General features: G+C 65.2%; 48 protein-coding genes (1 of these 48 only partly in view). 23 read left to right on the plus strand and 25 right to left on the minus strand.

What is annotated here, in order from left to right:
• The 11 genes from iolC to Q0C42_RS10760 form a co-directional block, all read right to left on the minus strand.
• Nucleotides 1-1,789, minus strand: the 5' portion of a protein-coding gene (gene iolC / locus Q0C42_RS10710) for a 5-dehydro-2-deoxygluconokinase (protein WP_295075102.1). 122 nt of this gene lie to the left of the window's left edge; the window shows 1,789 of its 1,911 coding nt (coding positions 1-1,789); it begins with the start codon at nt 1,787-1,789; the stop codon falls past the left edge of the window.
• A 72-nt stretch (nt 1,790-1,861) separates the two neighbouring features.
• Nucleotides 1,862-2,698: a MurR/RpiR family transcriptional regulator gene (locus Q0C42_RS10715; protein ID WP_295075105.1), complete on the minus strand. Its 837-nt coding sequence runs from the start codon at nt 2,696-2,698 to the stop codon at nt 1,862-1,864.
• A 142-nt stretch (nt 2,699-2,840) separates the two neighbouring features.
• Nucleotides 2,841-3,938, minus strand: coding sequence for a LysM peptidoglycan-binding domain-containing protein (locus Q0C42_RS10720; RefSeq protein WP_295075107.1), 1,098 nt, complete (start codon nt 3,936-3,938; stop codon nt 2,841-2,843).
• A gap of 267 nt (nt 3,939-4,205) precedes the next feature.
• A complete protein-coding gene (locus Q0C42_RS10725; RefSeq protein WP_295075110.1) occupies nt 4,206-5,363 on the minus strand; it encodes a transporter substrate-binding domain-containing protein in 1,158 nt (385 codons plus the stop codon).
• Between the two features lie 93 nt (nt 5,364-5,456).
• Nucleotides 5,457-5,639: a hypothetical protein gene (locus Q0C42_RS10730; RefSeq protein WP_295075113.1), complete on the minus strand. Its 183-nt coding sequence runs from the start codon at nt 5,637-5,639 to the stop codon at nt 5,457-5,459.
• A complete protein-coding gene (locus Q0C42_RS10735; RefSeq protein ID WP_295075115.1) occupies nt 5,639-7,843 on the minus strand; it encodes a serine/threonine-protein kinase in 2,205 nt (734 codons plus the stop codon). The genes Q0C42_RS10730 and Q0C42_RS10735 overlap by 1 nt, the downstream gene beginning before the upstream one ends.
• A gap of 317 nt (nt 7,844-8,160) precedes the next feature.
• A complete protein-coding gene (locus Q0C42_RS10740) occupies nt 8,161-9,438 on the minus strand; it encodes an amidohydrolase family protein (RefSeq protein WP_295075118.1) in 1,278 nt (425 codons plus the stop codon).
• Nucleotide 9,439: 1 nt separating this feature from the next.
• Entirely contained in the window at nt 9,440-10,387 is a 948-nt protein-coding gene (locus Q0C42_RS10745) for an ABC transporter permease (protein WP_295075120.1), read from the minus strand.
• Nucleotides 10,384-11,427, minus strand: a complete 1,044-nt coding sequence (locus tag Q0C42_RS10750; protein WP_295075123.1) for an ABC transporter permease — start codon at nt 11,425-11,427, stop codon at nt 10,384-10,386. Before Q0C42_RS10750 ends, Q0C42_RS10745 begins: the two co-directional genes overlap by 4 nt.
• The gene (locus tag Q0C42_RS10755; RefSeq protein ID WP_295075126.1) at nt 11,417-12,952 is read right to left on the minus strand and encodes an ABC transporter ATP-binding protein; all 1,536 of its coding nucleotides are present in this window, start codon (nt 12,950-12,952) and stop codon (nt 11,417-11,419) included. The genes Q0C42_RS10750 and Q0C42_RS10755 overlap by 11 nt, the downstream gene beginning before the upstream one ends.
• Nucleotides 12,949-13,962, minus strand: coding sequence for a BMP family protein (locus Q0C42_RS10760; protein WP_295075129.1), 1,014 nt, complete (start codon nt 13,960-13,962; stop codon nt 12,949-12,951). Before Q0C42_RS10760 ends, Q0C42_RS10755 begins: the two co-directional genes overlap by 4 nt.
• A 278-nt stretch (nt 13,963-14,240) precedes the next feature.
• On the opposite strand from Q0C42_RS10760, the gene Q0C42_RS10765 reads away from it, so the two are divergent.
• Nucleotides 14,241-14,996 carry an inositol monophosphatase family protein gene (locus tag Q0C42_RS10765; protein ID WP_295075132.1) on the plus strand — a complete coding sequence of 252 codons (756 nt, stop codon included), beginning with the start codon at nt 14,241-14,243 and terminating at the stop codon, nt 14,994-14,996.
• Nucleotides 14,997-15,124: 128 nt separating this feature from the next.
• A complete protein-coding gene (locus tag Q0C42_RS21630; RefSeq protein ID WP_367115729.1) occupies nt 15,125-17,095 on the plus strand; it encodes an aminotransferase class V-fold PLP-dependent enzyme in 1,971 nt (656 codons plus the stop codon).
• A gap of 69 nt (nt 17,096-17,164) precedes the next feature.
• Here the strand turns inward: Q0C42_RS21630 and Q0C42_RS10780 are convergent, their stop codons facing one another.
• Complete coding sequence (locus Q0C42_RS10780; RefSeq protein ID WP_295075136.1) at nt 17,165-17,935, minus strand: HpcH/HpaI aldolase/citrate lyase family protein; 771 nt, start codon at nt 17,933-17,935, stop codon at nt 17,165-17,167.
• A gap of 171 nt (nt 17,936-18,106) precedes the next feature.
• Here Q0C42_RS10780 and Q0C42_RS10785 point away from each other — a divergent pair, with 171 nt between their 5' ends.
• The 16 genes from Q0C42_RS10785 to Q0C42_RS10860 all read left to right on the plus strand — a co-directional run bounded on the left by Q0C42_RS10785 (nt 18,107) and on the right by Q0C42_RS10860 (nt 36,423).
• Nucleotides 18,107-19,108, plus strand: a complete 1,002-nt coding sequence (locus Q0C42_RS10785; RefSeq protein ID WP_295075139.1) for a Gfo/Idh/MocA family oxidoreductase — start codon at nt 18,107-18,109, stop codon at nt 19,106-19,108.
• Entirely contained in the window at nt 19,105-20,676 is a 1,572-nt protein-coding gene (locus tag Q0C42_RS10790) for an acyl CoA:acetate/3-ketoacid CoA transferase (RefSeq protein WP_295075142.1), read from the plus strand. Before Q0C42_RS10785 ends, Q0C42_RS10790 begins: the two co-directional genes overlap by 4 nt.
• Complete coding sequence (locus Q0C42_RS10795; RefSeq protein WP_295075145.1) at nt 20,673-21,452, plus strand: enoyl-CoA hydratase/isomerase family protein; 780 nt, start codon at nt 20,673-20,675, stop codon at nt 21,450-21,452. Before Q0C42_RS10790 ends, Q0C42_RS10795 begins: the two co-directional genes overlap by 4 nt.
• Nucleotide 21,453: 1 nt before the next feature.
• Nucleotides 21,454-23,034: an aldehyde dehydrogenase family protein gene (locus tag Q0C42_RS10800; protein WP_295075148.1), complete on the plus strand. Its 1,581-nt coding sequence runs from the start codon at nt 21,454-21,456 to the stop codon at nt 23,032-23,034.
• 55 nt (nt 23,035-23,089) lie between these two features.
• Nucleotides 23,090-24,319, plus strand: coding sequence for an ABC transporter substrate-binding protein (locus Q0C42_RS10805; RefSeq protein WP_295075337.1), 1,230 nt, complete (start codon nt 23,090-23,092; stop codon nt 24,317-24,319).
• Between the two features lie 112 nt (nt 24,320-24,431).
• Nucleotides 24,432-25,319 carry a carbohydrate ABC transporter permease gene (locus tag Q0C42_RS10810; RefSeq protein WP_295075151.1) on the plus strand — a complete coding sequence of 296 codons (888 nt, stop codon included), beginning with the start codon at nt 24,432-24,434 and terminating at the stop codon, nt 25,317-25,319.
• Nucleotides 25,319-26,197 (plus strand): carbohydrate ABC transporter permease, encoded by an 879-nt coding sequence (locus Q0C42_RS10815; RefSeq protein WP_295075155.1) that lies wholly within the window; start codon nt 25,319-25,321, stop codon nt 26,195-26,197. The genes Q0C42_RS10810 and Q0C42_RS10815 overlap by 1 nt, the downstream gene beginning before the upstream one ends.
• A 97-nt stretch (nt 26,198-26,294) precedes the next feature.
• Nucleotides 26,295-27,533: an ABC transporter substrate-binding protein gene (locus Q0C42_RS10820; protein WP_295075158.1), complete on the plus strand. Its 1,239-nt coding sequence runs from the start codon at nt 26,295-26,297 to the stop codon at nt 27,531-27,533.
• Between the two features lie 61 nt (nt 27,534-27,594).
• Nucleotides 27,595-28,707 (plus strand): ABC transporter ATP-binding protein, encoded by a 1,113-nt coding sequence (locus tag Q0C42_RS10825; protein ID WP_295075162.1) that lies wholly within the window; start codon nt 27,595-27,597, stop codon nt 28,705-28,707.
• Nucleotides 28,708-30,195, plus strand: coding sequence for a GMC family oxidoreductase (locus tag Q0C42_RS10830; RefSeq protein ID WP_295075165.1), 1,488 nt, complete (start codon nt 28,708-28,710; stop codon nt 30,193-30,195).
• The gene (locus Q0C42_RS10835; protein WP_295075168.1) at nt 30,192-30,950 is read left to right on the plus strand and encodes a 3-ketoacyl-ACP reductase; all 759 of its coding nucleotides are present in this window, start codon (nt 30,192-30,194) and stop codon (nt 30,948-30,950) included. The genes Q0C42_RS10830 and Q0C42_RS10835 overlap by 4 nt, the downstream gene beginning before the upstream one ends.
• Before the next feature lie 2 nt (nt 30,951-30,952).
• On the plus strand, nt 30,953-32,533 hold the full coding sequence (locus Q0C42_RS10840) for a GMC family oxidoreductase (RefSeq protein ID WP_295075171.1): 1,581 nt from the start codon (nt 30,953-30,955) through the stop codon (nt 32,531-32,533).
• Nucleotides 32,530-32,844, plus strand: coding sequence for a Dabb family protein (locus tag Q0C42_RS10845; RefSeq protein WP_295075174.1), 315 nt, complete (start codon nt 32,530-32,532; stop codon nt 32,842-32,844). The genes Q0C42_RS10840 and Q0C42_RS10845 overlap by 4 nt, the downstream gene beginning before the upstream one ends.
• 166 nt (nt 32,845-33,010) lie before the next feature.
• Nucleotides 33,011-34,180 (plus strand): dihydrodipicolinate synthase family protein, encoded by a 1,170-nt coding sequence (locus tag Q0C42_RS10850; RefSeq protein WP_295075177.1) that lies wholly within the window; start codon nt 33,011-33,013, stop codon nt 34,178-34,180.
• A 6-nt stretch (nt 34,181-34,186) separates the two neighbouring features.
• The gene (locus Q0C42_RS10855) at nt 34,187-35,185 is read left to right on the plus strand and encodes a LacI family DNA-binding transcriptional regulator (protein WP_295075181.1); all 999 of its coding nucleotides are present in this window, start codon (nt 34,187-34,189) and stop codon (nt 35,183-35,185) included.
• Nucleotides 35,185-36,423 carry a glycerate kinase gene (locus Q0C42_RS10860; protein WP_295075184.1) on the plus strand — a complete coding sequence of 413 codons (1,239 nt, stop codon included), beginning with the start codon at nt 35,185-35,187 and terminating at the stop codon, nt 36,421-36,423. Before Q0C42_RS10855 ends, Q0C42_RS10860 begins: the two co-directional genes overlap by 1 nt.
• Nucleotides 36,424-36,429: 6 nt before the next feature.
• On the opposite strand, the gene Q0C42_RS10865 is transcribed toward Q0C42_RS10860, so the two are convergent.
• Genes Q0C42_RS10865 through Q0C42_RS10875 form a run of 3 tightly spaced genes read right to left on the minus strand, consistent with a single transcriptional unit; the run spans nt 36,430 to nt 38,951 of the window.
• Nucleotides 36,430-37,794 carry a HAMP domain-containing sensor histidine kinase gene (locus tag Q0C42_RS10865; protein WP_295075187.1) on the minus strand — a complete coding sequence of 455 codons (1,365 nt, stop codon included), beginning with the start codon at nt 37,792-37,794 and terminating at the stop codon, nt 36,430-36,432.
• Nucleotides 37,794-38,453, minus strand: coding sequence for a response regulator transcription factor (locus Q0C42_RS10870; protein WP_295075190.1), 660 nt, complete (start codon nt 38,451-38,453; stop codon nt 37,794-37,796). The genes Q0C42_RS10865 and Q0C42_RS10870 overlap by 1 nt, the downstream gene beginning before the upstream one ends.
• A gap of 45 nt (nt 38,454-38,498) precedes the next feature.
• A complete protein-coding gene (locus tag Q0C42_RS10875) occupies nt 38,499-38,951 on the minus strand; it encodes a hypothetical protein (RefSeq protein WP_295075193.1) in 453 nt (150 codons plus the stop codon).
• Between the two features lie 228 nt (nt 38,952-39,179).
• Between Q0C42_RS10875 and Q0C42_RS10880 the strand changes: the two genes are divergently transcribed.
• On the plus strand, nt 39,180-40,061 hold the full coding sequence (locus Q0C42_RS10880) for a hypothetical protein (RefSeq protein ID WP_295075194.1): 882 nt from the start codon (nt 39,180-39,182) through the stop codon (nt 40,059-40,061).
• Nucleotides 40,062-40,216: 155 nt separating this feature from the next.
• On the opposite strand, the gene Q0C42_RS10885 is transcribed toward Q0C42_RS10880, so the two are convergent.
• From Q0C42_RS10885 to Q0C42_RS10930, 10 genes are all read right to left on the minus strand, one after another.
• Entirely contained in the window at nt 40,217-40,408 is a 192-nt protein-coding gene (locus Q0C42_RS10885; protein ID WP_295075197.1) for a hypothetical protein, read from the minus strand.
• A 444-nt stretch (nt 40,409-40,852) separates the two neighbouring features.
• Nucleotides 40,853-41,593: an SDR family NAD(P)-dependent oxidoreductase gene (locus Q0C42_RS10890; RefSeq protein WP_295075199.1), complete on the minus strand. Its 741-nt coding sequence runs from the start codon at nt 41,591-41,593 to the stop codon at nt 40,853-40,855.
• Between the two features lie 211 nt (nt 41,594-41,804).
• A complete protein-coding gene (locus Q0C42_RS10895; protein WP_295075203.1) occupies nt 41,805-42,491 on the minus strand; it encodes a class II aldolase/adducin family protein in 687 nt (228 codons plus the stop codon).
• Nucleotides 42,488-43,897: an FGGY family carbohydrate kinase gene (locus Q0C42_RS10900; RefSeq protein WP_295075206.1), complete on the minus strand. Its 1,410-nt coding sequence runs from the start codon at nt 43,895-43,897 to the stop codon at nt 42,488-42,490. Before Q0C42_RS10900 ends, Q0C42_RS10895 begins: the two co-directional genes overlap by 4 nt.
• Nucleotides 43,898-43,904: 7 nt before the next feature.
• Nucleotides 43,905-44,753, minus strand: coding sequence for a sugar phosphate isomerase/epimerase (locus Q0C42_RS10905; protein WP_295075209.1), 849 nt, complete (start codon nt 44,751-44,753; stop codon nt 43,905-43,907).
• Between the two features lie 2 nt (nt 44,754-44,755).
• Entirely contained in the window at nt 44,756-45,751 is a 996-nt protein-coding gene (locus Q0C42_RS10910) for an ABC transporter permease (RefSeq protein ID WP_295075212.1), read from the minus strand.
• Nucleotides 45,748-46,737: an ABC transporter permease gene (locus Q0C42_RS10915; protein ID WP_295075215.1), complete on the minus strand. Its 990-nt coding sequence runs from the start codon at nt 46,735-46,737 to the stop codon at nt 45,748-45,750. The genes Q0C42_RS10910 and Q0C42_RS10915 overlap by 4 nt, the downstream gene beginning before the upstream one ends.
• Entirely contained in the window at nt 46,730-48,232 is a 1,503-nt protein-coding gene (locus Q0C42_RS10920; protein WP_295075218.1) for a sugar ABC transporter ATP-binding protein, read from the minus strand. The genes Q0C42_RS10915 and Q0C42_RS10920 overlap by 8 nt, the downstream gene beginning before the upstream one ends.
• A gap of 2 nt (nt 48,233-48,234) precedes the next feature.
• Complete coding sequence (locus Q0C42_RS10925) at nt 48,235-48,786, minus strand: SIS domain-containing protein (protein ID WP_295075221.1); 552 nt, start codon at nt 48,784-48,786, stop codon at nt 48,235-48,237.
• Between the two features lie 65 nt (nt 48,787-48,851).
• Nucleotides 48,852-49,847: a substrate-binding domain-containing protein gene (locus Q0C42_RS10930; protein ID WP_295075224.1), complete on the minus strand. Its 996-nt coding sequence runs from the start codon at nt 49,845-49,847 to the stop codon at nt 48,852-48,854.
• Nucleotides 49,848-50,054: 207 nt separating this feature from the next.
• Here Q0C42_RS10930 and Q0C42_RS10935 point away from each other — a divergent pair, with 207 nt between their 5' ends.
• The 4 genes from Q0C42_RS10935 to Q0C42_RS10950 all read left to right on the plus strand — a co-directional run bounded on the left by Q0C42_RS10935 (nt 50,055) and on the right by Q0C42_RS10950 (nt 56,869).
• Nucleotides 50,055-51,104 (plus strand): LacI family DNA-binding transcriptional regulator, encoded by a 1,050-nt coding sequence (locus Q0C42_RS10935; RefSeq protein WP_295075227.1) that lies wholly within the window; start codon nt 50,055-50,057, stop codon nt 51,102-51,104.
• A gap of 293 nt (nt 51,105-51,397) precedes the next feature.
• Nucleotides 51,398-52,804, plus strand: coding sequence for a hypothetical protein (locus tag Q0C42_RS10940; RefSeq protein ID WP_295075230.1), 1,407 nt, complete (start codon nt 51,398-51,400; stop codon nt 52,802-52,804).
• Nucleotides 52,791-55,832: an AAA family ATPase gene (locus Q0C42_RS10945; protein WP_295075233.1), complete on the plus strand. Its 3,042-nt coding sequence runs from the start codon at nt 52,791-52,793 to the stop codon at nt 55,830-55,832. Before Q0C42_RS10940 ends, Q0C42_RS10945 begins: the two co-directional genes overlap by 14 nt.
• Before the next feature lie 17 nt (nt 55,833-55,849).
• Entirely contained in the window at nt 55,850-56,869 is a 1,020-nt protein-coding gene (locus Q0C42_RS10950; protein ID WP_295075236.1) for a hypothetical protein, read from the plus strand.
• Nucleotides 56,870-57,117: the final 248 nt, after the last annotated feature.

Genomic DNA, 57,117 nt, shown 5'->3' on the forward strand with positions numbered 1-57,117 from the left:
CGCCAAAGATCGTGCGGCCGATGGCGAAGCCTTTCACCAGCGGATGCTTCGCCGCAAGGGCCAGCGACGCCGAAAGGTCGGCCTCGGAAGCGTCGAGGCCCAGCACCACGATGCCGCGCACATGCGGGTCGTTTCGCGTGATCGCGGCGCAGGCGGCGTGCCATGCGGCATCGGTGGTGAAGGGTTCCAGCTTCCACCAGTCGGGGTAGACGCCAAGGTCATAGAAGCGCTGGATGATCTGGGCCGAGGTCTGGTCATTGGTCGGACCGACCTTGGACGGGATGACCTCCAGCAGCATCTCCAGCCGGTTGCGGCGGCAGGCGTGGAAGAGGCGCAGGACAGTTTCCTCTTGCGCGGCTTTCGTCGCGGCGTCGTCGTCGGGGTGGTAGAAGCACAGGACCTTGACCACGTGTTCCAGCGGCCATTCCTGCAAGCCACCGAAGTCCGGACCAATTTCCGGTTCCAGCGTCAGGGGGCGCGAGCCGGGCCATTCCACGGGTCGCCCGATCCAGAGACCGGAGCCGGCCGCCTGGAAAAGCGCGTCGCGGCCAAGGCGGCTGTCGCAAAGGACGCCGTAGCCGGGCTGGCCATTCGCCACCTGCAACGCGGCCTTCAGGCAAAGCTCCTTGAACGCGCCGATCCTTGCGGGGGTTGCACCCTCCATCTGCTCCAACTGCATCCGGTGGTCGAAGGCGAAGACCCGCATGGTGCTGAGGTCGCGGTGGCGGTTGGTGGCCCAGTGGACCTGTTCCAGCGCGGCGTCCTTGCGCAGGGCCTTTTCCACGACGCCGCGCTTCAGGAAGAACTGCAGCTCCTCCCAGGACGGGTAGGCCGGGGTGCAGCCGTGGCGGGAAACAGCGAAGGCCCCGCAGGCGTTGGCGTATTTCAGCGCGGTGGGCCAAGGTTCCCCGTCGAGCCAGCCTTTGAGGAGGCCCGACATGAAGCCGTCGCCTGCACCAAGGACGTTGAAGACCTCGATCGGGAAACCGGGGCCGGATTCGCCGTCGTCCAGGCTGTCAGGGACCGCGCCGGTGAAGGCGACGGCACCCATCGGGCCGCGTTTGCAGACAAGGGTGGCGTTCGACACGGCCCGCACGGCGCGCAGCGCGGCGATGGTGTCGGTCGTGCCGCCGGCGATGTGGAATTCTTCCTCGGTGCCCACGATCAGGTCGAAGTAATGCAGCGTCGATTGCAGCTTGGCCGTGACCTTGGCGGACTCGATGAACCGGCTTTCGCCGTCGCCGTGCCCCGCCAGCCCCCAAAGGTTCGGGCGGTAGTCGATGTCGAGCGCGGTCTGCAGCCCGTGCTTGCGCGCGAGGGTGAGGGCCTTCAGGACGGCGGCCTCGGTGCGCGTGTTGGACAGGTGCGTACCGGTGGCGACCACCGACCGGGCCTCGGCGATGAAACCCTCGTCGATGTCGTCTTCACACAACGCCATGTCGGCGCAGTTTTCCCGGTAGAAGATCAGGGGGAACTGCTTGTCGTCGCGGATGCCCAGAAGGACCAGCGCGGTCAGCCGCTCGGGGTCGGTTTTCACGCCGCGGACATCGACGCCTTCCCTGGCGAGTTCCTCGCAGATGAAACGGCCCATGTGTTCATTGCCGACCCGGGTGATCAGCGCCGAGCGCAGCCCCAGCCGCGCGGTGCCAGCGGCCATGTTGGTGGGCGAGCCGCCGATGTATTTCTGGAACGAGCCCATGTCCTCCAGCCGGCCGCCGACCTGGGCGCCGTAGAGGTCGACCGAGGATCGGCCGATGGTTATGACGTCAAGTGGTTTGGGTGCGGACATGGCTGTGCTCCGGATCGCCGACTCGGTCAGGCGTATGGAACGTTTATTCCATTTGGTCCGGTCGGGAAAGGGCTAACTTTCCCGCCGCGCGGCCACTGCGACTGCCAGAGAGAGCGCCAGGGCAATCACCGCGGACAGTGACCGGAAGGCTCCGAAGTCGATTTCGGTCACCGTCAGGATGGTGTCGGCGAGCCCGGAAATCTGGCTGGCCGGCGGGTCGGTCAGGGCCACGACAGGAATGCCGCGGTCTCGGGCCTGCGCGGCCAAGGCCAGGGTTTCTTCGGAGTAGGGGGCGAAGGTGATCGCCAGCAAGGCATCCCCCGGCTGCAGCGTCGAGCGATGGCCAAGACCTGCAACCCCGTCGTGCAACACGGCAGGGACCCCCAGCTTGTCAAAGACATAGGCCAGGTAGGAGGCAACGGGAAAGGACCGACGAAAGCCCGCAAGATGGATCGTCCGCGCTTGGGCAAGTGTGGTAACCGCCTGATTCAAGGCTGTTTCGTTCAGATCGCGCGCCAGGGCTTCCATCGATTGACGACCGGCTTCCACGAACTCGGCCACCAGTGTCGCGGGCTGTCCGGCGCCACCGGCTTTCAGATTGGCAAGACGTGTCGCGTAGTCCGGCGCGGCGCGGGACAGGGCGTCGCGGAACAGGCGCTGCATCTCGGCAAAGCCGGAAAAGCCCATGATCTGGCAAAACCGCATCACGGCAGACGGCGGTACGCCAGCCCCTTCGGCCACCTGCGCCACGGTCGACAGTGCAATCCGGTCCAGATGTGTTGCGACATGGTCGGCACATTGCTGCAGGCGGCGGGGAAGCTGGCCGTTCACGGCCATAAGACGCTCACGGAACGCCTCGACCGTCGGCGGAGGTTCGTGCGACTCGAAACGGGGCTCGCCCTTGGGCATCACGTGCCTTTAATGCTGCTCGGGGTCACCATAGCACACGGAATAAATGTTCCAAGTGGCTAATCAGCGGACCAAGAAGCCAAAGCGAAAGCCCCGCGCCGGGGGCGGCGTGGGGCTTCCTGCAAGCTGACGACAGTGGGGGCTACTGCTGCTTCAGCTTGTTGTGTTCATCAAGGCCGGTGGCCACGATGTCGTACCATTCGCCGGATTCCCGCATCTCGGTGATGCCGCGGTTCAGCATGGCGATGTAGACCCGGCCACGCGGATTGCTCTTCGAGGTCAGGAAGTGGTACGAGATGAACGTCGCCAGCGCCGGGTTGGTGGAGACCTTGTCGACCACGTCCAGTTCGGTGAAGTTCGCCACCGAGGTTTCGGTTTCGATCGAGTAGACGTCGACCTCGCCCGCCATCAGCTTTTCGGCGCATTCCAGCGGGCTCTTCGGCTGGACGAATTCCACGACCGGCGGCACCAGACCCTGAACCTCAAGGTCGCCCAGCGGCCAGGCTTCGGGACGGCAGATCTTTGCGCCGGAATAGTCTTCGAAGGACCGCGCGTTGGCGTACTTGCTGTCCGGCAGCGTGTTGAAGGTATAGGCCGCCTCGTAGATCGGCAGCGAGAAGTCGAATTCGGTGCACATGCGGGCCGAGAACTCGCCCAGCATGTCCAGCTTGGAACAATCGGGGGCTTCCCAGGCGATCGAGACGTCGAAGGCGCCCGAGGGCAGCAGCGTGTCGATATGGGCCATCCAGTCGTCGACGTAGGACACTTCGTATCCGCGGTCATTCCCGCCACGCTGCATCGCGGTGGTGGCCATGCGGGTGAAGATGCCGCCGCCGGTCAGCGATTCATCGGTGAACGGCATCCAGTTGTTCGAGGTGACGAACTTCAGCGGCGGTTCATAGACGTTGGACTTGGTGCGGGTGGCTTCCTGCTCTTGCGTCTCGGTCTCGATGATCGTGCTGAGCTCCTGATCAGGGGTCAGGCGGCCGTCTTCGCAAGGCAGGATAAGCTGCAGACCTGCGGGCAGGCTGGCCGGGTTCGCCGCCAGCGCGTCGCGGTTGGCGTTGAAGATCATCTGGTAGTCGAAAGTGCCGTAAGCGGCCTGGGCGATCGAGCCCAGTGTGTCGCCGTCCTTGACAGTATAGGTGGTGCAAGCTTCCTGGGCCGAGGCGATCACGGGCAGCGCGATCAGGGTCGCCGCCACGACGGTCAGCCTCTGTACTTTCTTTGCGGTTCTCATGGGTGAGTATCCTTCTGAAGGCTGTATAGGCTGCAAGAAACCAGCAGATACCGAAACAATACGAGCTTTGGCGCACCATATGGTTGTAGTGATGGCACGAATGTGGCGAAGCGGTGGTCAATCCGGTTCCCGTGCCGCTGGGCTGTGGCACCCCGGAACAGCGCGGCCGATCCCTCGGTCAGACGTCCTAAACAGCAGGACATCAGCGCCGAAAGCACGTGGGAAACCGGGGCGGACTGACGCAGGTTTGTTGCCAGCATGGAAACGCTACTCCTGCGGCTCATCGTCCTCGGCCAGGGCCGTCGACACGATCTCGTACCATTCGCCGGACTGGTACATCTCGATCAGCCCGGCATCGAGCTGACCGATCATGTCCACGGCGCGGGGGTTCGACTTGTGGGCGATGACATGCAGGCTGAGCAGGGTTGCCAGATGTGGGTTCTGCTCGACGCGGGCGGTCAGACCCAGTTTGGCGACAGCGGCATCGCCGGCTTCGGCGTCGATGGCGACCAGGTCGACTTCGCCTGCGGCCAATGCCTTGAAGCAGTCCGTCGCCATCGCGGCACGAACCAGGGTCACGGTCGAGGCGGTCAGCCCCGCCGCCTCCAGGACGCCGGTGGTATAGCCCTCGGGACGGCAGATGCGCTTGCCGCCGAACTCGGCATAATCTGTGACGACGCCCAGCCCGCTGTCGCGGAGCGCAAAGAAGCCGTCGACGATTTCGTAGAACGGCCCCGAGAAGACAAAATCGTTGCAGCGCGTCTGGTCGCCCGGAGACAGGGTTTCCGGCGCTTCGCAGTCGGGACGGATCCAGGGAAAGCTCAGGTCATAGGCGCCCGACGGCAGCAGCGCGTCGATGTGCGCCTGCCAGTCGTTGATGAAGGTCAGCGTGTAGGGAATCGCCGGATCGGCTCGGAAGACCGCCATCTCGGCAAGCTGCGTCATCATCCCGCCGCCGGGGAGCATCTCGTCGGCGAAGGGGGCGTAACCGTTGCCGGTGACGAAGGAGATCGGCTTGGCCGGGGCCGCGACAGGATCCGGTGTGGCGGCGACTGGGGTCACCACTTCCGGCTCGGGCGTTGCGGCGGCCGCGGTCTCGGATGCAACGGGCTCGGAGGGCTCGGCCTCGGGGGCTTCGGCCGCTGCTGGCGCTGGGTCAAGCGGCGCGGTCGGATCGTTCGGGTCGCAGGGGATGACCAGAGCGGTGCCGATCTCGATCAGGTCCGCTTTCGCACCGATGGTCGCGGCATTCGCCTCGTAGATCACGCGGTAAAGGTCGGCGTCGCCATAGGCAGACCGGGCGATGAAGCGCAGGTTGTCCCCGACGGCAACCGTGTAGGTCGAGCAGGCGTCCTGCGCCATTGCCGCGGCGCTGGTCAGAAGAACCGCGGTGCAGCCGAAGGTGAAGGTCCGCGCAAATGCCATCTCTCTGCTCCTTTGTCCGGTAGGTGGGGGCTGGCGGTGCCGCCCTCCCCGCAAGCCGGGGGTCGATTGCTGTTCGGTGTCCGGGCGGAACGCTCAGCCCGATGCGGTCTGGTGCGGGTCAGGTGGCTGCGCCGGGCCGGACCGTTCTGCCGCGCGGGCCAGGACGGCTATCAGCGGGTCAAGAGGCGTTGCCGTCGCCGCCCGGACCGACGCATCGGAGATGACCAAAGCCGGATCGGTTCCGGGACGCTTTTTCCGGACGGCTTGCGACGCCATCATTGGCCGTCCTTCGCAAGCTGAAGCGTCGCCGCGGCGACCTTGGTGTCGCGGATGATCGAGAATTCGGTTGTGGCCACGCCCTGTTCGACCAGTGCGGCAAGGATCTTCTCCAGCGAAGTGGCCGCATCCAGCGGCGTCGCTGTGGTCTTGTCGCGGAACAGCGTGTCCCCCGGCTGAAGCGTGGTCGTCTCGGGTCGCGCCACGGCGGTCACCTCGGTCTTCCAGGCCCCGTCGACCACCAGCACCCGGACCGTCAGGCCGTTCTGCAGGGTGATCAGCCGGACTGCATCGACCGTCAGAAGGCCGGTCTTCACTTGCCGCGCGGTGTCGCTGAACTCGACGACGACGCGGGCCCGACCGTCGGGATCGACCGCCATCGCGTTCATCACCGCGACCGTCAGCGAGCCGGCGGATTCGACCGTCATGCCGTTGACCGAATGGATCGCCACGCCGGGTGCCAGCCAGTCGCCTGCGGCCTGGACATCCACTCCGGCCTGGAACCGCGTCACCACGGCAACGCGGCGGCCATCGATCATGCGGTCGTCGTAGCTGAAGGGCATCGCGACGTCCCAGACCGCGAAGGCGACCTGGTTCGCGGCAGGTTTGGGTCCTGCGGCAGCTGCTTCGGCAACAGGATCGGCGACCGCCGTTTCGGTGACGGCAGTTTCCACCTCGGGTGCTGCGACGGTTTCGGGCGCCGCGCTGGCCTCGACCACAGGTTCGACGGCGACAGCGGCTTCTGTCTCAGATTCGACGACGGCGGGCACAGCGGCCGCGACGTCGACGGTTTCGGCGGGAACTTCTGCCTGCGCGTCATCAGCGACTGGGGCGGCTGCGGCGACCTCGACGGTTTCGGCGACTGGTTCCGGTGTGGCTGTGGTTGGCAGGGCAGCCGTCTCGGGCTCTGCCGGTTCCGGCTGGGATGCCGCGGCGACCGAAGCCGCCGAAACCGGTTCCGGGGCAATCAGTCCGGCGTTGACCGTAACGGGTTCTGTCGCCCGCGCATCGGTTCCGGCAGTCGCGCCGGACGCCGTGTCGGCGGCCTTGGGTTGACCCAGCATCAGGTAGCCGCCAGCCACCACGATCAGGGCCACCGCAACACCGGCCACCAACTGCACCGGGCTGCGACCGCGTGATGCGGGGGAGGCAGCCTCCGGTTCGGGCTGCCGCGATGCCGCCTTCGCCAATGGAGCCGCGGCGGGTGCATCCGCTTCGCTGCGGAACTCGTTCACCAGACGGTGCACCGCGTCGTCGACCGACCCGGCGGCTCCGGGGGCCTTGTGATACATCGCGAGCCAGTCCGCAGCGGTCTGCAACCGCTGTTTCGGCAAGGCGCTCATCGCGCAGTCGATCGCTTCCAGATAGCCCGGCGGATATCCCGCAAAGCGGCCGGTCAGCGGCAGATAGGGATCGGGCCGCTCTTCGGCGAGGGCGGCAAGCCTGGCCTGTCCGTTGACCGGCGCCTCGCCCGAGATCAGGTGGTAAAGGGTCGCCCCCAGCGCATAAAGGTCGCTCCACGGACCCTGTTCCGACCCGGCGATGTAGAATTCCTGCGGCGAATAGCCGTCCTTCACCACGCGCAAGGCGGACATCGCGCGCGTCGTCTTCGAGGCATGTTCCCGCGCCGCGCCGAAGTCGATCAGGATCGGCTCACCGGCCTTGTTGACCAGGATGTTGTCCGGCGAGATGTCGCGGTGCAGCATATCGTGGTCATGGATGAAACCGACCGCCGTCAAAAGCTTGTCGGTGATCCGCACGATGTGATCCGGCTTCAGCATTTCGCCTTCGCCGTCGATGATCTGCTGAAGATCAAGGCCGTCGATGAAGTCGATCGCCATATAGGCGGTGCCATTGTCTTCGAAGACCTGGTGGACTGCCACGATGTTCGGATGCACGATCTTTGCCAGGTTCCGCGCCTCGCGCACGAAAAGCTGGACGATCGACCGCAGTTCGGCGGTATGCGCCCGCGATCGGGCGGCGACGACCACCTTCGACCGGCGGCAGACGGACGAGGGGAAACATTCCTTGATCACCACGTCGCGGTCGAGGCTGTCCTTGGCCAGATAGGTGATGCCGAAGCCGCCGCTGTTGATGTAGCGGGTGATGGTGTACTGGCCCTTGAGCAGCTTCGCGCCCGGCTGCAGTTCGTCGATGAGGTCGTCGGCCTCTTCCACGGGTTCGGCCACCTTCTGCTGCGCCATGTCGTTCACCCTTCCAGCCCTGGTGCGACGTCCAATCGGCTTTTGCCAATGCCTGACGGCACGCTCGGCGGACTGCCCTGCACCGCAAGGACTATCGTCCACACAAACGCACCAATCCTCAGCTTCCGTGATGGTTGTGGATGAGGGCGAAAATGGGGCGATCAAGAGGAGATTTGAAGGTCGGGCCGCCACAACCACTGCGAGAGCGGCGTCAGACCGCATTGCAGCGGGGCTGTGCCCGATTTCAGGGCGCGGCGGAAAACTTCCAGCGAAACCGGGTGCCTGCGGGAAGGCAGCGCCGCCGAATCGCCTGGAGGTCAGCCGGGGCCGGGGAGTCGTCGGCGCACGCTTTGCGGGCGTCCGGCCAAGGAAAGTCGGGCGTCATTGCGGCGGCGCTCCGCGACAAGCTTGCCTTTGGACACAACCGCAAGACGATCCGGCCGCAGGCGCAAAGCCTCGGTCGGCGAACCCGCGTCCAGGACCACAAGGCTGGCAAGGCACCCTGGGCGCAAGCCGTAGTCCGGCAGGTTCATGATCCTGGCATTGGTTTCAGTGACCATCGTGAAACAGCGAGCCATTTCCGCGGGATGGGTCATCTGCGCGACGTGCAGCCCCATGAAGGCCACGTCCAGCATGTCCGCGGTGCCCAGGCTGTACCAGGGGTCCAGCACGCAGTCCTGCCCCCAGCCGACCGAGATGCCCATCGCCTGCATTTCCTTGACCCGCGTCAGGCCGCGACGCTTGGGGTAAGTGTCGTGGCGGCCCTGAAGCGTGATGTTGATCAAGGGGTTGGGAATTGCGGTCATGCCCGCTTCCGCGATCAGCGGCAGCAGTTTCGAGACATAGTAGTTGTCCATCGAATGCATGCTGGTGAGGTGGCTGCCCGCAGCCCTGCCACCCAGACCATGACGCGTCACCTCACGCGCCATTGTTTCCACATGGCGGCTCATCGGGTCGTCGGTCTCGTCGCAATGGACGTCCCACATCAGACCGCGTTCAGCCGCCATGCGGCCAAGGTCGCGCAGCGACTCGGCGCCTTCCTCCATCGTGCGTTCGAAATGCGGGATGCCGCCCACGACGTCGACGCCCATGTCCAGTGCGCGCAGGACGTTCTGGCGCCCGGTCTTCGTGCGGTAAAGTCCGTCCTGCGGGAAGGCCACCAGTTGCAGGTCTAGGTAGGGGGCCACGCGCCGCTTGACCTCCAGCATCGCCTCGACCCCGCGGAGGTGGTCGGGGGTGGTGTCCACGTGCGTCCGGATCGCCAGAAGGCCCATGCTGACCGCCCAGTCGCAATAGGTGACAGCCCGGTCGACGAGTTCCTCCACCGTGGCGATGTCGCGCAGCTCGCCCCAGAGGCTGATTCCTTCCAGAAGCGTGCCGGACGCATTAACGCGCGGCAAACCGAAGCTCAGCGTCGCATCCATATGAAAATGCGGGTCGACGAAGGGCGGCGACACCAGATCCCCGGTCGCGTCGATCACCTTGGCCGCTTCGGCGTCCAGCCTGCCCACGGCGGCGATCCGGTCGCCGGTGATGCCGATGTCGGCCACCGCCCCGTCCGGGAGGGTGCCGCCCTTGACCAGAAGATCGAACATGTCAGCGTTCCCCCTTGTTGTAAGGCACCATCAGCGAGGCAGGCACCTCGGCCCGGCGCGACATCAGGATCAGCGCCAGGATGGACAGGATGAAGGGCAGGGCGAGGAACAACTGGTAGGGCAGGACAGCCCCCAGTTCCGTCTGCTGCAACCGGATCTGCAGCGCGTCGAAGGCTGCAAACAGGATCGCCCCCAGCACCGCCTTGCCCGGTTTCCAGGCTCCGAAGACGACGAGGGCAATGCAGATCCAGCCGCGGCCGTTGACCATCTCGAAAAAGAAGCTGGAAAACGCCGACAGCGTCAGGAACGCGCCCCCGACGGCCATCAGCCCCGAGCCCATGATCACCGCACCCATCCGCAGGCCGGTCACCGAAAGCCCCTGCGCCTCCACCGCCGCCGGGTTTTCCCCCACCGCCCGCACCGCAAGGCCAAGCGGGGTGCGGTAAAGCGTGAAGGCGACGATCCCGGCCACGGCAAAGGCCGCCCATGTCAGCGCCGTCTGCGAGAAGATCGCCTCGCCCAGCCAGGGAAGGTCGCTGAGCAGCGGAATGTCCAGCGGCTGAAATGGCTCGATCTTCGGCGGGCTGGTCACTTCGGGGAGCATCAGCCGATAGGCGAAGGAGGCCGAGGCGGTGGCAAACAGCGTGACGCCCAGTCCGACGACGTGCTGAGACAGCCCGAACGGCACCGTCAGGGTGGAATGGAGCAGCCCGAACAGCATTCCCGCGCCCATCGCCACCGCGACCCCACCCCACAAGGGCATCCCCTGGTAGACCGCCATCCAGCCGGTGAAGGCCCCGATGACCATGATCCCCTCGATCCCCAGGTTGAGCACCCCGGCCCGTTCGCAGATAAGCTCCCCCATCGTCGCCAGGATCAGGGGCGAGGCGATGCGGATCACCGCCGCCCAGAAGCTGGCCGATATGAGGATGTCGATGATCTCGTTCATCCCCGCACCACCCGGACCTTTGACAGAAGGATCGCCAGCACCATGAAGAGAAGCGCCGTCGCCATCAGCATGTCGGCGATATAGGTCGGCACCCCCGCCGCCCGGCTCATCGCGTCGGACCCCACGAAGATCCCCGCCACGAAGATCGCGGTGACGACCACTCCCAAAGGATGGAGAAGCGCCAGCATCGCGACGATGATCCCGGTATAGCCGAACCCCGGCGACAGGTCGGATGACAGATGACCCTTCAGCCCGGCGACTTCGGACCACCCCGCCAGCGCCGCAAGGCCCCCCGACAGAAGCGCCGTCTTCACCAGCACCGCATTAACCGGCATCCCCGCGAACCGCGCCGCCTCGGGGTTCTGCCCCACGGCCCGGATTTCGAAACCCAGGGTCGTGCGGGTCTGGATCACCCAGACGATGATTGCTGCAAGGATGGCCAGGGCAAAGCCCCAGTGCAGCCGCAACCCCTCGACAAGGCGGGGCAGGCGGGCCTCGGGGATCAGCGGCGTCGACTTCGGCCAGCCCATCCCCATCGGGTCCTTCATCGGACCTTCCAGCAGATAGCTGACGAACAGGATCATGATGAAGTTGAGCAGGAGGGTGGTGACGACCTCGTCCACCCCCAGCCGCGTCTTCAGAAGGACGGGGCCCAGCAGCAGCGCCGCCCCCGCCAGCATTGCGGCCAGCGCGGAGAGCGGCAGGACCCAGGGGCTTCCCAGTGCTCCGGTCCCCAGCACGACCGCCATGATCGCCCCGGCATAAAGCTGCGCCTCGGCCCCGATGTTCCAAAGCTTTGCGCGGAAGGCCACAGCCACGGCCAGCCCCGTGAAGATCAGCGGCGTGGCCCGGTTCAGCGTCTCCAGCACCGCCAGTTTCGACCCCAGCGCGCCCGTCGCGATCTGGCCCAGCACCGCAAGGGGGTTTGCCCCCGCGATCAGCGCCAGTAGCATGGCGACCCCCAGCGTGGCCACCAACGCCAGCGCCGGCAGGCCCAACTGCCGCGCGGCCGAGGGATTGGCGATCGGTTCAAGCCGCATCTGCTTCCCCGAACCTTTGCCCGGCCATCCACAACCCCAATTCCGCCGCCGTCATCGTCCCGCGCGCGAACGCGGGCGATAGGCGACCTTGAGACATCACATGAATGACATCCGACAACCCCATGATTTCGTCCAGATCTTCCGAGATCAGAAGCACCGTCGCCCCCCGGTCCCGCGCCGCGATAAGCTGGCTTTGCACATAGGCGATCGCGCCCACGTCCAGGCCCCGGACCGGCTGGTTCGCCAGGATAACCCGAGGGCCGGGGGCCATCGCCCGCCCCAGGATCAGCTTTTGCATGTTTCCGCCGGACAGAAGCCGTATCCGTGTCTCCGGCCCCGGACACCGCACGTCGTAACCCTTGATGATGCCTTCGGCAAACTCCCGCGCCGCGCGCCAGTTCATCCAGCCCCGGTGGGAAAAGCGCGTCCGGTAGCCCTCCAGCACCGCGTTCTCGGTCAGGTCGAAATCGGCGATGCTGCCCTGGTGGTGCCGGTCTTCGGGGATCCGAGCGACCCCCCGCGCCAAGGCCTCGCCCGGCGACCAGCCGGCCACCGGGTGATCGCCCAGCACGATCTGCCCCGACGACGGCACCGACAACCCGCCCAGGATTTCTGCCAGCGCGGCCTGCCCGTTGCCCGACACGCCCGCAAGGCCCGTGATCTGCCCGGCCCGCAGGTCCAGCGTGACCGCCTTCAGCCCCGGGGCCGCACCGCGGTCCGGCGTCGACACCCGGTCCAGCTTCATCAGCACCGCGCCGGGGGCCCGCGCTTCGGCCCGGGGCAGCGACAGCTCTCCGCCGACCATCAGCGCCGCCAGCGCGCCCCGATCAGTTGCATGGGTGTCGACCTCGCCCACGACGCGGCCATGCCGCAGCACGACGCAACGGTCGGCAATCGCCATCACCTCATGCAGCTTGTGGCTGATGAAGATTACCGAAAGCCCTAGTGCCGTGGCTTTGCGCAGGGTGGCAAACAGCGCCTCGGCCTCTTGCGGGGTCAGGACCGCTGTTGGTTCGTCCAGGATCAGGATGCGGGCGTTGCGGTAAAGCGCCTTTAGGATCTCGACCCGCTGGCGTTCCCCGACCGACAGGCGACCGACCTTCGCATCGGGATGCACCGCCAGGCCGAAGTCGCGTGAAAGCTGCTCCACCTTCGCCCGTGCGCCCGAGACGCTGGGAGACCACAGCCCCTCGGTCCCCAGACGTATGTTGTCCAGCACCGTGAGATTGCCCGCCAGGGTGAAATGCTGGTGCACCATGCCCACCCCGGCCGACAGCGCCGCACGCGGGTTGCCGGGGGGCAAGGGCTGGCCGAACACCTCGACCACACCCTCGTCGGCCACATAATGGCCGAACAGGATGTTCATCAGCGTGGTCTTGCCAGCCCCGTTTTCCCCGAGCAGAGCCACGACTTCGCCGCGCCGCAATGTCAAGGACACCGCATTGTTGGCCTTCAGCGCGCCGAACCGCTTGGAAATGCGGTCGAGGCGGAGGACAACCTCCGCCTCCTCCTTCCCAAGGGTCACGACGACGCAGGTTCGCTGTCGTCGATGGCCACGGTAAAGCTGCCGTCCTTGATCGCGGCTTCCTTCTCGGCGACCAGCGCCATGACCTCGGCCGGGACCTTGCCCTCGAACGTGCCCAAAGGCGCCAGCGAGCAGCCCCCGACGTTCATGTAGGAATAGACCCCGTAGTTGTCGGCCTTGAAAGTCCCGCCCTGAATGGCCGCGACCGCTGCGTTCAGCGTCGGCTCAAAGTGCCACAGCGCGGACGTGACCACCGTGTCGGGATAATCGGCTTGCGTGTCGATCACGTTGCCGATCGCGAGCCCTCCGCGTTCCTTGGCCGCATCGCTGACGCCGAAGCGTTCGGCGTAAAGGAGGTCCGCCCCACCGTCGATCATCGCGAATGCCGTCTCCTTGGCCTTCGGCGGATCGAACCACGACCCGATGAAGCTGACCTGGAACTTCGCATCCGGTTTCACCTCGCGCACGCCGGCCATGAAGGCATGCATCAGACGGTTTACCTCGGGGATCGGGAAGCCGCCGACCATGCCGATGTTGCCTGCCGTCATGCCGCCCGCGACGATGCCGGACAGGTAGGCCGCGTCCTGGATGTAGTTGTCGAAGACCGCAAGGTTCGGGTTCGCCGCCGCGTCGGGCATGAAGGAGGACCCCATCAGGAAGGCCACGTCCGGGTATTCCGCTGCAACTTCGCGCGCCTCGGCCTCGGCTCCGAAGATCTCGCCCACGATCAGCTTGACGCCCGCCTCGCAGTATTCTCGCATCACGCGGGGGTAGTCGGTGTTGGCGACGTTCTCGGTGTAGGTGTAGTCCACCGTGCCCGCAGCCTTCAGCGCCTCGGCGGCGATGTGGATGCGGCTGACCCACTGCTGTTCGACCGGCACCGTATAGATGCCCGCCATCTTGATCGGCTCTTGCGCCCATGCCGCCAAAGGCAGGTTCGCCGCCGCCGTCGCGGCCACACCGCCCAGAAGCAGCCCGCGCCGCGATACCGTGAAGGTTCCCGTGGTCATTGTCTTTCCCATCCCCATGTTGCTGTCCGATTTTTACCAAGAGGTAAAACTCTTTCCCGATTCGGCACAAGCGGCACGCGCAGCCATCGGGCCAGTCGGTCTGCCGGATGCCCGGCAATAGGGCAGGGCGGACCCCGGATGCCTGCATTGCGGCACTTTATATGCCGTTGGCGCAAAGCCACCGCCCCTCCCGGCGCATCGCCACATGGCCGGAGGGCGGCCGCCAACGGTCAGCATTTCGACTATCCGGCGCGCGACGCCCTGCCTATGGTCGGGCGATGCTTGATACCCTCTCGCACATCCTGACCGAGGCTGGCGCTCAGGCGCTGGGCCTTTACGACACTCTTGATCAGCGGGTCGTATCCGCGAAGTCGCCGGGTGATTTCGTCTCGGATGCAGACCGGGCTGTCGAGATGACCCTCCGGCGGCTTCTGACCCGACATTTCCCTGGCGACGGTATCCTCGGCGAGGAAATGGGGGGCGCCGCCGATGGCCGGTTCTGGGCGGTCGATCCGATTGACGGCACCGCGAACTTTCTGTCGGGCCTGCCATTCTGGACCATTTCGCTTGGGCTGATGGATCAGGGGCGACCCGTCGCGGGCGGCGTCTTCGCGCCTGCTCTGGGTTTGATGGCCGTGGGAGAGGTGGCTGGCCCGATCGTAGAAACCGGCCTTGCCTTGGGTTCCCGCACCGCGGATCACCCCTGCATCGGCATCGGTCGCAACCCGCGCTGGCCCGCCGCTGACCGCCACGCCGTCGAGACCGCCATCGAAGCCGCCGGGCATGCTCCCCGGCTATTCGGCTCCTGCGCGCTTTCGCTGATGCTGGTCGCGACCGGGCGGCTTGGGGGCTATATCGAGCCGCGCGTCGGCGGCCTGTGGGACTGCGCCGGGGGGCTGGCGCTTTGCCGTGCGGCGGGCAAGCCTGCTTCCTTCCTGGTCCACCCGGATGGCACGGCAGACGTTCTGGCCGGCGCGGTCTTCGGCATTGCCAGGGCCGCGGGGTGGTGCGGGGAAATTCTTAAGGAATCCTGAACACCCGCGGCTAAACTATTGATAACTAGAAGGCTACCCGATTTGTCCACCGTGGGCAGTTCGCCCTCTTGCAGTGCCCGCCCCCCGCTGGCACTCTCGCGCCGGAAGGCCGGGGAGGGCCGCATCAGATGACGCGCAACACGACCGAAGGGGGCTACTTCCTCTACCATTCCATCGGGATCTATCCCGGCAAGGAGGAGGACCTTGCCCTGGCAATGGCCGAGTTCAGCCAAGTCTGGGCCGCCCCGAACGACAAGCAGTGGGGCTACGTCCTGCGCAAGCGACAGGACTTCATCGACCGCTGGCGGCGGCTGATCAATGTCCCGAAAGGGAGCCTGACCACGGTCGACAACGTGACCGAGGGGCTGCAGAAGATCCTGCGCGCGCTTCCCGAAGGGATGTTGCGCGGCAAGCGGGTCCTGGTGGCCGCCGACTGCTTTCCCTCGCTCCACTTCCTTCTCCAGGGTCTTGGTCCGAAAATGGGGTTCACCCTCACGACGGTCCCGCTCAGCGAGGGTCGTGCCTGGGTCGAGACCGAGGATTACCTGCGCCACTGGGGTCCGGATGTGGGCCTTGCCCTCTTGACCTGGGTCACTTCGATCGGATCGTCGAAGATGGACTACCCGGCTCTTGTCGCCCACGGGCGCGCGATGGGCAGCCTGATGGTGGCAGACATCACCCAAGGCGCGGGCCTGATGCCCTTTGACGCGCTGAACCCGAAGGTCGATTTCGTCGTCTCCACCAGCCTCAAATGGTTGTGCGGGACGCCCGGCGCCGGGATCCTTTATGCCGACAAGGACCTGATCCCGACCCTGACGCCGGAAGGCCGGGGCTGGTTCAGCCAGAACAACCCCTTCTCCTGGGACCTCGACAAGTTCGAATACGCGCCGGATGTCCGTCGCTTCGACACGGGCACGCCGGGGTCGGTCGCTGCCATCGCCTCGCTGCCCGCGATGGAGTGGTTCTCGAAACAGGATCTCCGCGATGTGGCCGCCCACAACCGCCGTCTGGTGGATCGGGTGATCGAGCGGGCGGACCGTCTGGACCTGCCGCTCCATTCTCCCCGGGACGCCGACAAACGCGGCGGCGCGGTCATGATCCGGATGCCGGACAGGGCCGAAGCCGCCGCCTGCGTCGGCGCGCTTGGGGTCGAGGGCTACTCGGTAGACGCCCGTGGCCCGATCCTGCGGATGTCGCCGGGTTTCGTGACCGAAGAACGCGCAGTCGATGCCGTCTTCGATATGGTCGCCGAGGTGATGGCCCGCCGCCGGCGGCGCTTTGCGGGGCAGGGAGAGCCGGCCAAAGGCGCGGCGGACGTGATGGCCGCTCTGGGCTCTGGCCTTGCCACCGGCGGTGTCAGGGTGGTCGACTTGACCGCGCAGTTGGGGCCGGACACACCGATCCTGCGCCTGCCCGAGGATATGGCGCGGAACACACCCAAGGTCGCCATCCACCGGATCAGCGAATACGACACTGACGGGCCGTTCTGGGCCTGGAACTGGCTGGAACTGGGCGAACACTCGGGCACCCATTTCGATGCGCCGCATCACTGGCTGTCGGGCAAGGATCACCCGGACGGTTTTACCGATACCCTGTCGGTCCAGCGGCTGATCGCGCCGGTGAATGTCATCGACTGTTCTGCGGAAGCCGCGGCCGACCCGGACTTCCTTCTGACCGCGGCTCATGTGAAGGCCTGGGAGGCGAAGCACGGCCAGATCGGACCCGGCGAATGGGTGCTGATGCGGACCGACTGGGACAAGCGGTCCGACGACGAAGAACTGTTCCTGAACGAGGACCCCGACCCCTATGAAGACGGCTCGCATTCCCCGGGTCCGTCGACGGATTGCATCGACTACCTTCTGGGCAAGGGGATCGTCGGCTGGGGCACCCAGTGCATCGGCACCGACGCAGGGATGGCGGCCAAGTTCAGCCCGCCGTTCCCGGCGCACAATTTCCTGCACCGGGACAACTGCTTTGGGCTGGCCAGCCTGTGCAACCTGGACCAGCTGCCGGCCAAGGGGGCAATCCTGATCGCGACGCCGCTCAAGATCAAGGACGGGACGGGATCGCCGGTCCGGGCGCTGGCCTTGGTGGGCTGAAGGAGCTTCGTTCGACGTCGTCTTCTCCTTGGGGTGGCCCGCGAGGAGTGACGAAGTCATCGACGAGCCTTACCCCGGATTGAACTTTCGCGCCCGCGCCCGCAATGCGCCGACAAAGGCGAGGACATCGATCCCCACGCCCACGAACCGGGCACCTGCCTGCACGCAATCGGCGATGAACGGGTCCACGGTGGACAGCACCCCGGCCGCCTTGCCCGAGGCAGAGATAAGGCGGATCGCATCCAGTACGGCGGCCTGGACCTCCGGGTGGCCGGGATTGCCGAGGTGGCCCATGTCGGCGGCCAGATCAGATGGCCCGATGAAGACGCAGTCGATGCCCGGAATCGCAAGGATCTCGGCCAGCTCCGCCAGACCCGCCCGGCTTTCGACCTGCAGGATCAGGCAGATCTGGTCATTGGCCGTGGTCAGGTAGTCCAGCACGGCCGAAAACCGCGAGGCGCGCGCTCCGGACGAGCCGACGCCCCGAATGCCATCGGGCGGATAACGCGTGGCAGCCAGGGCGCGCCGGGCCTGATCCGCGCTTTCGATCATCGGGATCAGCAGGCTTTGCGCCCCTGCATCCAGAATCTGCTTGATCCGTGCCGGATCGTCGTCGCGCAGCCGCACGACCGGAAGGCTGGGCGATGGCTCGATGACCGCAAGTTGCGCCAGGGTCGCCCTCAGATCGTTTGGCGCATGTTCTCCGTCGATCACCAGCCAGTCGAAGCCACAGGTCGCCGCCATTTCTGCCGGGTAGGGGCCCGCCATGCCAAGCCAGCAGCCATAAAGGGTTTCGCCCATTGCAAGGCGATGCTTCAGGCGGTTCAGGGGTGCAGGCATGTTATCCCTCGGCGATAATTCGTTGCCAAGCATATCGGACAAAGTCGCAGATGCCAGTAGCCTGCGCCCAGCATGCAGCTGCGGTCTGCTTGGTCGCGAGGAAAGGCACTTGACGCGATTTGGATCGTTCCATAAGGTTATTTGGAACGATCCAAAATACAATGGGGAATTATGCGCTGGGGGTTGATCGGGGCAAGCACAATTGCCGAGCAGCACATGATTGCGGCAATCCGCGCGACTGGGGGGGAAGTGCAGACAGTGGTCAGCACGTCACTTGAGCGGGCGCGGAGCTTTGCAAACGGGCACGGAATAGACCAGGCGGCGGATAATCTTGCGATCCTTCTGAACGACGCGTCGATCCAGGCAGTCTATATTTCCTCGACCAACGAAAAGCACAGGACCCAGGCGCTGGCCGCCATCGCGGCGGGCAAGCACGTCCTTTGCGAAAAGCCGCTTGCGATGACCGTGGCCGAGGCGGCTGAGATGGTCGGTGCGGCCGACGTGGCGAAAGTGGTGTTTGCGACCAACCACCACCTGCGCTGCTCAGGGTCGCATCGCGCAGTGCGCGACCTGATCAGGGCCGAGCGCATCGGCCGTGTCCTGTCGCTGCGGCTGTTCCATGCCGTACACCTGCCCGCAAATCTGCAGGGCTGGCGGATCAACGACGCGGCTGCGGGCGGCGGGGTGATCCCGGATATCACCGTGCATGACGCCGATGTCGCGCGCTTCCTCTTGGGCGAGGACCCGCTGGCCGTGGTGGCCCAGATGGGTGCCAGCGGAATGGGACAGGGGGTCGAGGACTCTGCCATGTCGGTCTGGACCATGCCTTCGGGCGCCATGGTCTCCAGCCATGAAAGCTTTACCCATCCGTTCGCAGGCTCGGGCCTCGAGGTGCACGGCACCCACGGCTCGATCATTGCGCGGGGGGTGATGACGCAGCTGCCGGTGGGTGAGGTGGAACTGGTGACGGCGGAAGGCCGCGAGGGAGTGCCTTTTTCGGCGCACAATCTTTATGTCCAGGGCGTGACTGACTTCCTCGCCGCCGTCGGAGGGACGGGCCAGCCCGCCGCCAGTGGCGCGGATGGCGTCGCCTCGCTGGCCGTTGCCCTGGCCGTGCGCGAGGCCGCACGGACCGGCATCCGGCAGGTGGTGGATTACGGGAGGGCGGCATGAGCAAGCTTGTCACAGCATCTGAGGCCGTGGCCCGCATCGCCGACAGAGCAGTGGTCACGGTGTCTTCCTCCTCGGCGCTGGGCTGCCCCGATCTGGTCCTGAAGGCCTTGGGTGACCGCTTCCGCTCCGAGGGCCACCCGCAGGCGATCACCACACTGCACCCCATTGCGGCGGGGGACATGTACGGCGTCAAGGGCATGGACTGGATCGCGCAGGACGGGCTTCTGGCGCGGGTGTTGGCGGGGTCCTACCCGTCGGGCTCCTCCAACCTCCCGATGCCCGAGATCTGGAAGATGATCGTCGAGGACCGGGTCGCGGCCTACAACGTGCCATCAGGCATCATGTTCGACATGCACCGCGAGGCTGCCGCCCGCCGACCGGGTGTGCTGACCAAGGTCGGGATGGATACTTTCGCGGACCCCATTCGCGAGGGGTGTTCGATGAACGCCCGCGGGGCCGCGGCGCCCATCGTGCACCGGGTGGAGTTCAACGGCGACACTTGGCTCCACTTCCCGAACATCCAGCCCGACGTCTGCATCCTGCGCGCGACAACAGCGGACGAGAACGGGAACCTGACCTACGAAAACGAAGGCGCCTATCTGGGCGGACTGGAGCAGGCCATCGCTGCACGGAACAACCGGGGGCTGGTGATCGCGCAGGTTTCCCGCCTGACCGCTAGGGGCAGCTTGCGGCCCCACGATGTGCGGGTGCCGGGGCATCTGGTCGACCTGATCGTCCTTGACCCTGACCAGAAGCAGACCTGCGAGACGCCCTATGATCCCGCGATCTCGGGCCAGATCATGCGGCCCTGGTCCAGCTTCAGCCTGGCCGAACAAGGCGTCGAAAAGGTCATCGCCCGCCGCGCCGCGATGGAGCTTCGGGGCGGCATGACGGCGAACCTCGGTTTCGGCATCAGCGCGATGGTGCCGCGCATCCTGCTTGAGGAAGGCCACCCCGAGGCCATCACCTGGGCGATCGAACAGGGCGCCGTGGGCGGCATGCCCTTGACCGGCTTCGCCTTCGGTTGTGCCTCGAACGCCTGGGGCTACATGCCCTCGCCGCAGCAGTTCATCTACTTCCAGGGCGCGGGCTTCGACCTGTCGTTCCTGTCCTTCATGGAGATCGACGTGGAGGGCAACGTCAACGTCTCCAAACTTGGCAAGAAGCCTTATCTGACGGCCGGTTGCGGCGGCTTCGTCGACATCACCTCGCATGCCCGCAAGATCGTCTTCTCAGGCTGGTTCGAAGCCGGGGCAGGGGTTTCCATCTCACCTTCCGGGCTGACCGTCGCCACCCCCGGCAGGTTCTGCAAGATGGTCGACAAGGTCGAGCATGTCACCTTCTCCGGCAACCGGGCCCGCCAACAGGGGCAAGAGGTGCTGTATGTCACCGAACGCTGCGTGATCCGACTGACCGGGAAGGGGCTGGTTGCGACGGAGGTCATGCCGGGGATCGATCCCGCCCGCGACATCATCGCCGCCTCCCAGGGCAGGGTCACTGTGGCCGAGAACGCCTCCACCATGTCCCTGTCACTTCTCGCAGAAGGCCCGATGGGGTGGCAACCATGACCACGCATACTCCCGACGTTCGCCTCCAGTTTGCAGGGCCGGTCGCAACGCTGACACTCGACCACCCGACGAAGCTCAACTGCTTCACCGTGGACATGCTGGCACAACTGGCAAGCCACCTGGAACTTGTCGAGGCCCGTCCAGAGGTCCGCGCGGTGATCGTCACGGCTGAGGGCGAGAAGGCATTCTGTTCCGGTGCAGATATCAACGCCTGGGGCAGCCTTTCCCCGGCCGAGTTCGCCCGCACCTGGGTGCGCGGCGGCCACCGCATCTTCGACCGCCTCGCGCGTCTGTCGAAACCCACCATCGCCGCGTTGAACGGTCATGCCTTCGGCGGAGGCCTCGAACTCGCTGCCGCATGCGATATCCGCCTGATTACGCCGGCAGCCACCATCGCACTGCCCGAGGCCAGCGTCGGCATCGTCCCCGGCTGGTCAGGTTCGCAACGCCTCGCCCGCCTCGTCCCGGAGGGGATGCTGAAGGAAATGGCTCTTTTTGGCCGCCGCATCCCCGCAGATCGCCTTCTCGCCTGCGGTTTTGTCGCCGAAGTGGTCCAGGACGTAAGCGCAGCAGCGCAGGAAATCGCCCAGAAAGCCGCCACCCTGTCGCCTCGCGCGACCGAGATCACCAAGGCGATGATCCACGCCGGACAAGGGGAGGACAGCGCGGCCCTGATCGAGGCGCTTGGGTCCGCCGCAATAGCCGCCAGTTCCGACCGGCAAGAAGGGGTCGCGGCCTTCCAGACGAAGCGCAAACCAGAATTCCCGGGGACCTGACATGCTTGACCTGACTGTGATCCCCGGCAGCGGCGCAACCCTTCCCGAGGTGCGCATCAACCGACACTTGATCGGCGGCGCGTTTAGCCCGTCCCTGGCTGGCCCCGTGTCCTCTGCCACCCCGTCCGAGGTGCCGGGTCAGACCCGGTACAGCGACACTGGATGGATCGATCGCATGTCACCGTCCCACGGCACCGTGGTCAGCCGCACGCCGATTGGAACGATCCAAACAGCAGAGGCGGCTATCGCCGCCGCCCGCGCCGCCTTTGACGATGGCCGCTGGAGCCAGCTTTCCGGGAAAGCTCGCGCGACCCTCTTGCTGAAAGTAGGCGACCTGATCGAAGCCAACGTGGACCGCATGGCCCTGATCGAGACGCTGGAATCCGGCAAGCCGATCACTCAGGCGCGCGGCGAGGTTTCCGGCGCCGCCGACCTGTGGCGCTACGCCGCGTCATTGGCACGTACTCTGCATGGCGACAGCCACAACTCGCTTGGCCCGGACATGCTGGCCGTGGTCCTCAAGGAGCCCGTCGGCGTCGTCAGCATCATCACGCCCTGGAACTTCCCGTTCTGGATTCTCTCTCAGAAGCTCCCGTTTGCCCTGGCCGCCGGCTGCACCTGCGTGGTCAAACCCTCCGAACTGACCCCGTCCACCACCGTCATCCTTGGCGAGCTTCTCATTGAGGCGGGCCTACCCGCCGGCGTGGTGAACATCGTCCTGGGCTATGGTCAACCCGTTGGCGCAACCCTTGCCTCGGACCCCCGCGTCGACATGGTGACGTTCACTGGCTCCACCGCTGTCGGGCGGGGCATCGCTGCGGCGGCTTCCGGCACGTTGAAGAAGGTCGCCCTGGAACTTGGTGGCAAGAACCCGCAAGTCATTTTCCCTGACGCTGACCTCGACACTGCCGCCGATGCCGTGGTCTTCGGCGTCTATTTCAACGTCGGCCAATGCTGCAACTCGGGCAGCCGGATCATCGTCCACGCCGACATCGCCGAGGTCTTCACGGCACGTGTGGTCGAATTGTCGAAACAGGTTGCCTTTGGCGATCCGCTGGATCCGGCCACCCAGGTCGGCGCCATCGTCAGCCGCGAGCATGGCGCGAAGATCGACGGCTACGTGACAGCCGCACGCAAGGCAGGGGCCACGGTCGCGCTGGGCGGGGAGGCACTGGATGTCCCTGGCCTTGGCCCGCAATTCTACCAACCGACCATCGTCACCAACGTCACTCCGGACATGGCCATCGCCCGGGAAGAGGTGTTCGGCCCGGTGCTCACTGTCCTTACCTTCCGCACGTTGGACGAAGCCCTGCACCTGGTGAACGACGCCGATTACGGCCTGTCGGCAGGCGTGTGGAGCGAGAACATCCACACCTGCATGACGTTCGCGCACCGGGCGCAGGCAGGCACCGTCTGGACCAACACCTGGATGGACGGCTTCCCCGAAGTGACTTTCGGCGGCGTCAAGCAATCGGGTCTCGGGCGCGAAATCGGCCGCCAGGGCCTGGATGAATTCATGGAAATCAAGTCGCTCGTCATGCGGATCGGCCGCACGCGGGCGCCTTGGGTAAGACCCCGCTGAAGCGGGCAAACGAAGCGCAAAACGGGAGGAAACCATGCGCCTTTTCGGAAAGACGATGACCGCAGCTGCGGCCCTTGTGATGTCGACCTCGATCACCTTCGCCGAGGACGTGGAGGTCCTGCACTGGTGGACCTCGGGCGGTGAGGCCGCCGCGTTGAACGTGCTGAAAGACAATCTCGGCACCGCCGGAACCGGCTGGGTCGACATGCCTGTCGCCGGGGGCGGTGGCGAGGCTGCCATGACCGCCCTTCGCGCCCGCGTCACCGCCGGCGACCCGCCGACCGCCGTGCAGATGCTGGGGTTCGACATCCTGGACTGGGCTGGCGAAGGCGCTTTGGCCGACCTGACCGCGACCGCGACCGCCGAGGGCTGGGACAAGGTCGTTCCCGCCGCACTGCAAGGCTTCTCGACCTCGGACGGCAAATGGGTCGCGGCCCCGGTCAACGTCCACTCGACCAACTGGGTCTGGATCAACAAGGCTGCCCTCGATGCTACTGGCCTTGCCGCGCCCACGACTTGGGATGAACTGGTGGCCGTCCTCGACAAGATGAAAGAGGCCGGGATTACCCCGCTTGGGCACGGTGGCCAGCCTTGGCAGGAAGCCACCGTGTTTGACGGGGTGGTTCTTGGCATGGGCGGCGATCTCTACAAGAAGGCCTTCATCGACCTCGACTCCGCAGCACTTGGCGGCCCGGAAATGGCCGAAGCCTTCAACCGCCTGATCAAGCTGCGCAGCTACGTGGATGACAACTTCTCGGGCCGCGACTGGAACCTCGCCTCTGCCATGGTGATCAACGGCGAAGCGGGCATGCAGATGATGGGCGACTGGGCCAAGGGCGAGTTCCTGAAGGCTGGCAAAGTCCCCGGCACTGACTTCGTCTGCATCCGCTTCCCTGGCACCCAAGGGTCGGTGACCTTCAACTCCGACCAGTTCGCGATGTTCAACCAGACCGACCCGGCCAAGCAGGAAGCCCAGGTCGCGATGGCCAAGGCGATCATGGACCCGGTGTTCCAGTCGGCGTTCAATGTGGTGAAGGGCTCGGTCCCGGCGCGTACCGACGTCTCGAACGAGGCCTTCGATGACTGCGGCAAGAAGGGCATGGCGGATCTGGCGGAAGCCTCGGGCGCTGGCACGCTCTTCGGCTCGATGGCGCATGGCCACGCGGCCCCGGCATCGGTGAAGAACGCGACCTATGACGTGATCACCGCGGCCTTCAACGGCGAATATGCTGACGGGGCAGCTGCTGCTGCCGCGCTGGCCGAAGCCGTTGCCGCCGCACAGTAACCGCCTGGAAGGGGGGCAGGCCATCTGCCCCCCGACCCAAATTCCTTAAGGAAGGAATCTGTCAAAATCCTTACCCAAGGATTTTGGCCCCTGGATCCACGGGAGGACGACGATGGCCACCAAGGCCGATTTCCGCACGACGCTGCAGGACTGGCTTCCAAAGCTTGTCCTCGCCCCCTCCTTCGCCGTGACGTTGCTTTTCGTCTACGGTTTCATCCTGTTCACCGTGGTCCTCTCGTTCACCGGCTCGAAGATGCTCCCGAAGTTCACCTGGGTCGGCTTCGAGAACTACGAAAAGCTCTTCGCCCTTCCGGCCTGGAGCACGGCGATCGTCAACATCGCGATCTTCGCCACGCTTTACATCACCATCTGCACGCTGATCGGCCTGATGCTGGCGATCTTCCTTGACCAGAAAATCCGGGGCGAGGGCGTCCTGCGCCCGATCTACCTTTACCCGATGGCGCTTTCCTTCATCGTCACCGGCACCGCCTGGAAATGGTTCCTCGACCCCGGCATCGGGCTGGAGCGGATCATGCACCAGTGGGGCTGGGAAAGCTTCTCCTTCACCTGGATCAAGGACGGTGAGATGGCGCTTTATACCATCGTCATCGCTGCGGTCTGGCAGACGAGCGGTTTCGTGATGGCGATGTTCCTCGCGGGTCTGCGCGGCATCGACAACGAGATCCTGAAGGCCGCCCAGATCGACGGTGCGTCGAACTGGCAGCTTTACCGCCGCATCGTGATCCCGCTCCTCCGCCCCGCCTTCCTGTCAGCCTTCGTCATCCTCAGCCACCTCGCGATCAAATCCTACGACCTTGTCATCGCGCTGACCGGCGGCGGCCCGGGCCGGGCGACCGAGATGCCCGCGACCTTCATGTATTCCTACACCTTCACGCGGAACCAGATGGGCATCGGCGCCTCCAGCGCGGTCATCATGCTGATGACCATCGCCGCGATCATGGTGCCCTACCTCTATGCCGAGCTGAAGGAGAAGAAGTGATGTCCGCTGTCACGCAAGACACCGCCGTCTCCACCGGCCGCATCACCCGGGCTTTCATCTACCTGGTCCTGATCCTCTTCGCGCTCTTCTACCTTCTGCCCCTTTATGTCATGGGCGTGAACTCCCTGAAACCGCTGCAGGAAATCACCGGCGGAAACATGATGGCCTTGCCGTCCGAATGGACCCTCGACCCCTGGCGGTCTGCCTGGTCCACTGCCCAGATCGGGGTCGAGCCCACGGGCCTCAAACCCTACTTCCTTAACTCGATCCTCATGGTCGTCCCCGCCGTCGCCATCTCCACCATCATCGGCGCGCTCAACGGCTACGTCCTGACCAAATGGCGCTTCCGGGGGGATACCTGGGTGTTCGGGCTGATGCTGTTCTCCTGCTTCATCCCGTTCCAGATCGTCCTGATCCCGATGGCCGTCGTCCTGGGCAAACTCGGCCTCGCGGGCACCGTCCCCGGTCTGATCCTCGTCCACGTCGTCTACGGGATCGGCTTCACCACGCTTTACTTCCGCAACTACTACGCGTCGTTCCCCACCGAACTCGTCCGCGCCGCGATGATCGACGGGGCCGGGTTCTTCCGCATCTTTTGGCGTATCCTGTTGCCCGTCAGCGGCCCCATCGCCGTCGTCTCGGTCATCTGGCAATTCACCAACATCTGGAACGACTTCCTCTTCGGCGTCTCCTTCGGCGGCACCTCGCAGCCGATGACCGTGGCGCTGAACAACCTCGTGCAATCCTCGACCGGCGTGAAGGAATACAACGTGCACTTCGCAGGCGCGATCCTTGCCGCCCTTCCCACCCTCCTCGTCTACATCGTCGCAGGCCGCTACTTCGTGCGCGGGCTGATGGCGGGCAGCGTGAAGGGGTAAGGCCGACCGCCGGGCGGCGGCAACCGCCCGACGGTCTTTGTTCAACCCAAGCCCGCTTTCACACCAACAAGGGCGAACACCGGAAGGAATACCGCATATGAGAGCCATGTCCATCACCGCACTCCTCCTCGCGACCCCCGCCTTCGCCGAGCCTTCGGTCGAGGTGATGCACTTCTGGACCAGCGGAGGCGAAGCTGCCGCGCTGGGAGCCGTCCGCGACAAGGTGGTGGCCGAGGGCGTCACCTGGACCGACGCGCCCGTCGCCGGGGGCGGGGGCGACCAGGCCAAGACCGCGCTCCAGGCCCGCATCGCTTCCGGCAACCCGCCCGCCGCCATGCTGATGCTGGGCCAGACGATCACCGACTGGGCCGCCGAGGGGATGCTGGGCAACGTCGATGCCCTGGCCGAGGCGCAAGGCTGGGACGCCGCCCTGCCGCAAGCGGTGAAGGACTGGACCAAGATCGACGGCCATTACGTCAGCGTCCCCACCAGCGTCCACCGGACCGACATGATCTGGGCCTCCAAGGCCGCCTTCGACAAGATCGGCGCGGCCCATCCCACGACATGGGAAGAGCTGAACGCGCTGGCCCCCAAGTTCCTTGAGGCGGGGATTGTCCCCTTGGCACACGGCGGTCAGGCCTGGCAGGAAGCCTACATGTTCGAGGCCGTCGCCCTGGGCGTAGGCGGGGCGGACTTCTACAAGAAGGCGCTGATCGACCTTGACGACGCCACCCTGCGCGGGCCCGAGATGGTCGCGGTCTTCGCCCAGATGGCCGCCCTGCGCGGCATGGTGGACGCGAACTTCCCGGGCCGCGACTGGAACCTGGCCTCCGCCATGGTCACCAACGGCGAGGCCGCGATGCAGATCATGGGCGACTGGGCGAAGGGTGAATTCACCAACGCAGGCAAGAAGCCCGGCGACGACTACGCCTGCATCCCAGTGCCCAAAGCCAAGGGTGACGGCTTCGTCTACCTGGTGAACTCGCTGTCGCTCTTTACCCAAACTGAAGCCGACCTCATCAAGGGGCAAGAGGTGCTGGCCAGCGCGATCATGGACCCCGCCGTCCAGATCGCCTTCAACCAGGCCAAGGGCGCGATCCCGGCCCGCACCGACATCGACCTTTCGGCGATGGATACTTGCGCCCAGGCGACCTCCACCGCCCTCGCTAGCAACGACACCGCCGGCACCGCCGTCCCGACCTTCGCCGGCACCCACGCCGCCAACGCCGCTGTCGTGGGGGCCGCCACCGACGCCATCACTGCCTTCTTCAACTCCGACCAGACCCCAGAAGAGGCCGCAACCGCCCTTGCCGACGCCATCGCGGCGGCCCGGTAAGGCAACCGGCCCCATCCCTCCCTCCCGTGGGATGGGGCCACCCAACGATATGAGGACCAAAATGGGCTTTCTCGACATCCGCAACGTCACCAAATCCTACGGGCCGGTGGAAGTTCTGCACCGCATCGACATCGCGGTCGAGGAAGGCGAGTTTCTCGTCCTCGTCGGCCCCTCCGGCTGCGGCAAGTCCACGCTTTTGAACATGATCGCGGGGCTGGAAGGAATTTCCGGCGGCGAGATCGCCATCAAGGGCCGCGTGGTTAACGGGGTACACCCCTCCAAGCGCAACATCGCGATGGTGTTCCAAAGTTACGCGCTTTACCCCAACATGACCGTCGGCCAGAACATGACCTTCGGGCTGGAAATGCACGGCGTCCCGAAACCGGAACGTGACCGCGCCCTGGCCGATGTGGCCAAGCTCCTCCAGATCGACCACCTCCTCGACCGCAAACCCGGCCAGCTCTCCGGCGGCCAGCGCCAGCGTGTTGCGATGGGCCGCGCCCTGGTGCGGAACCCGGATGTCTTCCTCTTCGACGAGCCGCTTTCGAACCTCGACGCAAAGCTCCGCGTCGACATGCGGACCGAGATCAAGAAGCTGCACCAGAAGCTTAAGACCACCATCGTATACGTCACCCACGATCAGATCGAGGCACTGACCCTTTCGACCCGCATCGCGGTGATGAACAAGGGCCATGTCCAGCAACTGGGCACGCCGAAAGAGATTTACGACACCCCGGCGAACCTCTTCGTCGCCACCTTCATGGGCTCGCCTGCCATGAACATCGTCCCAGCCACGGTGGTCATCGAAAACGGCCACCCCCACGCCGCAATCACCGACGCCGACGGCACCCCGCGCTATCTGCGCTTCAGCCAAGCCAACCTCGCGGCGTGGGAGGGCAAGCCTATCCTCCTCGGCATCCGCCCCGAGGCTATCACCGACCCCGAAGGCGCCGACCGCAAGTCCGGCAACATCCAACCCTTCACCTACCGCGTGACCGTAACCGAACCCGCAGGCTCCGACACTTTCGTCACCATGACCCTTTCGGGCCGCGACACCATCGCCCGGATGCGTGCTGACGCGAATGTCGCGGCCGGGCAGACATTCGACTTTGCCGTCAACATGGAAAAGGCCGTAGCCTTCGATCCGACAACCGAGGAACGGATCACCCCCTGAATGCAACCTGATGTCCTGATCATCGGCTCCGGGATGGGCGGCGCGACCCTGGCGGCCGCGCTTGCGCCGACGGGCCGTCGCATCCTGATCCTGGAACGCGGCGACCGCCTGCCCGACACGCCCGAGGCCCGCGACCCCGCCGCCATCTTCCAGCGCGGCCACTACAAACCCAACGAAACCTGGCGCGACATCACCGGCGAACCCCTGCACCCCGGCAACTACGCCTATGTCGGCGGCAATACCAAGTTCTATGGCGCCGTCCTCCTCCGCTACCGGGCCGAGGACTTCCGCCCCCTCCGCCATCTCGAAGGCACCACCCCCGGCTGGCCGATCCCCTATGAGACCCTCGAACCCTGGTACTCCCGCGCCGAAACGCTGTACCGCGTCCGGGGCGACGTCGCGGGCGACCCCACCGAGCCGCCCCATTCCGCCCCCTATTCCTTCCCCCCCGTCCCGGACGAGCCCGACATCACCCGCCTGAGGCAGGCCTTCAAGGCCCAGGGCCTCCACGTCTCCGCCCTTCCGCTGGGGGTCGACATCGACGCCTGGCTCAAGCGCGCCCGTACCGGCTGGGACGCCTTCCCCTGCACCACCGGCGCCAAATCCGACGCCGAATCCTGCGCTTTGGCTCAGGCGCAGAAACACCCCAACGTCACGCTGCAAACGAACACGAAAGTCACCCGCCTCCTCGCCGAAGGCCGCCGCATAACCGGCATCGAGGTAGACCGCCAAGGCACCCGCGAGACCCTGACCGCCCCCCTCGTCGTCCTGTCAGCCGGAGCAATCCTCTCCTCCGCCCTCCTCCTCGCCAGCGCCAACGACGACCACCCACGGGGCCTTGCGAACACATCCGACCAGGTCGGCCGCAACTTCATGAACCACAACCTCACCGGCATGGTCGCCTACAACCCGTTCCGCCGGAACCGCACGACCTACGAAAAGACAATTCAGATCAACGACTTCTACCTGACCGGCGGCCCCAACAACGAACCCCTGGGCAACATCCAGATGCTCGGCCGGATCACCGGCCCCATCCTGGCAGGCGAGGCAAACCTCCCCCTCTGGCTCTCCCACCACATCGCCGACCACTCGATCCACATCATGGCCATGTCCGAGGACCTGCCCGACCCCAACTCCCGCGTGTTCTGGCGGAATGGCGAGGTCGTCCTCGACTGGAAAAGGACCAACACACGCGCCCACGACCTCCTCGTGCAACGCCTGAAACAGGCCATGCGCAAGGCGGGCTGGCCGATCACCCTGTCGCGCGGTTTCCCCAAGTCCAAGCCGAGCCACCAAAGTGGCACCAACCGCATGGGCTCGGACCCGCAAACCTCGGTCGTGGACCCGAACCTGAAAGCCCACGACCTCGACAACCTCTACATCTGCGACGCCTCGGTGCTTCCCACCTCCGCCGCCGTGAACCCCTCGCTCACCATCGCTGCCCTTGCCCTGCGCGCGGGCGACCACATTGCGAAAGCCCATCCATGAAGCCCCTCGCCCTTGTCACTGGAGGCCAGCAAGGCATCGGCCTCGGGATCGCCCAGACCCTGGCCGCCCAAGGCTTTCGCCTCGCGGTTGCTTCCCGCTCCGCCCCCGAGGACGCCTCCGTCCAGGACGCCCTGCAAACCTTGGGTCCCGAGGCCCGCTACTATCGCCACGACCTTTCCGACCTGGCCGCGATCCCCGCTCTCCTCGAAAATATTGAAACCCAACAAGGTCCCCTCGACGCCCTGATCCAGAACGCCGGAGTCGCAGCAAAAGTCCGCGGCGACATGCTGGACATCACGCCCGAGAACTTCGACTGGATCCTCGGCATCAACCTGACCGGCGGATTCTTCCTGGCTCAACAGGTCGCCAAACGCATGCTGGCCACGCAAAGCCCCCACTACCGCTCCATCACCTTCGTGACCTCCGTCTCGGCCCAGATGGCCAGCCCCGAGCGCGCCGACTACTGCATCTCCAAGGCTGCTGCCGCGATGGCCGCCCAGACGCTCGCTCTCCGCCTTGCCCCCCACAACATCGGCGTCTTCGAACTCCGCCCCGGCATCATCGAAACCGGCATGACGGCTGGCGTGAAGGACAAGTACGACACCCGCATCGCAGGTGGCCTCGTCCCCGCAGGTCGCTGGGGCCAACCGTCCGACATCGGGCGGGCCGTGATCCCACTTGTCACCGGCCAGTTCGCCTTTGCCACCGGCGCGGTGATCCCCGTCGACGGCGGGCTCTCCATCGAAAGACTGTGACCATGACCGAAGGCTACGATTACATCATCATTGGCGGCGGAAGCGCAGGCTGCGTCCTTGCCGCCCGCCTGACCGAGGACCCGTCAGCCAGGGTTCTGCTGCTGGAGGCCGGGGGCCGCGACCGCCACCCGTTCTACCACCTTCCCGCCGGTTTTGCGAAGATGACCAAGGGCATCGGCTCCTGGGGCTGGCAGACCGTCCCGCAGCGCCACATGAAGGGTATGCAGATCCGCTACACCCAGGCCAAGGTGATCGGTGGCGGCTCATCGATCAACGCCCAGCTTTACACGCGCGGCAACGCGCAGGACTACGACGACTGGCGCCAGATGGGCTGCCCCGGCTGGGGCTATGAGGACGTGCTCCCCTACTTCCGCAAGTCCGAAACGAACGACACCCACGACAACCGCTACCACGGCAAGGACGGCCCCCTCGGCGTAAGCCAGCCCCGCGCGCCGCTGCCGATCTGCGAAGCCTTCTTTGATGCAGGGGCCGAACTTGGCATCCCCCGGAACCGCGACTTCACCGGCGAAAGCCAAGATGGCCTTGGTTACTACCAACTGACCCAGCGCTGGTACCGCCGCTCATCGACGTCAACCGCCTTCCTCAAGCCCGCGCTTTCCCGTTCAAACCTGACCGTGAAAACTGGCCAGCAGGTCCTGCGGATCGTGGTGGAAAAGGGCAGGGCGGTCGGCGTCCAGACATCCGAGACCACCCACCGCGCCACGACGGAGGTCATCCTCTCCTCAGGCGCCATCGGCTCCCCCCGACTCCTGCAGCTCTCCGGCATCGGGCCTGCCGACGACCTGCAACGCCATGGCATCCCCGTCGTCCTCGATCGCCCGCAGGTCGGCGCCAACCTGCAGGACCACCTCGACCTCTTCGTCATCGCCGAATGCACCGGCCCCCACACCTATGACCGATACGCCAAGCCGCACTGGTCGGCGCTGGCGGGACTGCAATACCTCCTGACACGGAAAGGCCCCGTCGCCTCCTCCCTCTTCGAAACTGGCGGCTTCTGGTACGCCGACCCCTCCGCGCGGTCCCCCGACATCCAGTTCCACCTCGGCCTCGGCTCGGGCATCGAGGCCGGCGTCGCCGCCATGCCGCAAGGTGGCGTCACCCTGAACTCCGCCTTCCTCCGCCCCCGCAGCCGGGGCTCTGTGCGTCTGGCATCGGCAGACCCCAAGGCCGCCCCCCTGATCGACCCGAATTACTGGGAAGACCCGTACGATAGGGAAATGTCGATCAAGGGCCTGAAACTCGCGCAAGAGATCATGCGCCAACCCGCCCTGAAACCCTTCGTGCTCGCCGAACGCCTGCCGGGACCGCAGGTCAAGACCGACCAGGACTACTTCGACTACGCGGTCAAGAACGCCAAGACCGACCACCACCCCGCCGGCACCTGCCGCATGGGCGCGGACATGGAGGCTGTCGTCGACCCCGGTCTCCGCTTCAACGGCATCGACAACCTTCGCGTGGTCGATGCTTCGGTTATGCCCACGGTCGTCTCCTCGAACACCAACGCCACCACCATCATGATCGCCGAGAAAGCCGCCGACCTCATCAAGGAAGCCCGCAAATGATCCGCCATTTCGTCCTTCTGAAAGCCCGCCCCGACGTCACTGAAGCCCACATCCAGTCTATCTTCGCCGACCTCCACACCCTCAAACTCCCCGGCATTCTCGCCATCCACTCCGGCCGCTCGGAAAGTCCCGAGCAGATCGAACGCGGCTACCTGCACGGGTTCACTGTCGATTTCGCCGACTGGCAGGCCCTGGCTGCCTACCAAGTCCACCCCGACCACAAGCGCGTCGGCGCGGCCCTCGTCGCCGCAGCTCAAGGTGGCATCGACGGCATTCTCGTCTTCGATCTGCCGGTGGAAAGCACCCCATGACTCCCGCCTCCCCCAAACCTTTCACATTTGCACAAGTATCCTCTGGGGGTTTGGGGGGCGAAGCGCCCCCAATGACCAAGCCGTTGCGCGTTCTTCACGCGCAAAAGGCGAGACAAAAGCCTTGCGCGTCAGCGCTCAATTTAAAAACTGCCCGAGGAATGCCCGGATGCTGACCCTTCCCACCGACGACGCCCGTCTGGAACCCTACCGCCTCACTGGCACCCCCCTTGTCCCGCGCGCGCCCCGCATACCGCTTACCCGAACCGCCTTCGCCGCCGCCCACGTCGTCTCCGACCCGCTGCGCGAACGATCGCCCTGGGACACCCGTCCCGCCGTAGACTGGGACGCGACTCTGGCCTTCCGCAGCCAACTCTGGGACCAGGGCCTTCACCTCGCCGAGGCGATGGACACCGCCCAACGCGGCATGGGCGTCGACTGGCCGACTGCCCTCGACCTCATCCAGCGCACCATGCGCGCCGCCAGGGCCCACCCGATGCGCCCCCGCGTCGCTTGCGGGGCAGGGACCGACCACAGGCCCCTGCAAGCCCTCACCACTCCGGATGCCATCCTGTCCGCCTACACCGAACAGGCCGAGGCAATCGAGGCCGCAGGCGGCCAGCTTATCCTCATGGCTTCCCGTGCCTTTACGGCAATCAACGCCTCACAAGACACCTACCACCACGTCTACCGCCGCCTCATCGACCAGGCCAAGGACCCGGTCATCCTCCACTGGCTTGGCCCCATGTTCGACCCCGCCCTCACCGGATACTGGGGGAACCCGGACGTCGCGCAAGCCTCCAACTTCGTCCTGGATCTCATCGCCGAGAACCCGACCAGGGTTGACGGCATCAAGATCTCCCTCCTCGACCAGACCCACGAGGAGGAGTTCCGCGCAAAGCTCCCCGGCCACGTCCGCCTCTACACCGGCGACGACTTCAACTACGCCCCCTTGATCGAGGGAAACGGGACCCATTTCTCCCACGCGCTTCTCGGCATCTTCGCCGCCATCGCACCCGCCGCGTCCCAGGCTCTCGAAGCCCTCGCCGAAGGTGACACCCTCACCTACCACAAGCTCCTGGCCCCCACCGTCCCCCTCTCGCGCGAGATCTTCCGCGCCCCGACGCGCTTCTACAAAGCCGGCATCGCTTACCTGTCCTGGCTGAACGGTCACCAGAAACACTTCATCATGCCCGCTGGCTTCCAATCCTCCCGCGACATCACCCACTACGCGCAGGTCTTCCGCCTTGCCGACCAGGCAGGCTTGCTTTCCCGCCCCGATCTGGCAGAAGCGCGGATGCGGACGCTTCTCTCCCTGCACGGGATCGACCAGACTTAAGGTGTCATGGACAAACGGCCAACGATCATCGACGTGGCGACTTTGGCCGGGGTGTCCAAGTCCACCGTCAGTCTGGTCCTGCAGCAAAGTCCGCTGGTGAAACAGGAAACCCGCGAGGAAGTCCGCCGCGCGATGGCAGAGCTGGGCTACGTCTACAATCGGGCTGCCGCGAACCTGCGTTCAGCCAACGCAGGCCTGATCGGCGTCGTCATCAACGACCTCAGGAACCCCTTCTTCACCGAATTCGCCACCTCGCTGCAAATGGCCCTTTCCGCCCGCGGCTATGCGACGGTGCTTGGCAACACGGATGAGGATCCGACCCTGCAGGCGCAGGTCGTGGGAGCCATGCTGGAACATGGCGTCTCGGCCCTCATCGTCTCGCCGGCGTACGGGGACGACGGTGCCTTCGACGCGATCACGCGGGCGAACGTTCCGGCGCTGCAGGTTTTGCGCCAGGTCGTCGACACGGCCCGCGTTCCCTTTGCGGCGCCGGATTATCCCACCGGCAGTCGCCTCGCCACGGAACACCTTCTGGCCCAGGGCGCGACCCGGATCGCCTTCGTCGGGGGGCTGGAAGGCCGACCGGTCACACAGCTGCGCATGTCCGGCTACCTCGCGACCCTCGCCGCGCGCGGACTGGAGCCCCTTCACCTCCCCGGTCGTCCAGGCCGGGCTTTCGGGCGCGAGGCAGCACGGTGGTTGATCCAGGAACATCCCGCCGTCGATGCGGTCCTGTGCTTCAACGATCTCACCGCGCTTGGCCTTCTCACCGGCTGCACCGAACTTGGTCGACCGGTCGGTGCCGCGCTGAAAATCGTGGGCTTCGACGACATCGAAGACTGCGCACAGGTCTTTCCGGCCCTGTCCTCGGTCCGCTGCGACATCGCGGGCTTCGGGCGACAGATGGCGGAAACGGTGCTGGACTGGCTGGAAAACGACCATCGACCTCCGCCTGAAACTGTTACACCTGTCACACTGATCCCCCGCGCATCGAGCACCGGCTGATGATTCAAGACCCCCAACTTTTCCTCCGCCAGCTCTTTGACCGCGCGGTCGAGGTCGCAGACCCCATGCGGTCCTTGGCGGGCTTCCTGCCCGAAAAGCCCAAGGGCCGCCTGCTTGTCATAGGGGCCGGGAAGGCCTCGGCGCGCATGGCCGAAGCGGTCGAGGCCGCCTGGGGCCCTTGCGAGGGGCTGGTCATCACGCGTTACGGCTATGGCCGACCTTGCCGGGGCATCGAGATCGTCGAAGCAGCACATCCCGTGCCTGACCAGGCCGGGGTGGATGCGACAGCCCGGATGCTGCGCCTTGTCCACGGCCTGACACCGGAGGATACCGTCCTTGCGCTCATTTCTGGCGGAGCCTCCGCGCTGCTCTGTGCCCCTGCTACGGGAATGACGCTGGCCGAGAAGCAACAGGTCAACGCCGCACTTCTGGTCTCGGGTGCACCGATCCTGGCGATGAATACCGTGCGCAAGCATCTTTCTCGCGTGAAGGGCGGCCAGCTTGCCGCGGCGACCTACCCGGCGAAACTTCTGGCACTGATCATTTCGGATGTGCCCGGCGATGATCCGGCCTTCATCGGCTCGGGTCCCACCGTGGGTGACGCCACCAGCGCCGAGGATGCCCGCGCCATCCTTCAGCGCTGGTCCATCGCGGTTCCGGACGCGGTGCTGGCCCGCTCTGGCGTCGTGCGACCGGACGACCCACGCCTTTCGCAGACCACCAACGTCATTTTCGCGGCCCCCGCCCAATCCCTGGCGGCGGCGGCCGATCTGGCAAAAGATCACTGCGAGGTCCGCACTCTTGGTGACCGGATCGAGGGCGAGGCACGCGATGTGGCCCGCGAACAGGCCGCGATGGCGACCAGCCTTGCTGCGGGCATGGGACCAGGAGATCGACCGATCCTTCTGCTGTCCGGGGGGGAATTGACGGTCACCCGGACCGGCGACGGGGTAGGGGGCCCGAACGCGGAGTTCTGCCTGGCCCTTGCCATTGCGCTGGACGCCCATCCCCAGATCCATGCGCTGGCCTGTGACACCGATGGCGTCGACGGAGCTGCCGAAGTTGCCGGTGCGCTTCTGGGCCCGGACACACTGACCCGTGGTCCGCACGCGGCCAAAGCACTGGCTCGCAATGATGCCCACACCTACTTCGCGCGGATCCGCAGTCAGGTCGTGACCGGGCCGACCTTGACAAACGTGAATGATTTTCGTGCCTTGCTGATCCTGCCCCCGTCGTAGGACGGACTAGGCTTTCGGACGCTCTTTCGCAGGACGCACGCGCTCGGGTGGCAGGGTGATCCGCACGGCAAGTCCGCCCAGCCTTGCGCTGTCTTCCAGAACAAGCGTCGCGCCATAGGCCTGCAGCAGATCGCCCGCAATCGCGAGGCCAAGTCCGGTTCCAGGCTTCGAGGTATCCAGTCGCGAACCGGACCGCATCGCCTCGGCCCGGTCGACCGCCGGAATCCCGGGGCCGTCATCCTCGATCACGATCTCGATGCCGCCAGACTTGGCCTGCGCCGTAAGGGACATCGCCGACCGCGACCATTTCAGCGCATTATCCAGAAGGTTGCCCAGAACCTCCTCGATGTCCTGGGCGTCCACGCGGATGGTCAGGCCGGGATCGCTGGTGGCATCAAAGGCCTTGCCCTCGCGCTTGGCCATCATTCCGAACATCCGCGCGAAGCGGTCGATGGAATGGCTAAGATCGGTGCGCAGCTGGGTCGTCTCGCCCGAACTGGACGCCCGCAGCCGCGCCAGAGAGCGGCCGAGCTGTGCGTCGACGCGGTCCAGCGCCTCAAGCGCCTTGTCCATGTCGTGCGAGCCTTCCGCAAGCACGCTCAACTCGTTTCGCAGGATCGCACTTGGTGTCTTCAGGGCATGGGCGAGGTCTGCCGCCTGCCGACGCGAGCGGCTGATTATCTCGCGGTTGCGCGTCAAAAGCCCGTTGATGTCGGCGACGAGTGGGGCGACCTCTTCGGGATAATCGGCCTCGCTCAGTTCCTCGTCCTGATCCCAGCGTTGTGCAACATCACGGCGCAGCCGGTTGAGCGGGCCAATGATCGTCGCCGTCTGGAAGAGCACGCTAGCCATGCCGATGACCGCGACCAACGCAAAGGCTAAGACCAGGCTTTGCCGCGTTTCGCGCCGTTCCGCGTTCAACTCGGCCAGCGTTTCGGCGACCGCCACGGTCCAGCTGCTGCCATCCTCCAGCGTGATCAACTGCCGGGCCAGCCGGACATCCTCCACATCGGGATTTGCGGCGTCGGTGATCCGCAGGGTCGATCCCGCCTTGGCCAGTTCGGGCAGCGTGGCATCCAGAAGGGAGGCCGATGTGAAGATCAGTCCGTCCGGTGCGGTGACCTGCCAGTAGCGACCCGAGAAAGGCGTCTGATAGGCGGGATCGAACAGCAAATCGCCAAGCTGGCCGGGGTCGTCGGACACCGAACTCAGCGCGACGACGATCTGGGTGTGGCGATCGACAAGGGCGGTGTCGAACCGTTGCAGGACCCGCTGGTTCAGAAACGAGTAAAGCAGGAAGGTGCCGACGGTCAGCGAAACCAGCGCCGCAATGCCGCCACTGATCCAGGCCCGCTTGCGGAGCGACAGCATCAGGGAGCGTCGATCATGTATCCACGGCCGCGCATGGTCTGGATCAGGTCCGGTCCAAGCTTCTTTCGCAGCCGGTTGATGAAGACGGCAATGGTGTTGGAATCGCGATCGCCGTCATATTCGTAGATGTGCTCGGACAATTCGGTGCGCGAAATCAGGCGCCCCGAATTGTGGATCAGGTAGGTCAGCACCGCGACTTCCTGCGAGGTCAGGTCGACCGGCACGCCATCCACCGTGGCTCGACCATGGCGGGTATCGAAAATCACGCCATCACGTTCGAACAACGGATTGGTGCGCCCTGAGCTGCGACGAAGTGCGGCGCGCACACGGGCCGCGAGTTCTGGCAGATGGAATGGCTTGGTAAGGTAGTCGTCTGCACCGGCATCCAGCCCGTCGACCCGATCGGACCAGCCGTCGCGGGCGGTCAAGATCAGCACCGGGGTTGTCACGCCCCCCGCTCGCCATTCCTTCAGGATCGAAATGCCGTCCCGGATCGGCAGGCCGATGTCCAGGATGATCATGTCATAAGGTTCGGTCGAGCCCAGGAACCCGGCTTCCTGGCCGTCGTGGGCGACATCGACAATGCGCCCCTCGGCGGCGAGGAGCCGTTTGATCTGGTCGCACAGGACCACTTCGTCTTCAGCCAGCAGAATTCTCATGAGGTCAGGGATTACACCCGGATTTGGCAACAATTAAGGCGAAGATTAGTTCTTCCCGCCGCCGCCGCCGCCGCCGCCGCCACTACCGCCGCCGCCACTGCTTCCGCCGCCGCCGCCACTGTTGCCGCCACCACTGTTGCCGCCACCGCTGTTTCCACCAGAGTTGCCTCCGGTCTTGCCATTGGATCCGGCTGTCTCGCTCTTGCCCTTGGAGCCTTTGTTGCCTTTGCCGCCTTCTGCGGCAGCAGCCAGTTCGCGGCCAAGCGCCGAGTTCTTGCCGACCTGTTCCCCGGTGCGGGCATTGATGATGATGCTGATGACCGTGCCGTTCGGCTTCTTGAGAACGATCCGGTAGAAGACATCCTCGATCTCGAAGGCACGGGCTTCAATCGGCTCGCCCCCCGTGGACTTGGCCACTGATTCGATGACGCGCTTAAGGCTGATCATGTCTCCCGACCGTGCCGCCTGGCGCAATTCGGCCGCGTCCAGCTCGCGCACGGTGGCCGCAAAGCTTGGACTCGCCACGGCGAGCATCGACAGAAGAACTATGGTGCGTCCCATTCTCATGACCCTGATTTAGCAGAACTGAAATGAACTGAAGATGAACAGTTGGTTCGCTCCGAGTTAAACGCATTTCGTGTCTAGTGCACTCATGGACCTGCGACTCGTTTGCCTTCCAGGCATATTACGAGGCGCAGGTCGCACCCATGAACCAGAGGTTACCAGATGAAGAAGACGTCACTCCTGTTCCTGAAAGCCTGCTCGCTTTCGGTCGCCCTACTGGGTTCGGCCGCGATCGTCACGGCTATTTCCATGCCGGATGCGGCCTTCGCCAAGTCTGGTAATGACAACGGCGGCGGAAACGGCGGCGGCAACGGTAACGGCGGCGGCAACGGCAACGGCGGTGGCAATTCCGACAAGGCTGGTGGCAAGGACAAGGCCGGCAAGTCAGAGAAGAAATCCGGCGGAGACACCGCGAAGACCCAGAAGACGAAGACCAAAGCCAAGGCCAAGGCCAAGCCGAAGAAGAAGGACCTTGCGGAAGAGCTGGGCGTTCATCCGTCCGAGCTGGGCGCCCTGAACGCCGCTCATGCCAACCCGAATGCTCTGGCCAACGCATCGCCGAATTCGCGCGTCGGTCGCATCGCGCAGTACCGTGACGCGGTCCTTGCCGGGGAGGCCTTGGCAGATGAACTCGCGCTGAAGGAAGCCGAGCTTCTTGCACTGGACAAGCCGTCGCGCGCGGTGGACCTGATCAAGACCGACCTCGACTTCGCAGTCGAAGAAGCTGACACCGCAGCGGGCAAGGTTACGGAACTGGAAACCCAGCTTGCGAACCCCGACTTGACCGACGCAGAGATCGCCACACTTGAGGCCGATCTTCTGGCCGCACGCGCCACTCAGACAGAGGCCGAAGCGGCAGAAGCAGAGCTTCAGGACGAGTATGACAATGCCGTCGCCTATGTAGCGGTGAACGCCGCAATCGACGAGCTGACCCAGAAGATCGAGGACCAGCCTGAACTGGAGACTTCGCTGCTGGAAGCCGCCGCGAACAAGGACGTGACCCCTGAGGTCGAGGCTGCGGTCAGGAAGCTGCTCGGCCTCTGATCCCGCCAAACAGACTGCAAACGGCCGGCCTTGGGCCGGCCGTTTTTGCTTTGGGACCGTCTCCTGGCCTCAGCGGTGAATGGGGAGCGCACCAAAGAAGAAAGGCCACCCGGAACCCGGATGGCCTTCCCCTTCGCAACGGAGAACAGGGAACCTCAGGCGGCGAACGCCCGGGAGGCAATACGATCGAGGGCGACGACGACATCCTCGACCGGAGGGAACCGCTTCAGACCCGCGGGGAATATGCTGCCCGAGGAAATTTGGCGTTTCTGAAGCGGTTTGCCATCTAAGGCACGCAGGTCGGCAGTCAGGTACAGGCGATTTTCCTCGGTGGTCGAACGCAGCATTGTAATCCCCCACAGATTCACACTGGTCGCTCGCTCTTGCCGGCGGGTTACGACTCATCTTGAAGTCAGCTTGCCCCAACTATGTTTAATCTGCGGCGAACCTGCCGTTCATCTTCGGTTCATCTTCATCTGGCCGGGATTTGGCCACAGACGGGCCCAAATCCACCGCCGGTCGCGGGTAAGCAGGCGGTTTGACCGATTTGTGGGCCTCAACTGGCGGAGACGCTGGATTCGCGGGCATTTGGCGAGCATCTGAGGCCCGGTCGCGTCGGGCTTCTGTCACGCGGTCCTGGATCAATCATGAACGGCCAGCGGGCGAAGAACACGTACTGAGAATCTCCCGGCCCAGGCGCACCCACCCGATTCGGGCAGACGAAGGATCGTTGCAGCTCGATGGTCGACAACGCCTACAGCAACCGCCGCACAGATGCGGTCGGCCAAAGATCAATAGGTCGCTCGCCCGCCGGACAAGTCGAAGACCGCGCCGGTCGTGAAGCTGTTTTCTTCCGAGCAAAGCCAGCCGATCATGGCCGCGGCTTCTTCGACCTCCAGAAACCGCCCGCGAGGGATTTTCGCGAGCATGTAGTCGATATGCGTCTGCAGCATCTGGTCGAAGATCCGCGTCCGCGCGGCAGCCGGGGTCACGCAGTTGACGGCGATGTTCTCGGCCGCATGCTCTTTGCCCAGGGACTTCGTCAACGCGATCACCCCGGCCTTGGAGGCTGAGTAAGCCGCCGCGTTCGGGTTGCCTTCCTTTCCGGCGATCGAGGCGACGGTGACGATGCGGCCATAGCCCTGTGCTTGCATCTGCGGCAGGATCGAGCGGCAGCAGTTGAAGGTGCCAGTCAGATTGATTTCGAGGATCTGCCGCCACTCTGTCGGGTCATAGGACACGACTGGCCCGTTCGATCCTGCGATCCCGGCCGAGGTGACCAGCACCCCGACCGGACCCATTGCGGCTTCCGTCGCGGCCGCGGTGCGGGCCACCGCCGCAGTATCGGCGACGTCCACCGCAAAGGCCCGCCCGTTTAACACCGTCGCGGAACGCTCTGCCAGATCGCCGTCCATGTCCCAGATCGCCACCCGGGCCCCCGCCTTCGTCAGCCGCTCTGCCACGGCAAGCCCGATGCCCTGTGCTCCTCCGGTTACCACTGCGACACGACCCGCCAGACCTGTCCCGTCCATCCGTTTGCCCCCTGCCACGCTGGAACCGTGGTCCGCCGAACCTACCTTGCACGAAACCCCGGACTCAATTCGGAAATATCGCCACGGACGATCTGATCCCGACCCAAACCCGGGCTGAGGGCCGGCAGCAAGCGCCTCGCGCGTTGCATCGGTCGGTGCTGACAGCCCCTGTTCGGCACCCCATCCGCCCGCATGTCGGCGCAGCGAGCGGTCAGTCGCGCTTGCGGGCCACGTCGTTCGTACCCTCTTCTTCCGGGCCCAGCCCGTAAGACATCCGCGTCATCTGCGCGATGACCCGCTCCATCTCGTCGTCCGGCAGGACCGGCGGTTCACCCAGCACCAGAGCCTGCTGGTACATCCGGGCCAATGTCTCGACCTCGATCGCCATCCACAAGGCAGCGTCCAGCGTCTTGCCAAGCGCGATCTGGCCGTGCTGGCCCAGAAGGCAGGCCTTGCGCCCCTCCAGAGCCTCGATCGCTGCATCCGACAGGCCTTGGGTGCCATAGGTGGCATAGCGGGCGCAGCGCAGTGTCGTTCCACCCATGACACCGACCATATAGTGGAAGGCCGGGATCGTCCGGTGGTGGCAGGCAACAGAGGTGGCGTAAAGCGAATGGCAGTGCAGGACCACGTTCATGTCGGTCCGGGTCTTCAGGATGTCCCGATGAAACCGCCATTCCGAGCTGGGCCGTCGCCCGACATAGGTGCCGTCCCATCCCATCTCGACGATATCCTCGGCCTGCATGATGTCATAGGGCATCGAGGACGGGGTGATCAGGAAGCCGGCACCGTAGCGAAGCGAAAGGTTCCCGGCCGTGCCCTGGTTGATCCCCCTCGCATCCATGGCGCGGCAGGTTTCCACCATCTCCTGCCGGAGCTTGTGTTCCTCGGGGGTCATGTCGGTACTCCTGCAAGGGCGCGCCACCGCGCGGCGTAATCGGTAAGGCCGGCCAGGTTAAGTGGCGCGGCACGGGTCAGTTCAAGCGGCACCGTGGCGGGCGGTCGGCACAAAAGGGCGGCACCTGATGCGATGCCATAGCTTTCCGGTGCAGTGCTGGTGATCCGGCCGGGTCGAAGGGCGGCGACAAGCCCGGCAAAGGCCGGATCACGCAGGAAACTGCCGTCCAGAACCCAGGGGCGGTCTGCGTCAAGCATCGCTCCGCAGGTGACGGCAAGCAAAGCGCAGTAAAGAACCGCCAGGGCATGACGCTCGGCCGAGCTTGCGGGCAGCGGCCCAAGAATGCGCCCCTTGCCGGCGCTGCCGGGGAACTGGCCGTCATTGGTGCCAAAGGTGGGCAAGGCCATCGTGCCTTGCGCGATAAGCCGTGCAATGTCGTCGGTCGCTGCTTCAGCGCCTTCGGGCTGATCACCCGCCACCGCAGCGTACTCCCGGCCGCCCATTGTCAGCACGCCGCCCAAGGGAGCGCCTTCCATGTCGGCGTTGCAGGTCATCCCGCGGTTTTCGACCAAGCGGGACAGGTCCATCCGGTCGGCAAAGCAGACAATCCAGGTGCCGGTCGACACCAGGACGAAGTCCTTGAGCCCCGCGGCCTGGTAGCGGAAGAAACTGACCGAGCTGTCATGCGCCCCGGCGTGGATGCGAAGGGGCGGCAGGCCGTGGCGTTTGGCGAGGTCGGGGCGAAGGGGACCAAGGTCGTCCGCAGCCCGGGCGAAGGGCGGCATCAGACGGTCCCAGCCCCGCGCGCGAACGATGTGGGCCCAGGTGCGGTCCTTGACGTTCCACAGATGGGATTGCGCCCCCAGAATGGATGCCTCGCTTACCGCACGCCCCGTCAGCCGCCAGGCCCAGTATTGCGGGATGCCAAGACACCAGCGCGCCTGCGCGAACCGTTGCGGCTCCACCGTCTCCGCCCAGAACATCTGTCGCGCCGTATGCGTCGCCGCCATCATGACAGCAGAGCCGCGGTCGAAGAAGCCGCCCGACTGCGGCGCATAGGCCGCGTCGATCTCGTGGGGCAGGGGCTGCTCGTAGTCCACCATCGGCAGCACAAGTCCGGTGCCGTCTGCATCGGGATCATCGCCGACCAGCATCCCGCCCGAGCCGTGGCCCGAAGCGACAAAACGCTGCAACGGATGGCGCTGCGCCAGCGCGGCAAGGCCTTCCAGCACGAAACGGTTCTGGCCGGCAAGGTCATGGTGGCGCCAGGGCGGACCAGGCAGGACGGCGTTGGGCAGCGTGAGCGTTTCGCAGACATGGCCGTCTGCCGTGCAGGCCGACAGCTTGATGTTGGACTTGCCGACATCCAGAACCGCGACGCTGGCCCCGTCCTTTTCGACGTCCATGACCCCCTCAGATCAGCCGGTACTGTCGGGCCTTGTTGCGCAGGAACGGCAGGCCCTTGTCCATGACGGCCTCGAAATTCTCGGCCACCGGTCGCCACACGGCAAGACCGTAGCCCACCTCGGGCGGCATGTTGATGAAGCTTTCCATCGCCAGCCCCCCCTTGAAGCCGATGGCCGCGAGCGTCGCATAGACTTCGTCCCAGTCGCAGGTGCCTTCGCCGGGCGTGCCACGGTCGGATTCCGAAAGGTGGATGTAGCGCAGATGGTCCCGCGCATCGAGGATACCGTTGCCCGCGCCCTTTTCCTCGATGTTCATGTGGTAGGTGTCGAGGTGGATGAAGATGTTGTCGGCACCAACCTTCTCGATCATCCACTTCGCCTGCCAGCCGGTGTTGATCAGGTGGTTCTCGTAGCGGTTCACCGGCTCGATCCCGAAGGCAATCCCCAGCTTCTTCGCATGTTTCGCCGCGGCCGCCAGGGCTTTGGCGATGTTGTCGTACTCCGCCATCGTCGGCGGCAACCCGGTGCGCTCCCCGATGCCGCCATAGGTGACGCCCGACAGCGCCTCGGCCCCCATTTCGGCGGCCTTGTCCAAGCTGCGGCACAGCTGCTCAATGGCCCCGTCGGGGTTGACCGAGGCCCAGTTCTGCTGTGGCAGGCCCAGCGAGCAGACAGCCCGCATGTTGTGCTTTTCCAGCAATGCGCGCGTGTGGGCGGCATCGACGATGGCCGTGTTCAGCAGCGCGATCTCGATGAAATCCATCTTGTAGGCCGCAGCGGCCGGAATGGTCTTCTCGGCACCCGCACGGTCCCAGTGCATCGTCCACATGCTGGTGTGTACGCCAAAACCTTCCATCCTCAACTCCCTTTGCGTCTTCGTTCGTTTATTCGCGCGGCACCCCAGCGCAAGACCATGACGCCGACCAGGAACAGGCCCCAGACGGCGGTAGAGAGGTGCTGGTTTGCACCCAGAAGGTTCAGCCCCGAGGACAGGACCTGCAGCACGATCAGCGCGATCACCACCGGCAGCACGCGGCCGAAGCCGCCGAAGGGATCGACGCCGCCCAGAAAGCAGGCCAGCACCGTGACCAGAAGCAGCGCCTCTCCATGCCCGACCCGGACCGAGTTGAAGCGGCTCAGCATCAGGATGCCGGCAATCGCGCACATTACGCCCGAGAGGGTGTAGATCAGGATCAGCGTGCGCTTGGTATGCACGCCTGAATAAGCGGCGGCGCGGATGTTCGAACCGATCATCCGGACGGAAAATCCGTGGCGGGTGTGGGTCAGCAGGATGTGCCACAGGACCGCGCAGATCAGGAACAGGATCAGCGGCACCGGAATGCCAAGCAGCGTGCCGTGGCCCAACGTCGCCATCCAGGGCGGAAAGCCCGAGATGTCGCCACCTTTCGTCAGAAACTCGCCGAGGCCGCGCAGGAAGATCATCATCGCCAGTGACACCAGGATCGGATGGGCGCCGACGTAGGCGATGACCGCCCCCATGACCGCGCCGGACAGGGCCCCGACGCCGATGGCAAGAACCACGCCGATGACGAAGGGCCACAGGCCCGCATCGACGCCTCCGTACTGGTTCAGGACAAAGGCCAGCGTCAGTCCGGCCATGTTCGCGGTGTAGATGACCGCGAGGTTGAACCCGCCCGAGATGATGGGCATCAGCATGGCCAGCGTCAGCAAGCCCAGTTCCGGCAACTGGAACGCGATGGAGCCGAAGTTGGCCCCGGTCAGGAAGTTCGGCGCGAAAACCCCGAATACGACCAGGACCAGCGCCAGAAAGCCCAGCAGGCCCGGAACCTCAGGCCCGAAGGCGGTTGAGATACGGCGGTAAAGGTCGGTCACACCTTTCCCCCTTTCGCGAACCACTTGGCGGGGTCCAGGTTAGAGGTGGAAATGGCCAGAAGGATGATGATCCCGACCACCATCTTGAAAGCGTAGGGCGATACACCCAGCAGGTTCAGCCCGTTCTGGGTGATCGCGACAAGCAGGACACCCAGAAAGCAGCCCAGGACCGAACCGCGCCCGCCACCCAGCCGCGCTCCGCCCAGGACGACTGCGGCAAGCACCTCAAGCTCGCGGCCGACCAGAGCGTTGGGAATGACTTCCTTGGTGATGTGCGCCTGCATCAACCCGCCGATGCCGGCCATCATCCCGCACCAGCCGAAGGCAATGGCCTGCATCAGCCCGATGGGGATGCCCGCCCGCCGCGCGCCTTCGGGGTTGTCGCCGAAAGCATAAAGCTGCCGCCCGGTCGTGGTGCGCCGGATCAGGATCCAGGTGGCCGCCATGCAGATGGCCATCACAAGGACGGGCAGGATCAGCTCGGCCCAGGTGCCGTTGGCGGTCTGGTATTCCCACAGGATGACGCGGTTCGACCACCAGGACGGCAGATTGTACAGGAACCGGCCCGAGGAGAAGAACATCAACAGGCCGAAGAAGGCATTGAAGGTACTGATCGTGACGACGATCGAGATGATGCGGAACTGGTGGATCAGGAAAGCATTGATCAGCCCGAGCGCCAGGCCGAAACCGCCCGCAAACAAAAAACCGATGGCCCAGTTGCCGCCGCCGATGGCCACCAGCGCATAGACGCACAGATATTGCACCACGCTGGCCGCGACCGCGAAGGAAATGTCGATCCCCCCCGCGATCAGCACCACCAGAAGCCCCACGGCCCAAATGACGTTCACCGCGTTGTTGTTGAGCAGGCTGGTGAAATTCACCAGTGTCAGGAAATCGGGCGACGCGATGGACAGCCCGGCGCAGAGGATAAGCAGCACCGCCAAAAGCTTGGATTCGGTCGGATAGGCGCGCAGGAACCTATGCATAGACGGCGGCCTCCATCTCGGACAGCCCGGTCCGCCGCGGATCCCACTCGGCCACGATCCGGCCACCGGCCATATGCAGGACGCGGTCTGCGTTCATGTAGACCTCGGGCACTTCGTCGCTGACCAGCAGGATCGCCAGGCCCTTCTCCGCCAGTTGCCGCACGATGCGGAAGATGCCCGCACGTGCACCCACGTCGACGCCGACGGTCGGGCAGTCCAGCAGCAGCACCTTCGGCTGGGTCGCGAGCCACTTCGCCAGCACCACGCGCTGCTGGTTGCCGCCCGACAGGGTGCTGACCGCATCGGCGGGCTTGCCGATCTTCACCGCCAGTTCCGCCATCCAGTGGGCGACGGTCGCTTCCTGCTTCTGGCCTGACAGCAGTCCGACCCCGCCGGTGATCCGTCTCAGCACCGCCAGCACGGTGTTGTCAGAGATCGACTGCGGCTGGATCAGACCCAGCGCCAGCCGATCCTCGGATACATAGGCAATCCCCTCGGCCACGGCATCGCGGTTCGAGGACAAATTCAGCTCCCGGCCATTCAGGCTGATGCGGCCTCGGTCGGCCGGCGTCATGCCGAACAGCGTGTGGCAAAGCTCGGTCCGCCCGGCACCGATCAGGCCGGTCAGCCCCAGAACCTCCCCACCGCGCAAGGTGAAGGAGACGCCCTCGTATTCCCCGGCGCGGCTCAGATCATCGACCCGCAACACGTCAGAGCCGGTCGGATCGCGGGCCATCACGTCCTGTGCAAAGCTGGAGCCCGTCATCAGCTCGGTCAGGCGCGATTGGGTCATGCCTTCGGTCGGGTACACGCCCACGAGCTTGCCATCACGCAGCACCGTCACGCGGGACGAGATTTCCAGCACCTCGGCAAGGCGGTGACTGACGAAGACCACCGCCACGCCGCGCGCGGACAGGGTGCGCACAACGGACAAAAGGGCATCGGTTTCCGACTGGGTCAGGCTGGCCGTGGGTTCGTCCATGAAGATCAACCGGGCATCGCTGACCAGCGCCCGGGCAATCGCCACGATCTGGCGCTGGGCGATGGGCAGGTCGCCAAGCCGCGCATCAAGGTCAAGGTCGACGTCCAGCCGCGCCAGTGCCGACGCCGCCGCCGTTCGCAGCCGGGAATACGACACTCCGCGCGGCCGGTTGCCCAGCATCGTCTCGAAAGCGATGTTTTCCGCGACCGTCATCTCGGCGAACAGCGCAAGGTCCTGCCAGATGACGGCGATCCCGGCCTTGCGGGCCTGGGTGGGTGATATCTGCGCGTAGTCCTGGCCGAAGATCTGCATTCGGGCACCTGGCTCGGGCTGGTACACGCCGGTCACGATCTTGATCAGGGTCGACTTCCCGCAGCCATTTTCCCCGGCGAGGCAATGCACCTCGCCCGCGCCGACCGTGAACGACACGTCATCAAGCGCCTTCACGCCGCCAAAGATCTTGGCGATGCCGGAAAAGCGCAGAGCATCGACAGGCGGGGCATCGGCAGGCATCGTCATTCCAGGTTGGTGTGGTTCGCGCGCATCGCGTCGGACGAGATCTGAAGCCGGGACTTCAGTTTCAGGACCATCACCTCAAACAGCACGAAAAGCGCGCCCTCGAACAGGCTGCCCATCGGCAGGACCGAGGTCTTCCTGTCCCCAAGGTCATCCGCCATCGTCTGGGCGGGCAGGTGCAGGATCAGATCGGCAAGCGGCGCACATCGCCCCGTTGGCTGGGCGGTGATGAACAGCACCTCTGCACCCGCAGACTTGGCGACGCCCATCAGCGCCTCCGCGGTCGAGATATGGCCGGGCCCGCAAGTCACCAGAAACACGTCTCCCGGCCCGACCGCGGGAGTGGTCATGTCGCCTTCCACGGCAGCATCCAGCCCCATGTGGAACAGGCGCATCGCAAAGCCCATGATCTGCAGCTTTTCACGCCCGCCACCGAAGACGACGATCCGCCGGGCCATGGCCAGCCGTTCGACCAGCGCATCCACGTCTGCGTCGTCCAGACGTGCAAACACCCCGCCCAGTTCCATGAGTGCGGTCTGATACTGGTCCATTCCGGCTTCCATTCAAAGGTTCCGGGGCCGCGCGATCCGGCGGCCCCGGACTGGTTGCGTGCGGATCACAGACCGAGGTCTGCCAATCCGTCCACCGTGTCGGAATTGATCGCAATCAGGTTGTCGGTGATGATGTCCTTGCCCGCGGCGTCCGGGGACACCTTGCCAAGGCCCGGAATCTCGGTCCCTTCCGCGATTTCGGTGCCGTCCATCAGCATCTTGCCCATCGTCACGAAGACACGGCCCGCTTCGGCCGGGTTCCACATGAACCCTCCGGAGATCGCGCCCGACTTCACCAACTCGCGTCCCTGCCCGGGCGAGAACGGTCCGATGACATGGACAGTCCCCACCGAGCGGCGCTCCTCGATTGCGCGACCCGCGCCGATCGGACCCTGGCTGCCGAAGGCCAGGAAGCCCCTGAGGTCGGGGTTCGCTGCCATCAGGTCCAAAGCGGTCTTGCGGCTGTCATCCACATTCTCGGCCACGCCATAGCGTTCGCCGATCAGCTTCATCTCGGGATATTTCTCGCCCAGATAGGCGATCGCGAAGTCGGCCCAGGCATTGTGAAGCGGCACCGTCAACGAGCCGACATAGACCGCATATTCGCCTTTGCCGCCCATCTTCTGCGCCAGCAGTTCGGCGTGGGTTTCACCGAAGCCCTTGGCCGAGGCCATCTCGAAGTTCCAGTCGACGTTGTTGATGCCGGGGCCTTCGTGGCTGACCACCTTGATCCCTGCGGCCCGGGCCTTTTCCAGAACCGGCTCCAGCGCCGCCTCGTCATTGGGCACTACGCCGATGACGTCGACACCCTTGGCGATCAGGTCCTCGATGGCGCGCACCTGCAGTGCAGGGTCGGCGCTGGTCGGGCCGATCATCTCGGCGTCCATGCCAAGTTCGGCGCCTTTCTCCTTGATGCCCATCTCCATCGCGTTGAACCACGGGATGCCGCCGATCTTCACGACGACGCCCATCGTGGGCTTGTCCTGGGCCAATGCGCCGGTCGCCAGGGTGGCGGCAAAAGCCACGCCTGCCATCAACGCGCCAAATGTCCTTCTCTTCATTTGCCGTCCTCCCATTTGGCCCGTGAAAGGGCCGCCAGTTATTTGCTACATCGATTGTGCAGCCCGCCTTGACGTCAAGGATACGTATGGTCCCTGCCGCGGGGCTGGTCTCTCCTCCCGAAGTCGATCATCTGCACAATCGATATTGCGCATTGAGCAGCCCTAGGCCTAGACTCGTCAAGAAGATTCTTCGCAGTCCGGATCAAGATGCGAAAGCTTACCCGCAAGGCTACCATCTACGACATTGCCAGGCTGTCCGGCGCGTCGCCGTCGACGGTCTCTGCCGCCTTGGGCGAAAGCTGGCGCACGCGCCGGATCTCGGAGGCGACGGTCGAAGCCATCCGTCGCATCGCCGCGGCCGAGGGCTATTCGACCAACATGCAGGCTCGGGGGTTGCGCAAGGCCAGGTCCGGCCTGGTAGGCATGGTCATCCCGCTGCACGACAACCGCTTCTTTTCGTCAATGTCGCAAAGCTTCGAGGCGGCAGCCCGCGACAGGGGGCTGGTGCCAGTGATCGCCTCGTCGATGCGGGAGCCTGCCGAGGAACTCCGGATCGTCGAGACGCTGATTTCCTATGCCGTGGACTATCTCTTCATCGCCGGCGCGACGGACCCCGATGCCGTGACTGCGATGTGCCGGGCCGCGAACCTGCGGCACATCTTCGTTGACCTGCCGGGGAAGGGCGCGCCCTCCGTCGTCTCCGACAACGCCAAGGGCGCCGCTGATCTGACCCGGCGCCTTCTCGCCGACCGTCCGGTGACGGGTGCGACGCCCCGCGACAGGATCTACCTGATCGGAGGCGATGCGACCGACTATGCCTCGGCGCAACGGATCGCAGCCTTCCGCGCGGTGCTGACTGAGGCGGGGTTGCCGCCTCTCGACGAACAGATCATCGCCTGCGGCTATGCCCCGCGCAGCGCCCTGCGCGAAATCGCGGCGCTTTGCGACCGGCTGGGGGGGCTGCCCGCCGGTGTCTTCGTGAATTCTGTGACTGTCCTTGAAGGTGTCCTGAACCACCTGTCCAGGCTGCCGCTCGACGATCTGCGCGCCTGCGTCATCGGCTGCTACGACTATGACCCCTTCGCCGCCTACCTGCAGTTTCCGGTCCACATGGTGCGTCAGGATGCTCACGGATTGATCCAGGAGGCCTACCGGATGATCGACGAGAACGTGCTGGACCTGGTGTTGAAGATGGTCGAGCCCGAACTGATCGCGCCCCGCACCTTTTACGACAGCCCCTTTTCCGACCGCGGCTAAGTTCTGCAAGATCTCTATCCGGAATCAGGGCCGTCCCCGCCCGCCCATCTGGCGGCCCGCGATCCCGGATCCGCGAAAACCCGCAGGCATGTGCGCCAGTCTATAAGGCTTTATGTGGTAGCCGAGGCCAACACGTCCTGTCATCCTTGACGCCCTTCTCGAGGCTCGAAGAGACTGTCGGTCTTCACACGAGGTACAAACCACCCACCCGCAAGGCTCTTGACTGGCTGGCGCGATCTGTCACGCTCACATTCAATGTTCATATTTTCGTGCGATTGTTTCGGGAGCGATTTATGGGTTGCAATGAATTCCGCGGCATATCGAAGACGGCCAGTTTCACCGGGACGGGGCTTCTGTGCCTAAGCCTGGTTGGCGCCTCGGCGGTTGGGGCCGACCCCTTGGCGTCGAACAACGGGTTCTACCCCGATCCCGGGGCCTATTCCGGGCCATTCAACATTGCCAACCTCGACTATCCCGACGCTCCTCCGGCCAATCACTGGATGCCGGGCGGCGGCGTGGTGACCGGGAAGCTGACGCAAGACACGGCGCTGGACTACATGAATGCGCTGAAGGTCTATCTGACGCCGTCGATGCATGCGCTGATCGACACGCCGCAGGAATGGGACGCCCGCGCCGCGGGCTGGTACGACATGGTCTGGCTGGGTGCGGGCGATAGCGGTGATCCGACGTCAGGACGCGAGGCTATCATGAACACCTACGGCGGGCAGATCGTGCCATCCGACAGCTGGTCGCTTCCCTACAGGCCGACGACGCAATGGATGCAGAACTATGGCGTGATCTACTATGATGCGCTTGCTGCGAGCATGCTGAACGAGGTTTGGGCCGACGTTTATGAACCCGATCTTGGAAAGCTCGACTTCCCTGCCGGATCGATCGTGGTCAAGGCCGAAGCCGCTACCGTACAACTGGATGAATGGCATTCGGTGCTGAATGGCGCCGCCGAGTGGCAGGTGTTCCGCCCCACGACGGAAGCGCAGAAGGCGCACGAGTCCGATCCGTCGCAGCCGCTGGTGAACGTGGTCCAGACCATTTATCCGTTGCAGCTGGCGATCAAGGTCAAGGATCCCGTGGCGGCGCCGGAAACTGGCTGGGTTTACATGGCGTTTGTCTACGATGCAGGGACGAAGGCAGCCACCCCTTGGGGCAGGTTCGTGCCCGCCGGTGCGATGTGGGGCAACGATCCCGATTCAGCCATCCGGCCCGACGGCCGCCCCGCAAGCGGCGATCTGACGGAAACCTGGGTGAACCCCGACGCTCCGCCCTTCTTCCCCGAGACGCTGGGTTGGGGCGGGCGGCTGGCGGCGCCGATGGACGTCGCCGTGCGTCACGACGTGATCCTGCCATCGGGGAAGCGCGTCACAGGCGCCGAAGGGTTCCGCGCCTCCTCCTGCCTCAGCTGCCACGGCACTGCGGAATATCCCTTCACCATCAATCTTTATCCATCTCCAAACCGCACCTTCCCGCCGGATGACACGGCGTTTCCGATGTTCGAGCCCGGTTCGGCCAAATGGGCCGAGTGGTTCCAGAACCGGTCTGGCAACGTGCCACAGTCGGGCAACATCGGCGGGTACGCGCTGGACTACGACCTCAGCACAATGTTCGCGCTTGGCGCTTCGGGTGCGGCCATCGGGAACGCGAAAGCCGGGTACGCGTTCGACAGGTTCCATGTCCACCACTGAGTCGCAAAGTGCTGCCGCGTTGCAGCCGGCCTCCGCCTCGGTCGACTTGTCGACGGAGGCCGGCTCCGTAGAGCATCGCGGCGTCACCGTGCTGATGGTCGATATTGTCTCCTCGACCACGCGGATGGAAGCCCTTGGTCCGGAAGGCTACGCTCCGCTTCTGCGCCACTTCCACGCCGTTTGCACGGATGCGGTCCGCGCGCATGGCGGCGTGATTGCACAGTACCAGGGCGACGGCATTCTTTGCTACTTCGGCTTCCCTGTCGCGGGGGAGGACGATGCCTGCTGCGCGGTGGAAGCCGCGCTTGATATTGTCGGGGCATTGTCCACCGGCCGCGACGACTATGTGATCGAGACCCGGCTGGGGCTGAGCTCCGGCACCGTGATGCTGCGCGCCTACGGCGACCAGTTCGGCACCAGCGCCGTGGGCGGCTGCATCAACCGTGCAGCCCGGCTTGAGGCGTTGGCCGAACCGAACACTGTGTTGATCTGCGACGAGACGATGCACCTGGTCGGACGCATGTTCCAGTTGCGGGACCTCGGCGAACACAAGCTGGCAGGTTTCAGCAAGCCACAGCGCGTGTACCAGGCTTTGCGGACCCGCAGTGGGCTGGCCACGCGGTTCGAGGCGCTGCGCGGTCACCGCAGTGGCCCGCTGATCGGCCGTACCGCCGAGTTGCAGCAGCTGGCACACCTGTTCCGGACCGCACGCAATGACGGCGGGCGCAGCGTGATCCTTTCTGCCGGGCCGGGGTTCGGCAAGTCGCGACTGGTGTCGGCCTTTCTGCAGGGCGAAGCTGCAGCGGGTGCGCCCAGTTTCGTGATGCAATGTGCGCCCGAACACGTAGGCACAACGCTTTACCCGGTGCGGCGTTACCTGGAATGGCTATCCGGCACCGCGGGCGGTGATGACCAGTCCGCACGCCATGCAAAGCTCAAACGTCTGATCACGCAGGTCTGGGGCGCTGACTCTGCCGAGACCGACATCCTTCTCGATCTGCTCAGCCCGCTGGGGGCCGAACAGCCATTGGACGCAAGCGAGTCGATCCCGCTGCGGCGCGGCCGGGCGCTGACGCTGCTGGCGAACAAGCTCTTCGCATCGGTCGCCGGCATCGGGGCGTTTCTCGTGGTAATCGAGGACGTGCACTGGATCGATCCGACCTCTGCGCAGTTCGTCGACATGCTTATCGACCGCGTTCGGCTTCACCCCGGTCTTATCGTGCTGACGACGCGCCCCGAGCCACCCTTCGGGAGCGGCTGGCCGGAAGCCACCCTGATGACACTTACCCCGCTGGACGAGAGCGAGGCGCGGGTGCTGGCGCTCCAGGCCCTAGGAGACGCAGCCGCGGCCGAGGACGGCGAGATCGACGATCTGATTCGCAAGAGCGAGGGAGTGCCCCTGTTCCTGCTGGAATACGCCGATATGCTGCGAACCGCGGAACCACGGGGACCCGGCTCGGTCAGGATTCCGCTGTCGCTGGGCGGGATGGTTCAAACGCGGCTTGACCGGCTGACCCAGCCGGAGCGGACGTTCGCCCGTGTCGGCTCTGCCCTTGGGCGCAGCTTCGACCCGGGGTTGGTGGCACATATCGTCGGGCAGGGTGAGGGTGCGGCAAAGGCTGCGACCGAGGCGCTTTTCGCGCAGCGTCTTGCGCATCCGTCCGTCGGCACGCAAGGCTCGGACAGCGTGACCTTCAGCCACGCACTGATCCGCGACGCGATCTACGGCAACATGACCACCGACCTGCGCCGGCTTGTGCATCAGTCGATCGTCGACGGCGTCCTGTCGCTGGGCCGTGTGATCGAGGATCACTTTCTGGCCAGTCACCTGGCCCGCGCCGGCCGCCCGGCCGAGGCTGTGCCACACTTCCTGTCCGCTGCCCTGTCCGCGGCTGGCAAGGGTGCCGCGGGCGAGGCGCTGGCCCATCTCGACGCAGGACTGGCCTGCCTGGCCGACTTGCCCGCCGACCCCAACCGCGACCGGCTGGAGCTTCAGCTTCTGGCCGTGCGTGGACCCACGCTGATGGTGACGCAGGGTCCCGGCAGCGACGCCTTCGGCGCCTGCCAGGCCCGGGCGATGGAACTGGTCGAGCTTCTGCAACAGGAAGCCGAGATGATCCCGGTGATCTTCTACACCGCTGAACACGCCTGGGCGGTAGCCGACCTCGACCGGGCAGAGCGGCTGGCCGATACCGTCGTCGAGATCGACCGCCGCGCGCCTTCCGATGCGGCCCACATGGCAGGGAACCTGCTGCAGGGCATGGTGTCTTTTCACCGCGGCGACAATGCCGCGACCGTCCAAAGCCTGGGCCGCGTCATCGCGCGCCACGACGCCGACCGGCACGGGGCGCTTTATGCCCAATTCATCAAGGAATTCGGGGTTTTCAGCCACTTCTACCAGGGGCTTACCCGCACAGTTCAGGGCGATTTTGAAGAAGGTCGCACGCTGGCCGAAGGCGCCATCGCCGTGGCCGAATACCTGAAGTTTCCGCACGAACGCGGCTTTGCCCTGCTGGCACGGTTCAACACCGCACTGTTTCGGGGCGACGTGGAAACCGTCGCGTCTGCCAGCGCCGAAGCGCGTGATTTCTCGATCGCGCAGGGATTTCCGGAGTTCGTCGCGATGGCCACCTTCGCCCACGGCTGGAGTGTTGCCCGGCGCGGCGATCTTGCCGATGGGGTCACACAGATGGAGGCGGGCTTCGCCGCGTGGCGCCAGACCGGATTCACCTGCTGGCAGGCGTTCTTTGCGTCGGTCATCGCGCCCTTCCTGGTCGCGCAGGGTTCGGTCGATACCGCCGAGGCGCTGGTGGAAGAGTATCTCTCCCTCATGGACTCGACCGGGGAGGAACAGTTCCGCGCGCCGCTCTTGCTTGCTTGCGCGATCGTAAGACGCGCCCGCGGCGATGTGGTGGCCGCCGCAGCTTTGTCCACCGCTGCGCGCCGGACGGCGGCAGCGCAGGGCGCGGTTCTCTGGCAACAGTGGGTCGATGCCGCGTTTCCGATCGAGAGGCCCGAACCGGCATGAGCAGGACCTCCCCCGAAATGATTGACACACCGCTTGGCGCGCTGCGGGTAGCCTTCGGTGAGCGCACGGAAACCTGTCTTGTCGCAACCTCGGTGAAGACCGGTCGGACACTTCTGTCCATGCCCGATGTCGCCACGCAGGAGCAAAGCCGGTTTGACCGCTGCGCGCGCGTGGGCCTGCCCCAGGCTCGACATGACGTCGACGAGGCGACCTATCTGGATTTTCTGACCACCCAGGTCGTCGACTGGGATCCGACCGAAATCGGCCGGCTCAAAGCAATTATTAGGGGCCTAAAGCCGGTCTTCGCCGGGATCGACATGGATCTTCCGCAGGTTATCTACCTGGTGAAGACCACCGGCCGGGAAGAGGCGTCCGCCGCCTATACGCGCCATGTCGACACCATCGTGCTACCCGCCAACATGGTCGCCTCGCTGCGTACGCCGCCACCCGGAGGCGACGATCTGCATCCGGCGACGTCCACTGGCTATCTTGCCGGTATCCTTACCCACGAGTTGTTCCACATTTTGTCAAAGAACAACCCAACCGTTCGCGCACGGCTTTTCGCCAAGCTGGGCTTTCGGGAACTGGCTGCTCCGCTGGCCATGCCAGACGACCTGGCGCCCTGCGGGCTGCCCTACTCCGCACTGAAGATCACCAACCCCGATGCGCCGCGCCTGAACGTCGCGATCGACCTCGTGCCGCCCAAGGGTACCGCCAAGGTGCCGATGGTGCCGGTGCTGGTCTCGAGCAGCCCTTACGAGGGTGGCGTGTTCTTCGCAACACTCCAGTGGGTCTTTCTCGAACTCGACGATGCCGCGACTGGCTGGCGCCGCGGTGCCGACGGTCGCTTGCGCGTGCACCCTTCCAAGTCACTGCAGAAGCAGTACCTGAAACGGGTAGGGCGCAACCTGACCGAGGAGATATTCCACCCCGACGAGATCCTCGCGCAAAGCTTTGTCATTTCCGCGCATCAGCCCAGCATGAAACTGCTGGAACAGTTGTCCGACATGATCTGGCCTGGTCGCGTCGGTTCCTGAGGGCCTTGTAGACAGGCCGAAAGCCCGGAAACGCGGGGTGTAGCATCGCCCGCGCCGCCTTCCGATAAAATGTTGGCCAAAGCTTCTCCCGCTTTGATCCTTGCGCGCCTGAGAGGCTCGAAAGTGGCTCCCTGCGGCTACTCAAGGACCCAGCGGACGATCGCTCGAACTGATCTGGCGGCCTTTGCCCACACCCCACCCGTCTTCAAAGCTGCCAGCGGCCCCATCAGAAGCCGCTGGCCAGCAGT

It is taken from the genome of Tabrizicola sp. (assembly GCF_022842145.1).
Taxonomy (GTDB): Bacteria; Pseudomonadota; Alphaproteobacteria; order Rhodobacterales; family Rhodobacteraceae; genus Tabrizicola.

What these genes read in the sequence shown, in the direction of transcription:
- Q0C42_RS10715 (WP_295075105.1), bottom strand. Translation starts at nt 2,698, where the DNA reads ATGCCCAAGGGCGAGCCCCGTTTCGAGTCGCACGAACCTCCGCCGACG.
- Q0C42_RS10720 (WP_295075107.1), bottom strand. Translation starts at nt 3,938, where the DNA reads ATGAGAACCGCAAAGAAAGTACAGAGGCTGACCGTCGTGGCGGCGACC.
- Q0C42_RS10725 (WP_295075110.1), bottom strand. Translation starts at nt 5,363, where the DNA reads ATGGCATTTGCGCGGACCTTCACCTTCGGCTGCACCGCGGTTCTTCTG.
- Q0C42_RS10730 (WP_295075113.1), bottom strand. Translation starts at nt 5,639, where the DNA reads ATGGCGTCGCAAGCCGTCCGGAAAAAGCGTCCCGGAACCGATCCGGCT.
- Q0C42_RS10735 (WP_295075115.1), bottom strand. Translation starts at nt 7,843, where the DNA reads ATGGCGCAGCAGAAGGTGGCCGAACCCGTGGAAGAGGCCGACGACCTC.
- Q0C42_RS10740 (WP_295075118.1), bottom strand. Translation starts at nt 9,438, where the DNA reads ATGTTCGATCTTCTGGTCAAGGGCGGCACCCTCCCGGACGGGGCGGTG.
- Q0C42_RS10745 (WP_295075120.1), bottom strand. Translation starts at nt 10,387, where the DNA reads ATGAACGAGATCATCGACATCCTCATATCGGCCAGCTTCTGGGCGGCG.
- Q0C42_RS10750 (WP_295075123.1), bottom strand. Translation starts at nt 11,427, where the DNA reads ATGCGGCTTGAACCGATCGCCAATCCCTCGGCCGCGCGGCAGTTGGGC.
- Q0C42_RS10760 (WP_295075129.1), bottom strand. Translation starts at nt 13,962, where the DNA reads ATGACCACGGGAACCTTCACGGTATCGCGGCGCGGGCTGCTTCTGGGC.
- Q0C42_RS10765 (WP_295075132.1), top strand. Translation starts at nt 14,241, where the DNA reads ATGCTTGATACCCTCTCGCACATCCTGACCGAGGCTGGCGCTCAGGCG.
- Q0C42_RS21630 (WP_367115729.1), top strand. Translation starts at nt 15,125, where the DNA reads ATGACGCGCAACACGACCGAAGGGGGCTACTTCCTCTACCATTCCATC.
- Q0C42_RS10780 (WP_295075136.1), bottom strand. Translation starts at nt 17,935, where the DNA reads ATGCCTGCACCCCTGAACCGCCTGAAGCATCGCCTTGCAATGGGCGAA.
- Q0C42_RS10785 (WP_295075139.1), top strand. Translation starts at nt 18,107, where the DNA reads ATGCGCTGGGGGTTGATCGGGGCAAGCACAATTGCCGAGCAGCACATG.
- Q0C42_RS10790 (WP_295075142.1), top strand. Translation starts at nt 19,105, where the DNA reads ATGAGCAAGCTTGTCACAGCATCTGAGGCCGTGGCCCGCATCGCCGAC.
- Q0C42_RS10795 (WP_295075145.1), top strand. Translation starts at nt 20,673, where the DNA reads ATGACCACGCATACTCCCGACGTTCGCCTCCAGTTTGCAGGGCCGGTC.
- Q0C42_RS10800 (WP_295075148.1), top strand. Translation starts at nt 21,454, where the DNA reads ATGCTTGACCTGACTGTGATCCCCGGCAGCGGCGCAACCCTTCCCGAG.
- Q0C42_RS10805 (WP_295075337.1), top strand. Translation starts at nt 23,090, where the DNA reads ATGACCGCAGCTGCGGCCCTTGTGATGTCGACCTCGATCACCTTCGCC.
- Q0C42_RS10810 (WP_295075151.1), top strand. Translation starts at nt 24,432, where the DNA reads ATGGCCACCAAGGCCGATTTCCGCACGACGCTGCAGGACTGGCTTCCA.
- Q0C42_RS10815 (WP_295075155.1), top strand. Translation starts at nt 25,319, where the DNA reads ATGTCCGCTGTCACGCAAGACACCGCCGTCTCCACCGGCCGCATCACC.
- Q0C42_RS10820 (WP_295075158.1), top strand. Translation starts at nt 26,295, where the DNA reads ATGAGAGCCATGTCCATCACCGCACTCCTCCTCGCGACCCCCGCCTTC.
- Q0C42_RS10825 (WP_295075162.1), top strand. Translation starts at nt 27,595, where the DNA reads ATGGGCTTTCTCGACATCCGCAACGTCACCAAATCCTACGGGCCGGTG.
- Q0C42_RS10830 (WP_295075165.1), top strand. Translation starts at nt 28,708, where the DNA reads ATGCAACCTGATGTCCTGATCATCGGCTCCGGGATGGGCGGCGCGACC.
- Q0C42_RS10835 (WP_295075168.1), top strand. Translation starts at nt 30,192, where the DNA reads ATGAAGCCCCTCGCCCTTGTCACTGGAGGCCAGCAAGGCATCGGCCTC.
- Q0C42_RS10840 (WP_295075171.1), top strand. Translation starts at nt 30,953, where the DNA reads ATGACCGAAGGCTACGATTACATCATCATTGGCGGCGGAAGCGCAGGC.
- Q0C42_RS10845 (WP_295075174.1), top strand. Translation starts at nt 32,530, where the DNA reads ATGATCCGCCATTTCGTCCTTCTGAAAGCCCGCCCCGACGTCACTGAA.
- Q0C42_RS10850 (WP_295075177.1), top strand. Translation starts at nt 33,011, where the DNA reads ATGCTGACCCTTCCCACCGACGACGCCCGTCTGGAACCCTACCGCCTC.
- Q0C42_RS10855 (WP_295075181.1), top strand. Translation starts at nt 34,187, where the DNA reads ATGGACAAACGGCCAACGATCATCGACGTGGCGACTTTGGCCGGGGTG.
- Q0C42_RS10860 (WP_295075184.1), top strand. Translation starts at nt 35,185, where the DNA reads ATGATTCAAGACCCCCAACTTTTCCTCCGCCAGCTCTTTGACCGCGCG.
- Q0C42_RS10865 (WP_295075187.1), bottom strand. Translation starts at nt 37,794, where the DNA reads ATGCTGTCGCTCCGCAAGCGGGCCTGGATCAGTGGCGGCATTGCGGCG.
- Q0C42_RS10870 (WP_295075190.1), bottom strand. Translation starts at nt 38,453, where the DNA reads ATGAGAATTCTGCTGGCTGAAGACGAAGTGGTCCTGTGCGACCAGATC.
- Q0C42_RS10880 (WP_295075194.1), top strand. Translation starts at nt 39,180, where the DNA reads ATGAAGAAGACGTCACTCCTGTTCCTGAAAGCCTGCTCGCTTTCGGTC.
- Q0C42_RS10885 (WP_295075197.1), bottom strand. Translation starts at nt 40,408, where the DNA reads ATGCTGCGTTCGACCACCGAGGAAAATCGCCTGTACCTGACTGCCGAC.
- Q0C42_RS10890 (WP_295075199.1), bottom strand. Translation starts at nt 41,593, where the DNA reads ATGGACGGGACAGGTCTGGCGGGTCGTGTCGCAGTGGTAACCGGAGGA.
- Q0C42_RS10895 (WP_295075203.1), bottom strand. Translation starts at nt 42,491, where the DNA reads ATGACCCCCGAGGAACACAAGCTCCGGCAGGAGATGGTGGAAACCTGC.
- Q0C42_RS10900 (WP_295075206.1), bottom strand. Translation starts at nt 43,897, where the DNA reads ATGGACGTCGAAAAGGACGGGGCCAGCGTCGCGGTTCTGGATGTCGGC.
- Q0C42_RS10905 (WP_295075209.1), bottom strand. Translation starts at nt 44,753, where the DNA reads ATGGAAGGTTTTGGCGTACACACCAGCATGTGGACGATGCACTGGGAC.
- Q0C42_RS10915 (WP_295075215.1), bottom strand. Translation starts at nt 46,737, where the DNA reads ATGCATAGGTTCCTGCGCGCCTATCCGACCGAATCCAAGCTTTTGGCG.
- Q0C42_RS10920 (WP_295075218.1), bottom strand. Translation starts at nt 48,232, where the DNA reads ATGCCTGCCGATGCCCCGCCTGTCGATGCTCTGCGCTTTTCCGGCATC.
- Q0C42_RS10925 (WP_295075221.1), bottom strand. Translation starts at nt 48,786, where the DNA reads ATGGACCAGTATCAGACCGCACTCATGGAACTGGGCGGGGTGTTTGCA.
- Q0C42_RS10930 (WP_295075224.1), bottom strand. Translation starts at nt 49,847, where the DNA reads ATGAAGAGAAGGACATTTGGCGCGTTGATGGCAGGCGTGGCTTTTGCC.
- Q0C42_RS10935 (WP_295075227.1), top strand. Translation starts at nt 50,055, where the DNA reads ATGCGAAAGCTTACCCGCAAGGCTACCATCTACGACATTGCCAGGCTG.
- Q0C42_RS10940 (WP_295075230.1), top strand. Translation starts at nt 51,398, where the DNA reads ATGGGTTGCAATGAATTCCGCGGCATATCGAAGACGGCCAGTTTCACC.
- Q0C42_RS10945 (WP_295075233.1), top strand. Translation starts at nt 52,791, where the DNA reads ATGTCCACCACTGAGTCGCAAAGTGCTGCCGCGTTGCAGCCGGCCTCC.
- Q0C42_RS10950 (WP_295075236.1), top strand. Translation starts at nt 55,850, where the DNA reads ATGATTGACACACCGCTTGGCGCGCTGCGGGTAGCCTTCGGTGAGCGC.